At 61.3% G+C, this 48,022-nt stretch carries 46 protein-coding genes and 1 pseudogene; 34 read left to right on the top strand and 13 right to left on the bottom strand.

Annotated features, from left to right (window positions below):
- On the top strand, positions 1-783 hold a 783-nt coding region (locus tag V7082_RS09900), incomplete at its 5' end, for a DUF2493 domain-containing protein (protein ID WP_334148079.1).
- 369 nt (positions 784-1,152) lie between these two features.
- Here V7082_RS09900 and V7082_RS09905 read toward each other — a convergent pair.
- The 3 genes from V7082_RS09905 to V7082_RS09915 are packed head-to-tail and all read right to left on the bottom strand — an operon-like array spanning position 1,153 to position 4,102.
- Entirely contained in the window at positions 1,153-2,556 is a 1,404-nt protein-coding gene (locus V7082_RS09905; protein WP_334148081.1) for an NAD(P)(+) transhydrogenase (Re/Si-specific) subunit beta, read from the bottom strand.
- 11 nt (positions 2,557-2,567) lie between these two features.
- Positions 2,568-2,927 carry a proton-translocating transhydrogenase family protein gene (locus tag V7082_RS09910; protein WP_334148149.1) on the bottom strand — a complete coding sequence of 120 codons (360 nt, stop codon included), beginning with the start codon at positions 2,925-2,927 and terminating at the stop codon, positions 2,568-2,570.
- 44 nt (positions 2,928-2,971) lie between these two features.
- A complete protein-coding gene (locus V7082_RS09915) occupies positions 2,972-4,102 on the bottom strand; it encodes a Re/Si-specific NAD(P)(+) transhydrogenase subunit alpha (protein WP_334148083.1) in 1,131 nt (376 codons plus the stop codon).
- Positions 4,103-4,406: 304 nt separating this feature from the next.
- Between V7082_RS09915 and V7082_RS21550 the strand changes: the two genes are divergently transcribed.
- Complete coding sequence (locus tag V7082_RS21550) at positions 4,407-4,577, top strand: SLOG family protein (RefSeq protein WP_442909776.1); 171 nt, start codon at positions 4,407-4,409, stop codon at positions 4,575-4,577.
- On the opposite strand, the gene V7082_RS09925 is transcribed toward V7082_RS21550, so the two are convergent.
- On the bottom strand, positions 4,533-5,072 hold the full coding sequence (locus V7082_RS09925; RefSeq protein ID WP_334148085.1) for an isochorismatase family protein: 540 nt from the start codon (positions 5,070-5,072) through the stop codon (positions 4,533-4,535). The two genes, V7082_RS21550 and V7082_RS09925, sit on opposite strands and share 45 nt — an antisense overlap.
- Before the next feature lie 49 nt (positions 5,073-5,121).
- On the bottom strand, positions 5,122-6,249 hold the full coding sequence (locus V7082_RS09930; protein ID WP_334148150.1) for an SRPBCC domain-containing protein: 1,128 nt from the start codon (positions 6,247-6,249) through the stop codon (positions 5,122-5,124).
- Positions 6,250-6,417: 168 nt separating this feature from the next.
- On the opposite strand from V7082_RS09930, the gene V7082_RS09935 reads away from it, so the two are divergent.
- Positions 6,418-6,804 carry an ArsR/SmtB family transcription factor gene (locus tag V7082_RS09935; protein WP_334148087.1) on the top strand — a complete coding sequence of 129 codons (387 nt, stop codon included), beginning with the start codon at positions 6,418-6,420 and terminating at the stop codon, positions 6,802-6,804.
- A 174-nt stretch (positions 6,805-6,978) separates the two neighbouring features.
- Here V7082_RS09935 and V7082_RS09940 read toward each other — a convergent pair whose 3' ends face one another.
- The gene (locus V7082_RS09940) at positions 6,979-8,796 is read right to left on the bottom strand and encodes a methanol/ethanol family PQQ-dependent dehydrogenase (protein ID WP_334148089.1); all 1,818 of its coding nucleotides are present in this window, start codon (positions 8,794-8,796) and stop codon (positions 6,979-6,981) included.
- Positions 8,797-9,069: 273 nt separating this feature from the next.
- On the opposite strand from V7082_RS09940, the gene V7082_RS09945 reads away from it, so the two are divergent.
- The gene (locus V7082_RS09945; protein WP_334148090.1) at positions 9,070-9,426 is read left to right on the top strand and encodes an ArsR/SmtB family transcription factor; all 357 of its coding nucleotides are present in this window, start codon (positions 9,070-9,072) and stop codon (positions 9,424-9,426) included.
- A 623-nt stretch (positions 9,427-10,049) separates the two neighbouring features.
- On the opposite strand, the gene V7082_RS09950 is transcribed toward V7082_RS09945, so the two are convergent.
- Together V7082_RS09950 and V7082_RS09955 are read right to left on the bottom strand one after the other, a co-directional pair.
- The gene (locus tag V7082_RS09950) at positions 10,050-10,796 is read right to left on the bottom strand and encodes an SDR family NAD(P)-dependent oxidoreductase (protein ID WP_334148091.1); all 747 of its coding nucleotides are present in this window, start codon (positions 10,794-10,796) and stop codon (positions 10,050-10,052) included.
- 142 nt (positions 10,797-10,938) lie between these two features.
- The gene (locus tag V7082_RS09955; protein WP_334148093.1) at positions 10,939-11,991 is read right to left on the bottom strand and encodes a phenylacetaldoxime dehydratase family protein; all 1,053 of its coding nucleotides are present in this window, start codon (positions 11,989-11,991) and stop codon (positions 10,939-10,941) included.
- 68 nt (positions 11,992-12,059) lie between these two features.
- Here V7082_RS09955 and V7082_RS09960 point away from each other — a divergent pair.
- The 26 genes and pseudogenes from V7082_RS09960 to V7082_RS10085 all read left to right on the top strand — a co-directional run.
- A pseudogene (locus V7082_RS09960) lies at positions 12,060-13,130 on the top strand (efflux RND transporter permease subunit); the annotation flags it as partial.
- A 138-nt stretch (positions 13,131-13,268) separates the two neighbouring features.
- Positions 13,269-13,637: a nuclear transport factor 2 family protein gene (locus V7082_RS09965; protein WP_334148095.1), complete on the top strand. Its 369-nt coding sequence runs from the start codon at positions 13,269-13,271 to the stop codon at positions 13,635-13,637.
- Positions 13,638-14,066: 429 nt separating this feature from the next.
- On the top strand, positions 14,067-15,998 hold the full coding sequence (locus tag V7082_RS09970) for a TonB-dependent receptor plug domain-containing protein (RefSeq protein ID WP_334148097.1): 1,932 nt from the start codon (positions 14,067-14,069) through the stop codon (positions 15,996-15,998).
- Positions 15,995-16,192 carry a hypothetical protein gene (locus tag V7082_RS09975; protein WP_334148099.1) on the top strand — a complete coding sequence of 66 codons (198 nt, stop codon included), beginning with the start codon at positions 15,995-15,997 and terminating at the stop codon, positions 16,190-16,192. The genes V7082_RS09970 and V7082_RS09975 overlap by 4 nt, the downstream gene beginning before the upstream one ends.
- A 67-nt stretch (positions 16,193-16,259) precedes the next feature.
- Positions 16,260-16,544, top strand: a complete 285-nt coding sequence (locus tag V7082_RS09980) for a hypothetical protein (RefSeq protein WP_334148101.1) — start codon at positions 16,260-16,262, stop codon at positions 16,542-16,544.
- A gap of 380 nt (positions 16,545-16,924) precedes the next feature.
- Entirely contained in the window at positions 16,925-17,437 is a 513-nt protein-coding gene (gene fae, locus V7082_RS09985) for a formaldehyde-activating enzyme (RefSeq protein ID WP_334148102.1), read from the top strand.
- A 199-nt stretch (positions 17,438-17,636) separates the two neighbouring features.
- On the top strand, positions 17,637-19,805 hold the full coding sequence (locus V7082_RS09990) for a molybdopterin-containing oxidoreductase family protein (protein ID WP_334148103.1): 2,169 nt from the start codon (positions 17,637-17,639) through the stop codon (positions 19,803-19,805).
- Between the two features lie 107 nt (positions 19,806-19,912).
- Entirely contained in the window at positions 19,913-20,218 is a 306-nt protein-coding gene (locus V7082_RS09995; protein ID WP_334148105.1) for a ferredoxin family protein, read from the top strand.
- Positions 20,219-20,242: 24 nt separating this feature from the next.
- Positions 20,243-21,604, top strand: coding sequence for an FAD-dependent oxidoreductase (locus tag V7082_RS10000; RefSeq protein WP_334148107.1), 1,362 nt, complete (start codon positions 20,243-20,245; stop codon positions 21,602-21,604).
- Between the two features lie 56 nt (positions 21,605-21,660).
- The gene (gene moaA / locus V7082_RS10005; protein ID WP_334148152.1) at positions 21,661-22,695 is read left to right on the top strand and encodes a GTP 3',8-cyclase MoaA; all 1,035 of its coding nucleotides are present in this window, start codon (positions 21,661-21,663) and stop codon (positions 22,693-22,695) included.
- Between the two features lie 141 nt (positions 22,696-22,836).
- A complete protein-coding gene (gene pdxR, locus V7082_RS10010) occupies positions 22,837-24,354 on the top strand; it encodes a MocR-like pyridoxine biosynthesis transcription factor PdxR (protein WP_334148108.1) in 1,518 nt (505 codons plus the stop codon).
- Positions 24,355-24,707: 353 nt separating this feature from the next.
- Positions 24,708-25,217 (top strand): DUF1097 domain-containing protein, encoded by a 510-nt coding sequence (locus V7082_RS10015; protein WP_334148110.1) that lies wholly within the window; start codon positions 24,708-24,710, stop codon positions 25,215-25,217.
- Between the two features lie 383 nt (positions 25,218-25,600).
- Positions 25,601-26,866 (top strand): porin, encoded by a 1,266-nt coding sequence (locus tag V7082_RS10020; protein ID WP_334148112.1) that lies wholly within the window; start codon positions 25,601-25,603, stop codon positions 26,864-26,866.
- 297 nt (positions 26,867-27,163) lie between these two features.
- Positions 27,164-28,207 carry an iron ABC transporter substrate-binding protein gene (locus V7082_RS10025; protein WP_334148114.1) on the top strand — a complete coding sequence of 348 codons (1,044 nt, stop codon included), beginning with the start codon at positions 27,164-27,166 and terminating at the stop codon, positions 28,205-28,207.
- Positions 28,204-29,235, top strand: a complete 1,032-nt coding sequence (locus V7082_RS10030) for a FecCD family ABC transporter permease (RefSeq protein ID WP_334148116.1) — start codon at positions 28,204-28,206, stop codon at positions 29,233-29,235. Before V7082_RS10025 ends, V7082_RS10030 begins: the two co-directional genes overlap by 4 nt.
- Complete coding sequence (locus tag V7082_RS10035) at positions 29,232-30,041, top strand: ABC transporter ATP-binding protein (RefSeq protein WP_334148118.1); 810 nt, start codon at positions 29,232-29,234, stop codon at positions 30,039-30,041. Before V7082_RS10030 ends, V7082_RS10035 begins: the two co-directional genes overlap by 4 nt.
- On the top strand, positions 30,038-30,247 hold the full coding sequence (locus V7082_RS10040; protein ID WP_334148120.1) for a TOBE domain-containing protein: 210 nt from the start codon (positions 30,038-30,040) through the stop codon (positions 30,245-30,247). Before V7082_RS10035 ends, V7082_RS10040 begins: the two co-directional genes overlap by 4 nt.
- A 1-nt stretch (position 30,248) precedes the next feature.
- Complete coding sequence (gene tsaA, locus V7082_RS10045; protein WP_334148122.1) at positions 30,249-30,740, top strand: tRNA (N6-threonylcarbamoyladenosine(37)-N6)-methyltransferase TrmO; 492 nt, start codon at positions 30,249-30,251, stop codon at positions 30,738-30,740.
- Between the two features lie 234 nt (positions 30,741-30,974).
- Positions 30,975-31,169 carry a hypothetical protein gene (locus V7082_RS10050; RefSeq protein WP_334148124.1) on the top strand — a complete coding sequence of 65 codons (195 nt, stop codon included), beginning with the start codon at positions 30,975-30,977 and terminating at the stop codon, positions 31,167-31,169.
- Between the two features lie 6 nt (positions 31,170-31,175).
- Positions 31,176-32,354 (top strand): porin, encoded by a 1,179-nt coding sequence (locus tag V7082_RS10055; RefSeq protein WP_334148154.1) that lies wholly within the window; start codon positions 31,176-31,178, stop codon positions 32,352-32,354.
- 182 nt (positions 32,355-32,536) lie between these two features.
- On the top strand, positions 32,537-33,322 hold the full coding sequence (gene modA / locus V7082_RS10060; protein WP_334148156.1) for a molybdate ABC transporter substrate-binding protein: 786 nt from the start codon (positions 32,537-32,539) through the stop codon (positions 33,320-33,322).
- A 569-nt stretch (positions 33,323-33,891) separates the two neighbouring features.
- Positions 33,892-34,365, top strand: coding sequence for an SRPBCC family protein (locus V7082_RS10065; protein ID WP_334148126.1), 474 nt, complete (start codon positions 33,892-33,894; stop codon positions 34,363-34,365).
- 49 nt (positions 34,366-34,414) lie between these two features.
- Positions 34,415-34,978 carry a glutamine amidotransferase-related protein gene (locus tag V7082_RS10070; RefSeq protein ID WP_334148128.1) on the top strand — a complete coding sequence of 188 codons (564 nt, stop codon included), beginning with the start codon at positions 34,415-34,417 and terminating at the stop codon, positions 34,976-34,978.
- A gap of 392 nt (positions 34,979-35,370) precedes the next feature.
- Positions 35,371-36,159: a YggS family pyridoxal phosphate-dependent enzyme gene (locus tag V7082_RS10075; protein WP_334148131.1), complete on the top strand. Its 789-nt coding sequence runs from the start codon at positions 35,371-35,373 to the stop codon at positions 36,157-36,159.
- A gap of 47 nt (positions 36,160-36,206) precedes the next feature.
- Entirely contained in the window at positions 36,207-36,647 is a 441-nt protein-coding gene (locus V7082_RS10080) for a glutamine amidotransferase-related protein (protein WP_334148133.1), read from the top strand.
- 30 nt (positions 36,648-36,677) lie between these two features.
- Positions 36,678-36,908: a hypothetical protein gene (locus V7082_RS10085; RefSeq protein ID WP_334148134.1), complete on the top strand. Its 231-nt coding sequence runs from the start codon at positions 36,678-36,680 to the stop codon at positions 36,906-36,908.
- Positions 36,909-37,050: 142 nt separating this feature from the next.
- Here V7082_RS10085 and pdxR (V7082_RS10090) read toward each other — a convergent pair whose 3' ends face one another.
- The 5 genes from pdxR (V7082_RS10090) to V7082_RS10115 all read right to left on the bottom strand — a co-directional run bounded on the left by pdxR (V7082_RS10090) (position 37,051) and on the right by V7082_RS10115 (position 45,035).
- On the bottom strand, positions 37,051-38,517 hold the full coding sequence (gene pdxR / locus V7082_RS10090; protein WP_334148135.1) for a MocR-like pyridoxine biosynthesis transcription factor PdxR: 1,467 nt from the start codon (positions 38,515-38,517) through the stop codon (positions 37,051-37,053).
- Between the two features lie 577 nt (positions 38,518-39,094).
- Positions 39,095-39,700: a response regulator transcription factor gene (locus tag V7082_RS10100; RefSeq protein ID WP_334148136.1), complete on the bottom strand. Its 606-nt coding sequence runs from the start codon at positions 39,698-39,700 to the stop codon at positions 39,095-39,097.
- A 460-nt stretch (positions 39,701-40,160) separates the two neighbouring features.
- A complete protein-coding gene (locus V7082_RS10105) occupies positions 40,161-42,749 on the bottom strand; it encodes an excinuclease ABC subunit UvrA (protein WP_334148138.1) in 2,589 nt (862 codons plus the stop codon).
- Positions 42,750-43,315: 566 nt separating this feature from the next.
- Positions 43,316-44,719 (bottom strand): L-lactate permease, encoded by a 1,404-nt coding sequence (locus tag V7082_RS10110; protein ID WP_334148140.1) that lies wholly within the window; start codon positions 44,717-44,719, stop codon positions 43,316-43,318.
- Between the two features lie 187 nt (positions 44,720-44,906).
- Positions 44,907-45,035: a hypothetical protein gene (locus V7082_RS10115; RefSeq protein ID WP_334148142.1), complete on the bottom strand. Its 129-nt coding sequence runs from the start codon at positions 45,033-45,035 to the stop codon at positions 44,907-44,909.
- An 883-nt stretch (positions 45,036-45,918) separates the two neighbouring features.
- Between V7082_RS10115 and V7082_RS21555 the strand changes: the two genes are divergently transcribed.
- The 4 genes from V7082_RS21555 to V7082_RS10130 all read left to right on the top strand — a co-directional run bounded on the left by V7082_RS21555 (position 45,919) and on the right by V7082_RS10130 (position 47,522).
- On the top strand, positions 45,919-46,170 hold the full coding sequence (locus tag V7082_RS21555; protein WP_442909777.1) for a transcriptional regulator domain-containing protein: 252 nt from the start codon (positions 45,919-45,921) through the stop codon (positions 46,168-46,170).
- Positions 46,171-46,231: 61 nt separating this feature from the next.
- The gene (locus tag V7082_RS10120; RefSeq protein ID WP_334148143.1) at positions 46,232-46,741 is read left to right on the top strand and encodes a DNA -binding domain-containing protein; all 510 of its coding nucleotides are present in this window, start codon (positions 46,232-46,234) and stop codon (positions 46,739-46,741) included.
- Between the two features lie 86 nt (positions 46,742-46,827).
- A complete protein-coding gene (locus V7082_RS10125; protein WP_334148146.1) occupies positions 46,828-47,037 on the top strand; it encodes a helix-turn-helix domain-containing protein in 210 nt (69 codons plus the stop codon).
- A complete protein-coding gene (locus V7082_RS10130) occupies positions 47,034-47,522 on the top strand; it encodes a S26 family signal peptidase (RefSeq protein ID WP_334148148.1) in 489 nt (162 codons plus the stop codon). Before V7082_RS10125 ends, V7082_RS10130 begins: the two co-directional genes overlap by 4 nt.
- Positions 47,523-48,022 lie beyond the last annotated feature (500 nt).

Below are 48,022 nucleotides of genomic sequence, written 5' to 3' on the forward strand. Positions count from 1 at the left end.
GCCGACATCTTCGATGCGCTGGTCGCCACCTTGAGCGACACGCGCCTCGAGCCCGATCTCGAGTCGCTCCTCTGGTCGACGGTCAGCCTCTTTCACCGGGCCGTCGCGCGCATCGAGCGCGACCTCGATGCCAACGAGCGGGCGCAGAGGACAAGCCAGCGTGCTCAGGACGGCTCTGAGATCCGCTCTATCGAGCTCGAGCAGCTTATCGCCGAAGGCCTGACCCTGATCGAGCGCCGCAACGCCATGGAGCTCTTCCGCGATCAGGCGGCCGAGCTGTTTGCCACCCATACAGGGAGCGTGTGGCGGCCCCACGCCGGATCCCTGGTCAGCCGCCACACGCTGACGGCCGCAATGATCGACAGCCGCGATTTCCTCGCCGCCCGGCGCCGCGCGGAAACCGAGCTCTTTCTGCCGCAGGGTCCGAAGATCGCCCTCTCGGGCGGCCTCGACTTCAACGATCATCGCCTGATCTGGGACTGCCTCGACAAGGTGCATGCGAAGCACCCCGACATGGTGCTCCTGCACGGCGGTAGCCGCACGGGTGTCGATCGCATTGCCGCCTGCTGGGCCAGTCAACGCAAGGTGCCGCACATCCCGTTCGAGCCCAACTGGACCCAGTACGCCAAGGCGGCGCCGTTCAAGCGCAACGACGAGATGCTTGCCGTGCTGCCGATCGGCGCCCTCATCTTTCCCGGCAACGGCATCCAGGACAACTTCGCCGATAAGGTGAAGAAGCTCGGCATCCCGCGCCTCGATTTCCGTAAGGCTGGTGGCGCTTAAGGCGCCGCTTCACGTTCTCGCAAATCTCGCGAAAATCTCGACGACGAGCTGACCGTCGCCACTACTCCGGCAGGCAATCACCAATGATACGAGCCCCAGGTGTCTGCTCGACACCCCGCAGCGTACGCATGGCACAAGAGACATCAGAGAAGATCGCTATGCACCGCTTGAGGCCCGATCATCCATTCACGCAGAATCCGGGCTCTCCGCGAGCCTGGCGACGTCTGCACCGCCGAGGGCGCCGGATTTCGTTTGAGCCCGTATCATGACGGCCTGATGCAAGGGATCGACGATACGCACCTAAGAGCCGACGACGTTCCACCAACTTGATCAGCTCCCGGCAACCCCTCGCGTACCTCCGCTTCGCCCTCAGTGGCCCAACGCCTTGCCGATCTCTTCCGTCATCTTCTTGGCGTCGCCGAGCACCATGACCGTGTTGTCGCGGTAGAAGACGGGGTTGTCGATGCCGGCGTAGCCCGAGGCGAGCGACCGCTTGTTGAAGAACACGGTGGCGGCCTTCCACACCTGCAGCACCGGCATGCCGTAGATGGGCGAGGTCTTGTCGTCCTCGGCGGCGGGGTTGACGACGTCGTTGGCGCCGATGACGTAGACGGCGTCGGCCTGAGAGAACTCGGAGTTGATGTCCTCGAGCTCGAACACCTCGTCGTAGGGCACGTTGGCTTCCGCGAGCAGCACGTTCATGTGCCCCGGCATGCGCCCCGCCACGGGATGGATCGCATACTTGACCTCGACGCCGGCTTTCTTCAGCGCGTCCGCCATCTCGCGCAGCGCATGCTGGGCCTGGGCGACCGCCATGCCGTAGCCGGGCACGATGATGACCCTGGAGGCGTTCTTCAGCACGTAGGCCGCATCCTCGGCGAAGCCGAGCTTCACCGGCTTCTGCTCGCCGCCGCCCGACGGTCCCGCCGTCTCGCCGCCGAAGCCGCCGGCGATGACGGAGACGAAGCTGCGGTTCATGCCCTTGCACATGATGTAGGACAGGATGGCGCCCGAGGAGCCGACCAGCGCCCCGGTGATGATGAGGGCGATATTGCCGAGCGTGAAGCCGATGCCGGCCGCCGCCCAGCCCGAGTAGGAGTTGAGCATGGAGACCACGACCGGCATGTCGGCGCCGCCGATCGGGATGATGATCAGCACGCCGAACAGGAGCGCGATCGCCGTGATGATCCAGAGCAGCCTCGCATCGCCGCCGGAGAGGCAGAACTGGTAGATCAGCACCGCCATGGCCAGGAACAGCCCGAGGTTCACGATGTGGCGCAAGGGCAGGATGATCGGCGCCCCCGACATGCGTCCCGAGAGCTTGGCGAAGGCGATCACCGAGCCCGTGAACGTGATGGCGCCGATGGCCAGCCCGAGCCCCATCTCGACCAGGCTCGCCGGCGCGATGGCGCCCGGCTGCCCGATGCCGAAGGCTTCCGGCGCATAGAGCGCCGCCGCGGCGACGAACACCGCCGCCAGGCCGACCAGCGAGTGGAACGCCGCCACCAGCTCCGGCATCTGCGTCATCGGGATGCGGCGCGCGACGACGGTGCCGATCGCCCCGCCGAGGCCGAGGCCGCCGGCGATCAGGCCCCAGGTCAGCGCCTGCTGCGGGCTCGACACGGCGAGCGTCGTGGCGATGGCGATGCTCATGCCGATCATGCCGTAGACGTTGCCGGTGCGGCTGGTCTCGGGATGCGACAGCCCGCGCAGCGCGAGGATGAACAGCACGCCGGCGACGAGATAGAGGGAGGCGGCGATATTGGCAGTCATCTGCGGTCCCTCTACTTCGTGGCTTTGTCTTTTTTCTTGTACATGGCGAGCATGCGGCTGGTGACGAGGAAGCCGCCGAAGATGTTGATCGACGCCATGACCAGCGCCAGGAAGCCCAGGATGCGCGCCGTCGTCGTGCCCTCCGCCACCAGCTCGACCCCGACCGCCAGCAGCGCGCCGACGACGATCACCGAGCTGATGGCGTTGGTGACGCTCATCAGCGGCGTGTGCAGCGCCGGCGTTACGCTCCACACCACGTAGTAGCCGACGAAGATCGCCATCACGAACACCATCAGGCGATAGATCGACGGATCGACCGCGCCCCCAATGCCTTCGGCCGCCGCCCACGACACGGAGGGCAGCAGCGCCATAGGAACGGCCAGGGCAATCGCTTTCGCTTTCATGGGCGCGCTCCTCAGGTGGAAGCAAGGTTGGGGTGCACGATCTTGCCGTCCTTGGCCACCAGCGTGCCCTTGATGATCTCGTCGTTCCAGTCGACCTTGAAGGACTTATCCTTCTTGTCGAAGAACAGCTCCAGGAACGCGTAGAGGTTCTTGGCATAGAGGCTCGAGGCGTTGCCCGGCAGCGTGCCCGCGAGGTTCAAGGGTCCGCTGATCTTGACGCCCGCCGCCTCGACCGTCTGCCCGGGCACCGTGCCCTCGACGTTGCCGCCGCGCTCGGCGGCGAGGTCGACGATCACCGAGCCGGGCTTCATGCTCTGCAGCATGGCGGCGGAGACCAGCTTCGGCGCCGGCCGGCCGGGGATGAGCGCCGTGGTGATGACGATGTCCTGCCCCTTGATGTGGCTGGCTATCAGCTCCGCCTGCTTGGCCTGGTAGGCGGCCGACATCGGCTTGGCGTAGCCGGCCGCCGTCTGCGCCGCGCGGAACTCGTCGTCCTCGACGGCGATGAACTTGGCCCCCAGCGAGGCCACCTGCTCCTTGGTGGCGGGCCTGACGTCGGTCGCCGACACCACCGCTCCGAGCCGGCGCGCGGTGGCGATCGCCTGCAGTCCGGCGACGCCGACGCCCATGATGAAGGCCTTCGCCGCCGGCACCGTGCCGGCCGCCGTCATCATCATCGGCAACGCCTGCCCGAACAGCGAGGCGGCATCGACCACGGCCTTGTAGCCGGCGAGGTTGGCCTGGCTGGACAGCACGTCCATCGACTGCGCGCGGCTGATGCGCGGCATGAACTCCATGGAGAAGAGGCTCGCCCCAGCCCTGATCAGCGGCGCGATCGCGTCCTTGTCATAAGGGTCTAGGATCGCGGCGACGAAAGCGTCGGACTTGAGCTGGCGCACCTCCTCCACCGAGGGGCGGCGCACCTTGAGCAGAATGCCGGCGCCCGCGAGCGTCTCTGCGGCTGTGGGGGCAATCTCGGCGCCGGCGGCCTTGAGCGTGTCGTCGGAAAAGCGAGAGCGCACTCCGGCCCCCGATTGGACGCGCACGCGCGCCCCCAAGACCGAAAGCTTCTTGACCGTCTCCGGCGATACGGCGACTCGCGGCTCGTCCGGCCCTTCGGCGGTAATCGCGATCGTGACCATAGACCCATCCGTTTCGCAGCCGCTGATTTAATATCGAGTTAAGTTGTTGAATTAAATGACACTTCATTGGCTGTGCGTAGCGCAAGGAGTTCTGACCATCAAGTGCCAAAGTGAGTCTTTGATGCCATGCCAGTCGCTGGCTCCATCGCGAGGCAACCGAGATAAATCAGTTTACAGTTTATATCCTCACCCCACTCCGCAACGCGCACTGCCGGATTTCCCACGCTTGACGGAGCCGCGTTGGGTCAAACTCGACGCTTTGAGCAAGCATGGATGGTGCTGGCGTCATTGACCATAGCAGTTGATGCGTCGAGCCCGAGCTCCTTCTGCCCAGGGTCCGAAGATCGCCTTCTCAGGCGGCCTCGAATTCAATGACCACCACATGATCCGAAACTGCCTCGACGAGGCGCATGCGAAGCACGCACGGCACTCATGTCATAAGAGACATCAGAGAAGCTCGTTGTGCTCCACTTGAGGCCTCGATCATCCATTCCCGAAGAATCTGTGCTGTTAGCAATGGTGTCGCCCCAGCTTGAACGAGTCGGGCTTCCGCTAGCCGTGCCGCAGCCTCTGAGCGCTCCGGCGAAGCATCGAGCGGGACATAAACGTCATAGCAGTCGGCCAAGGCACAGAGCGCCGCGATCATCACCTCGCAGTCAAGCCAGTGCCCTGCAAGGATTAACGCCGATCGATCCTCGGAGTCTAGCGCCTCTCGCAACGCTTCGTTCTTCCAGATGCAGCCATGCGTCTCACAGACGAACGCCCGATGCGGGCGCGCAATGGCATCTGCCTTTGCATCTCGGCAACACACGAACACAGGAACGTCGACGATTTGTGCCGCGGCCAGCAGAGTTTCACTGTTGCGTCGATGGCTCTCATAGGTGCCCCCCGGCCCGGCACAACCATCGCCGCCTGGCGCGATCAGAACGAGGCTGCAGGCCGCCGGATCAATCAAAGGCGAGTTCATCATTCTGCTCGTCGAAATGCATTGTCAGGAAATATCTTGAACAGGAGAGCAGTTAGTCCTTGTTCAGGCTCTTGTTGATATCGACGCCCTTGCCTGCATCCTGCTTGTCCTCGTCGGGAAGAACGTCGGCAACCGCATTGAGCTGTTTCCAGGCCGGGACCGGCGCATCGACGCCTTCTTCGGGCAGAAAGACGGATTCCTCGACAAGCTTCATTTTGTGCACGTAACGGGGACAGTTTGAAAACACCGAATCGACCCCGACCCGTACGATGAGCTGAGCTCCGGGATAGCGCGCAAGAAGAGGATCTCGCTCTAGCGCACTGGCCGTGCCAAGCACGCGCAACCGCGCTTGTCGTTCAAAATCAATGAACAAAAGTCCGACTTTTCCCGTCTCGTTGATATTGCCGAGAGAGAGATGCATGCCGTTGCCGTTGTAGGCCGGAAAGGCCAGGGAGCGCTCGTCGACCACTGTTACAAAGCCCCGCGCGCCTCCCTTATAGGAGCAGGTGGGCTGGCCGTAGGCGTCCGCCGTCGCGATGAAGAACATGTTTTGCCGAGCAATATACGCGGCATCGGCAGCGCTTAGGTGATCATGGACAAGTACGGCCTCAAGGCGGTCGGCAAGCGCACGTGTATTGAAGCGATCCTGTATCTCGCGCTGGCTATCCGAGTAGAAATCTGTCTGCTCGTCCGCGCCGAACTCGGAATGTCTGGCCTCGGCGTCAGTTGCGACGCCTTCAAGCTTGCTTACGCATTCCGACCAACTCACGCGATAGATTTCGGCAGCATCGCGCTCGCCCAGTTTCTCGTGCGTCAGGGTCAGCTCGGTAACATTGAGCCCCAGCGGCCGGATATCCGCAACAACAATCGATGATCCGCCTTTCAACGCCTGGACCGGTCCATCGTAGGTCCACGACAGAGCGACACGCCTGTCGACCGCAAGCTCGAGATAGGTCCCCGAATAGGAATAGGACCTGCCGTCACCATGCAGACCTTCGATGCGGAAGCGGCCTCCCTTCCGCACGTCCATGGTGACAGACGTCACGGCGTCGGCGCCGGGCGCGAGCCACCGCACCACGAGCCCAGGATCGGTCCAGGCCGCGTAGACTGCTTTCGGCGCAGCGCTAAGCTTGCGCACCATGGTGACCGAAACGGCCTTGTCATTTCTTCGCGCCACCATGAACACTCGTCCTCCGTATGTGCCCGAAGATCGCGACGACATTCGCTGCCTTTGCCAGAACTTAATGAGAAAGAACGACAACCGTCAACCAATTGGTTGAGTTGACGCCAGATCGATTGTAGCAGCATCGTGTTGTCTCGTATGGGCAGGTGAGGCGCTCGCCCGCGCTTGATTGACACCAACGCGAGTCGCTGTATCTTCAATAAAATGGTTGAACATCGTAAATCTGATCTCAACGAAATCTTTCATGCCCTGTCCGACCCTACTCGGAGAGCCATCCTTGGCATGCTCGTGCGGCGTCCCCACCATATCGGGGAGCTGGTGGTGCCTTTCGATATGTCGTTCAACGCTATTTCCAAGCACGTCAAGACCCTTGAACGCGCTGGCCTTGTGGAGCGTGAGATCATCGGCACCTATTGCAAGCTGCATCTCAAGAGCAAAGGCCTCAGCGACGCCTATCACTGGCTAGCGGCCTACGAGCTGTTCTGGAGTGAGCGCCTCGACAAGCTCGAAGCCATGTTGACTTCCAAAAGATCAAAACGCGATCGAGCGTAGTTGCAATCGCTTTCAGCCGGCTATCGCGCCTCGCGCGCATTCGCAACGTCGTTGCCATGCCGGATGAGCCCATAACGTTCACACTCAGCGATGCCGCAGACCTCAAAAAATTGACCGGCACATCGCTGTGCCGGCCAAGCTACTCTCTTGCCGTGGCTGTAAAGGAGGAAGCGCTTAAGGCAGAGAGTAAACCGTGAGCGAGCCACCGAGATCGGTGTATTGCTTGAGGCCTGCATAGTTGCCGACTGCACCAAGGCCATCGGTCGGCTTGTCGAGACCGGCCGCGAGACCGATGCCGGCCCATCCACCGACGCCCGAGTAGACGCCAAGGAACTGTTTGCCTTTGTGCTCATAGGTGAACACATTGCCGATGATGCCAGACGGCAGGCGGTGCTTGAACAGCTCCTTGCCATCCTTCTGATCGCGGCACTTCAGATAGCCGTCGAGGGTGCCGTGGCAGAAGAAACCGCCCGCCGTGGTGAGCACGCCCGACCACACTGAGAAGAGCTCGTCGTGGCTGAAGACGATCTCACCCTTGGCTGCATCCCACGCGATGACATGACCCGTGTTCGACTTACCCTCCGGCGGGAACATCGACAAAGTCGCGCCGACATATGGCTGGCCAGGCGTATACGAAACCTTGAACGGCTCGTAGTCCATGCAGACATTGTTGATCGGCACGTAGTAGAGGTCGGTCAGCGGCGAGTAGGCTGCCGGCTGCTGATCCTTGAAGCCCAGCGCCGCCGGGCAGATGTTCTTCGAGTTGACATCCGGTCCGTTGAGGAACGTCGACTTCGATGCCACCACGGTCGGGCGACCGTAGTTGGGCTTCGACTTGTCCATCTCGACGCCCGTCGACCAGTTCAAATCCGGATCGTAAGGCTTGGCGACAAGCAACTCACCGTTGGTCCGATCGAGCGTGTAGCCGAAGCCGTTACGATCAAAATGAACCAGCGTCTTGTGCTTCTTGCCGTTGATCTCGTGCTCGGCGAGAATGTTCTCGTTGACGCCGTCGTAGTCCCACTCGTCGAACGGTGTCATCTGGTAGGCCCAGGCCGCGACGCCATTATCAACGTTGCGTGCAACGAGCGACATCGTCCACTTCTGGTCGATCTGCTTGCCGTCCGGTCCTGCGCGCTGTGCAGGGTTCCAGGTCGAAGGGTTGGCGGTGCCGTAGTAGACCAAGTTCAGGTCGGGATCGTACGAGAACCATCCCCAGACCGAGCCGCCGCCGATCTTCCACTGATCGCCGGTCCAGGTCTTGATCGAGGAGTTCTTGCCGACGGGCTTGCCGAGCGACAACGTCTTCTCCGGATCAAAGAGGATCTGGTCATCAGGGCCGACGTTGTAGCCCCTCCAGGCGCGCTTTCCGGTGGCCGCATCATAGGCAGTAACGTGGCCCTGGATGCCGAACTCGGCACCGGAGATGCCGACGATCACCTTGTCCTTGACAACGATAGGAGCCATCGTGCCCGTCTCGCCGATCTTAGGATCACCGTTCTTCGCCTTCCAGACCTCCTTGCCGGTCTTGGCGTCGAGCGCCACAACTGTGGTGTCCGACTGATAGAGGAAAATCCGGCCATCCGCGTAGGCTACACCTCGGTTTACGGTATCGCAGCACATGACGGCGATGACAGAGGGATCCTGCTTCGGTGAATACTTCCAGATGATCTTGTTCTCGTCATCGAGGTTGAGCGCGAACACGTTATTCGGGAACGGCGTGTGAATGTACATCGTGCTGCCGATCACGAGCGGAGATCCCTCATGACCGCGCAGGACACCAGTCGAGAACTGCCAGGCAACTTTCAGATCGCCTACGTTTGTCGTGTTGATCTGATCGAGCTTGGAGTAGCGTGTGTTCGCGTAGTCGCCCTCCTGCTTGGCCCACTGTTTCGGGTCCGCCGTCTGCTTCAGCACATCGTCGTTGGCATGCGCCTGGGTCGACAGCACGCCCAGCACCGCCAGTACTGCGCCTTGCGTTCGCAATCTCATACGTTTCCTCCTACTTTTCTGAGCGGCGTCCCCTCCGCGGGCCTCCGCTGTGGTGAGACATCTGCTCAACCACACGGTTGACCCTATACGATCACGAAAAGTTGTCAACCAGTCGGTTGAAAAGTGACTGCCCGATCCAGGAAGGAGTGGCAGGTTTTCTGCTTTCGCTTGCTATTGCGCACAAAGCGATGCATTCCCTCGAAGAATTCGTGCTCGCTGCATTCAGCCCTCGCACCGGACGGAGGGCTTTTATCTCTCCACATAATGAACAAAATGGTTGAATCTAAAGACGATAAACTAGATGCACTCTTCCACGCACTGGCGCACAGAACGCGGCGTGGAATTTTGATGCTGCTCGTGACGCGACCTCATCATCTGAGCGAGTTCACATCCATTTTTGATATCTCCCTCACGGCCATCTCCCGCCATGTGCAAGTCCTCAATGAGGCTGGGCTTGTGCAAAGGAAGTTCGTTGGGCGGAACCACATCTGCAGCCTCGATGTTGTGGCGCTCGATGTGCTGTTCACCTGGTCGAAGGGGTTGACACGGCAGGGCCCAAGCTCGTCGGCCGAGAGCGACAAACTGGACCATGCGCGACCTAAGCAGGTTGCCCGTCTCAGGACGCGCTAGCATCGGTCGAGATTACGATGCCACTTCTGCCAATGCACAAGATCGGCAGATCAGGCGCTGCGCCATCGGTCCCACGCCGCCCTGGCTCACGCGGGTGCATATCGGCTCTTAGCAATCGCGCACCAGCTCAATTCACCTAAGGCAGTCTCTTATGATTTTACCGGCGTGAACACCGTGCTCAAGTGCACGATTTTGAGCTACCCGCAGCCGCCTCGAAACGTCCGCGCCGCCCGGCCCGGAGCGAGCGGGCGTAGAACGGCTTTATCGATCGAGGGGCGACAGCACATCGTCCGATTTGGGCCATGATGCTCCAACAAGAAAGCAATCCGGCGCCTGTCCATAAATTCGAGTTATGCGCCGGATAGGGAAACCTGATTGCCGTCACATTGCATGTCTTCGAGCTGAAAACGCCCTCCCTCTCGCACATCCATTATGAAGGCGATGACCGCGTCGCACTGGTCAGTAGTCCGATCAACAAACAGATCCAACACTATTCAGGCCGCATAAGCATCAGCCGCCGAAGAATGCAGCTGCGCAGCATCCGTTGCTCCGCATGTCGCGAGCAAAGGCAGCTCGCTGTTCCGTTCGACGCCGATGGACCCGTATCGTCCGGTCCGAGGTCGTCAACCGATCGTATAGCCACCGTCCACCACGATCTCCTGGCCGTAAATATTCTTGGCGCCAGCAGACGCGAGGAACAGCGCGGTTTCGGCAATATCGTCAGGCTCACCGAAGCGGCCCTCCATGAGTCGGGCATTCACACTTTTTGCCACGTCCGCCAGCACGTCCTCGGGCAGCCCAACCTTGTTCCAGAGAGGCGTGGTTATCGGGCCCGGTGCCAGGCAGTTGACACGGATGCCGCGCGGCTCCAGCTCCACCGCGAGCGTCTGTGCGAACGATTTCAAGGCCGCCTTGCTCGAATTGTAGATGGCAAGCCCCGGAAAGCCGACGGTCGTCAGGAACGTGGTGATGAAAAGCACGCTGCCTCCCGCCTTGATGTGCAGGAGAAGCTTCCTCACCGTTTCCGTCGCGGCGACGAAATTGAGATTGAACTGCTCCGCAATCGCTACCGGATCGCTTTCGGTAAACGGCACCACCTTCGCGGAACCGGCATTGGGAATGATGACGTCCACGGACCCAAACGCCTTCACCGCCTCGTCGACCAAGCGATCGAGATCCGCCGCGCTCGTGACGTCACCGCGCACGACCACGACGCTCTCGGGCGCGCGCTGCTTGATCTCCAGCAATTCCGGCTCGGACCGCGCCATGACGACGAGCCGATAGCCGCTGGAAAGAAACTTTTCGGCAATCGCCCGGCCGATCCCGCTGCTCGCGCCCGTGACGACGGCGACCTTGAAATCCCTGTCCATGTCCGCTCCTCTCTGAAGTCATCTGCTGGCGCCTGCCGCCCGCAAAGCCGAGGCGCGACGCGCACCCCTCCCCCGCGACAGACGAACGGCGCCAACCTTAGCGGAAGGCGCCATCGCATGTAGCTAACCGGGATCAACCGTTCTACACGGCCCGCAGGAGGCCGGTCTTTGGATGGCAGTTGATGTACTCGAAGTACTGGTTCGATGCGTCGAACACCGAGACCTCGTGATAGAGCGTAAGCTCCTTGAACTTGTGAACGTTGCGCATGAACGTCACGAAGATCTGCAGGTGCGTGGGGTGGGATTCACCCCATTGCTCGAGACGGGCGACGGAGTTCCAGAGGCTGACGCCGAAGCCCTTCTCCACCGCGTTGCCGTTGTCATCGATGTGGTGGCAGTAGCGGTTGCAATAGCAGCCGATCTCCAGGCCGTCGTCGCGTAGAAAATTCATGCCCTGATGCAACACGGGCTCGATGTCCTCGTACCACGTGCGGCCTTCCTCGCCTTGCGTGCGGCTCCAGTCTTCGCCCGAACGGATCAGCGTGAGGTTCTGGTGTCCGCTGATGATGACGCGTCCGCCGGCCTGCGGTTCTCCCCGCACAACCTTCAATTCGCCGATCGGCTCCATGGTGTCGTTCTGCGAAACCGGCAGGCGATCGCGCATCGACCCCCAGTAGCCGTGCTCGAAGATCGGCTCGCTCATGTTGCCGAACAGGATGCTCATGCCTTCGAAGGGGCCGTAATCATGGGTGAAGATGGTCTCGAACTGCTCCATGCGCGGGCTCAGGATTTCGCGGAAGTATCCGACGCCTTCGTTCAGCCGATCGTCCGAGGCCCACCATCCGGCGACCTCAGAACTGGTGTTCCATCTGCGATGTGTTTCCGGATCCTTCCAGTAGGCGACGATGATCAGATTCAGGCAACCCTCGGCGTCGACGAACCGCACGAGGTCATGACGCGCCGGACCATCGGTGAGCTTGAGGCTTTCGCGGATCGTCTGGAAGGCGGAACAGGCCTCGCCGTGCTGCGCCTCGCCCTTCGACTGGACACCGAAGTAGGCCATCACCATTTGCTCGACTGTGGGATCGACTTTCGCGGAGAAGGCGGGATACGGCGGCTTCCAGGTGTCGCTGACGCGACGGTGACGTGTGCGCGGGCACCGCAGGTGAGCAGGAATAGAAGAGTCCAAAGGCATGGTGTTTTCTCCCGATTGTTTTTTTGATCGAATGCATCGACGTGGGCGCGATGCATCTCATGGGGGACGCAGGCGGCGCCGGTCAGGTGCCCGGCATCGTGCAGCCGTTCACGCTCTTCAACACGCGCACGCCGCAGATCTGGGCGGAAATCGACCGCACCAAGGCGGAGCAGCTCGGCGTGCCGATCGGGCGCGTGTTCGAAGCGCTCTCGATCTATATGGGCTCGGCCTTCGTCAACGACTTCAATATCCTTGGCCGCACGTACCGGGTGACGGCACAGGCCGACAATCCATACCGGGTGACCTTGCGCGATGTTGAAAACCTCAAGACGCGCAGCGATTCCGGCGACATGGTTCCGCTCAGCTCGGTGGCGACGTTCTCCGACACGACAGGTCCCTATCGCGTGCCGCGCTACAACCTGTTCCCGGCGGCGGAAGTTCAAGTGGGCCTCGCGCGCGGCTACTCGTCGGGCCAGGGCATCGCGGCCATCGAGCACATCGTCGACACGGCGCTGCCGTCGGGCTTCGGCTTCGAGTGGACAGAGATCGCGCTGCAGGAGAAGCTCGCCGGCAACACGGCGGTGATCGCGTTCGGGCTCGCGGTCGAGTTCGTATTCCTGGTGCTGGCGGCGCTTTATGAAAGCTGGCTCTTGCCGCTGGCGGTGATCCTCATCGTGCCCATGTGCATCCTCGCCGCCATGCTCGGTGTCAACCTGCAAGGGTTCGACCGCAACATCCTGGTCGAGATCGGGCTCGTGGTGCTTGTCGGCCTGGCGGCCAAGAACGCCATTCTGATCGTCGAGTTCGCCAAGCAGGCGGAGGAGGCGGGCATGAGCCGCTACGATGCCGCCGTCAGCGCGGCGCGCACGCGGCTTCGTCCCATCCTCATGACCTCGCTCGCCTTCATCCTCGGCGTGGTGCCGCTGGTGCTGGCGACGGGAGCGGGCGCGGAGATGCGCCAGTCGCTCGGCACGGCGGTGTTCTCGGGCATGCTCGGCGTGACGCTGTTCGGCCTCATCTTCACGCCGGTGTTTTACGTCATCACCAGTGTCCTCGCCGGAAGCCGTGGCGCACGGCCCGGATCGCGGTCCCGTGATGGCGCGCCGCCTCTTGTCAGCGAATCAAGATCTCAACGTTGATTGACCCGTCTCCCAAAGGAGCAGTTCGGCCCCATGCATGTTTGCTTTCTTGGACCTATGAAAATGCGTGCTCAAGGATTACGACCCGCCTCGATACGCGCAAAATGCGTACTCGAAAAATCAGTAATGGAGCAAGAGATGGGCACTACTCCCGCGCAAGACTACGAAGACATCACGAAGGCAATTCAGCCTTATCTTGACGGTGCAAAGGCGGGTAGCGGCAACACAATGAAGCCGTCCTTCCATAAGGATGCGACGGTCTACGGCTACCTCGGCGACACGCTCGTAGCCGGCCCGATGAAACTCATCTACGATTGGGCTGATTCCATCGGCCCTGCGCCGCAGGTGACGCCGCGTATTGTAAAAGTCGACGTCGCCGGATCGGCTGCCAATGTGCGGATCGAGGTCGACAATTGGCAAAAGCACCGTTTCACCGACATCTTCAATCTACTCAAGATTGACGGCAAGTGGGTGATCGTAAACAAGATCTTCCACACGCACGAATAACGTCCCTATCACTACCGGCATAAAGCGGGCGCGTCCCATCGGGCGCGCCCATCCTGTTTTGCGCGCAGCACGAAAGCCGCCGCTCCCGCACTCATCTGCTTGGCCCCTGCCGATCAATTGTGTCTGGTTTGGCTCCATGAAATAGATTGATCGTGGATCTTCTCGGACATCGAACCGCCCCATAGCCTGCGCCGTTCGTTGTATCTAAAGAGATATAGCGAACGCGCTGGTTGCAATGATAAGCGGCCGCCAAGCCACACCACTGCTTCTTGGGGGGGATTCAAAAATGTCCAGAAGCGTATTCACCGCCATCACCACTGCCGCAGGTCTTTGTGTTGCGATCTCGTCCGCACTAGCGCAAGACGCAACTGTAGCCACCGCCGGTGGCGATGTGACAGCCGACGAGGCAACGCCGCTCCCCCCATCGTCGTGCAAGCCCCCACCGAACCGATCGTCCGCCGTCGCACGGTCAAGAAAAGGCCGTCCGCCGGAAGCGGCAGCGCCATCGTCGCTGGTGACACGGCAGGCTCCGGAGACACCGGCTACATCGGCGAAGGCCCCGCCATCGGCGCCTTCACGCTCGGCCAGGTCGACATGATCGGCGGCACCACGATCACCAACGAGGCCATGTGGACCTATAACAAGCAGTCGCTGCGCGACGCGGTCGACATCGCGCCCGGCGTGACGTCGCACTCCGCCGGCGGCCGGCGCAACGAGGGAGACATCTTCGTGCGCGGCTTCGACCGCTTCCGCGTGCCACTCTCAATCGACGGCGTGCGCGTCTACCTGCCGGCCGACAACCGCCTCGACATGAACCGCTTCCTGACGCCGGACCTCGCCGAGGTGCAGATCCAGAAGGGTTACGTCTCGGTGCTGAACGGCCCCGGCGGGATGGGCGGCGCCATCAACCTCGTCAGCCGCAAACCCACCAAGGAGTTTGAGGCCGAGGCCCGCTCGGGCGTCGTCATGAACGGCACCCTCGACGATATGAACCAGTGGAGCAGCTACGCCTACGCGGGAACGCGTCAGAAGGGCTATTACGCCCAGCTCTCCGACACCATCGTCGACCAGGATCAGTTCAACCTGTCCGAAGATTTCAAGCCGGCGACACCTTCCGCGCCGTTCAATCCCTTCTTTCCCTACGAGCAAGGTGGCGACCGCGACTATTCCGATTTCCGCGACTGGCGCATCAACGCCAAGATCGGCCTGACGCCGAACGCGACCGACGAATACTCGATCAACTTCACGACCCAGAGCGGCGAGAAGAACGCGCCCCTGCACGTCGCCAAAGAGCAGCTCCAGACCCAGCGCTACTGGAACTGGCCCTACTGGGACATCTCGAGCATCTCCTGGCTGTCCAAGACAGCCATCGGAGAGGCGTCGTATATGAAGACGAACGTTTATTACAATATTTTCGAGAACCGCCTGAGTTCGTTCGATGTCCCGTCGGCGACGCGCGAGCCCTATTCGAGCCAGACGTTCCCCTACACCTTCGACAGCGACTATGAGGACTTCGCCTACGGTGGCTTCGTCGAGATGGGCACCGAGCTCATTCCCATGAACTCGCTCAAGGCTGCGATCCACTATCGCCGCGACGACCACAGCGAGCGCAATTTTGGCCGCCCCGACGATCCAGTGAACGCCTTCGTCGAGCCCTGGCAGTCAAACGTAGAGGACACCTGGTCGTTCGCCGTCGAGAACACGTTCCACGCCTCGAAGCGCCTCGATTTCATCGCCGGCGCCAGCTACGACTACCAGGACGTCAAAAAGGCCGAGGACTTTAGCGGCGGCGTCGTAGTCCAGAATGAGGTGACAACGGCGGATGCCTGGAACTACCAGGGCGGCGCCGTCTACCGCTTCTCCGACACGGGCGACGTACACGCGACCGTCTCAAGTCGCACACGCTTCGCTACCGTCTTCGAGCGCTACAGCACACGCTTCGGCTACCAAGTGCCCAATCCGGACCTCGCTCCGGAGCGCGCGACGAACTACGAGCTCGGCGCCACCGAGACCCTGTTCCGCCAGGCTCGCGTCTCGGGTGCGATCTTCTATGCGGACCTGAAAGACGCAATCCAGCAAGCTTATATCATCAACAACAATGGCTCGGTCAGCGGTCAGTTGCAGAACGTCAGCGGCGAGCACTTCGGCTTCGAGGTGTCGGTCGATTGGGACATCGCGCCGGGCCTTCGCATCGGCGGCAACTACACCTATCTCCAGCGCGAGTACGATTATGTCACGCCGGCACCAAGCCGGAAGGTACGCCAGACCACGAGGCGTTCCTCTATCTCGCCTGGCAGGCGCTGCCGAACCTCACCATCACGCCGAGCCTGGCGCTCGCCTCCGATCGCAACAGCATCGTGACCAGCGGCACCACGCGGACCTACATCGAGACCGGCAGCTATGCGCTGGTCAACGTCCAGGCCGAGTACAATTTCAACGACAACTTCTCTGCCGCGGTCGGAGGCGCAAACTTGACCGACGAGAACTACGCGCTCGCGGAAGGCTTTCCCGAGCCCGGCCGACAATTCTTCGCCACCGCGCGCTTGAAGTTCTGATCCCTTGTTTCACAACCCAGAGTCTAATGCTCTCTACGACGATCTTAACTCCCGGCGAAAAGACGCCATGAAAATCAGCGCGAGAGACGTACACGGGCAAAATCCTCAAGACATCTGGACGGGCGCCACCACGGCGCACGTGAGGATCAATCTCACCAGCACTCTCATCACGGCCTCGACCACCATCGAGGCCGTCGACGGGTTGCAGCCCGCTGCAAAGCTTGCTTCCGGATTGCTCGCCGCCAGGTGGCGCTTCTATCGGCAATCGCCGCACTCGATGCACGACTTCAGCAACCGGCGCCACCGCGAGCGCAATCTGATGAAGCGCTTCCGCAGCGTTATCACCCGCTAAGATGAGCTCGCCACCCGCCATGATCCGACTCGCTACCATGCAGCTGTCGCTACGCGCTTATGAGCCTGCAGCCTGGACCGTGGCCACCTTGGCTCAAACCGCACCTTCGAAGCGGCCGCTCCGCGAGACGTTCTCGATAACCCCATCAATCAGCGCATAGCAGAGCTGACGAGCACTTGCCGCCATCGCTAGAGCCTTGCCATCGGCGGGCATCCCCGCCCCTGCACCGGCGCGCCGCAAACGTCTCACTGCATCGGTCGCCGTTATCGTATCTGGTTTGGCTCTATGGAATTGTTGGATGGTGGACCTTCTAAGGAGCCAAAGAGCGCCATACTGTCTTGCCTGTGTCGATCCCGGCATCAAGCATTCAGAGGACAGTCATGGCTAAGATCACGGAACTCAGAGTTGGCGAATCCCTGGTTGGCGACGGCAATGAGGTCGCGCATATCGACCTGCTCATAGGGCCGCGCGGCTCGCCGGCTGAAACCGCATTCGCCAACAGCTTGACCAACAACAAGGATGGCTTCACGTCGCTCTTGGCAGTTCTGGAGCCGAACTTGGCGTGCAAGCCGAGCACCCTGCTCTACAACAAGGTCACGATCAAAGACGCCAAGCAGGCAGTCCAAATGTTCGGCCCAGCGCAATATGGTGTCGCCAAGGCCGTTCAGGACTCGGTGGCAGAAGGCGTCATCCCTCCGGAGGAGGCTCCCAACCTCTTCATCTGCGTCGGTGTCTTCATCCATTGGGAAGCCAGCGACGACGCCAAGATTCAGGAGTTCAACTACCGGGCCGTCAAAGAGGCGATTGCGAGGGCGGTCGCCGGAGAGCCGACCGTGGCCGAGGCCACCTCTCGCAGATCGTCGGCAAGACATCCGTACGCCGCTGCCAATTGATCATCAAATAGGCAAGTTGCACGACGGGTTTGACTATCCGGCGTGCAACTAACCTATGCGCAACACTTCAGCCTATTAATTTATACTTTGGAACCAATAAAAACGACCTAACTGGCTCTTTCTGCGTCTCTCCACCGTTTCTAGCCTAGCGACATGGCGTCGCGCTTTGGCGCGCGACTTAACCAGTAAGGAGACGCCTATGACAGCCCATGCGAGCGAAGAGAAGATCGTGAGGGGCGCCTGCCCTCAAGATTGTCCAGATACCTGCGCGTTCCTCTATCACGTCAAGGATGGCAAGCTCGTCGAGGTGACGGGCGACCCCAACCATCCGCTGACTCGCGGCGGCCTCTGTCCCAAGCTCAAGAATTTTGCCGACCATCACTATCACCCGGACCGCCTGCTCTATCCGATGAAGCGGGTGGGGCCGAAGGGTTCGGGGCAATTTACACGCATCAGCTGGGACGAGGCGCTCGAGACCATACGGCGCGAATGGACAAGGATCATCGACCAGTACGGTTCCCAGGCGATCATGCCGCATGCGTATCTCGGACACCAAGGCACGATCAACGGCCTGACCTCCGGAGATGCCTTCTTTAATCGTCTTGGATCCACCGTCTCCGAGAAAACATACTGTGAATCCGGCTCCTCGACCGCCTGGCTGATGACGGTCGGACCGACCGGTGGTCTCGACGTCGAAAGTCTTGCCTACGCGAAATACATCATCGTGTGGGGCATGAACATGGTGAACACCAATCTCCATGCATGGCCCTTCATTCTCGAAGCGCGCAGCAAAGGCGCCAAGATCGTCGTCATCGACCCTGTCAAGAGCAAGACCGCTAAGCAGGCCGACTGGCACATCCAGATTCGTCCGGGTACTGACGGTGCTTTGGCTCTTGGCATGATGCACGTCATGATGTGGGAGGAAAATCTCGTCGATCACGACTATGTCGAAAAGTACACAGTCGGCTATTACGATCTTCAGGCGCGCGCCGCTGAGTATCCTCCTGAGCGCGTCGAAGAGATCACCGGCATCCCCGCCGATGACATCCGCAAGCTGGCCCGCGAATACGCAACCACGCAGCCCGCAGCCATCCGCGAAGGCGTGGCTCTCGAGCGCAGTCCGGGCGGTGGCGACGCCGTCAGACTGATCACGATGCTGCCCGCATTGACTGGCGCATGGCGGCACGTCGGCGGAGGCGCCGTAGAGATGCCGATCTGGGAGTTCCCCTTCAACTTCGACTTCATGTGCCGTCCTGACTGGATCAAACCCGGCACGCGCGTTGTGAACGAGTTGGAGCTCGGAGAGGCATTGACCGGAGAGCTCGCGCTGGATCCTCCGATCATGTCGTTGTTTGTCTACAATTCCAACCCGGTGTCGCAAGCGCCGAGCGCAGGGAAGATCGTTGAGGGCTTGAAACGAGAAGACCTCTTCATGGTCACGAGCGAGCTCTTCATCACCGATACGGCCAAGTACTCGGACATTATTCTGCCGTCTGCGATGCAAGGCGAATCGTTCGACCTCATGGTGACGTGGGGGCACCTTTACGCCCATCTCAACCAACCGGCGATTCCGCCTCCTGGGGAGTGCATTACGAACGCGGAGCTGTTCCGTCGCCTGGCAAGAACGATGGGCTTCAATGATCCTCACTTCTCACTCACCGACGAGGAGATGGTGTTGGGGAGCTATCATTGGGATGCGCCGGCGTTTGAAGGCATTACGCTCGATAAGCTCAAGGAGGTCGGGTGGATGCGGCTCAATGTGGGCTCGCCATCGGAGCGGACGCCGCATGCGGAAGGCAACTTCAAGACGCCGTCGGGCAAGTGCGAGTTTAAGGCCAGTCTCGCTGAGAAGGGTAATTTCGTCGAAGGGGTTTGGCGTTCCGGGTACACCGAAATGCAACCGGGTGGCTTCGTTGACCCGGTGCCCAACTTCATTCCGCCGGGCGAATCCCCGCAGTACAGTCCCGATCATGCGGCCCGCTATCCGCTGAACCTGATCTCTCTCAAGCCGCAGTCATTCTTGAACTCGCAATACGGCAACGAGCCGGTGCACCGGAAGCGGCAGGGTGAGCAGTTCCTCGTGATCAATCCCAAAGACGCGGCTTCACGCGGCATCACGCCCGGCAGCTACGTCAAGGTGTTCAACGAGCGCGGAGACTTCGAGGCCAAGGCCAAGATCTCAGAGGATGTCATGGTCGGCATGGTCATGACGAACCTGGGTCACTGGCCTGGCCACAATCGTACCGGCAGTGCCGTCAACTCAACTACGTCGACGCGCCACGCCAATCTCGGCAACGCCGGCGTTTATTCCGACAACCTCGTCGAGGTGATCGCCGCCGAGAATCTGATCGAGGCCGACGCCGCGTAGGCAGAAGATCGAGTAGGAGGGGTCGCAAAGGCGTGCGGCCCCTCCTTTGCTCACGGGAGGACCCACCCGTGCACAGTCTCGGGTGAAACAAGAGAAAGAGACTATCTATGCCCCACGTCGTGACTGACAACTGCAGAGCTTGCCGTTTCACGGAATGCGTTTCGCACTGCCCCGTCGAGTGCTTTCACGCCGGCGACGACCAGCTCTACATCGATCCCAACGTCTGCGTAGATTGCAGCGCTTGCGTGGATGCCTGTCCGGTTCGCGCAATCTACGAGGATATCAACCTGCCGGACGAAATGTCCGAGTGGATCGCCATCAACGCGGAGCGAGCGGTTCAATTGCCTGTCATCCGGGCGCGCCAAGAGCCTCTGCCGACAGCCGCCGCGCGGCGTGCAGAGCTCGGCTTTTAGACGCAGCCTTAAGGGGATCCACACATGGACACGAGTGAAAGCATCCACGTTGCCATCGTCGGAAGCGGTCCAAGCGGATTTTACGCCGCTGAGGCGCTTCTGAGATCCGAGTTGCCGGTCCGAGTCGATATGTTTGAACGCCTGCCAACGCCTTACGGACTGGTTCGAAGCGGTGTCGCGCCCGATCATCAGAAGCTCAAGCAACCGATCCAGGTCTTCGAACGCATCGCACGAACACCCGAATTCGGCTTCCTCGGCAACGTCACGATCGGGATTGATGTCACGATTGAGGAGCTGAAGGCAGCCTACCATGCGATCATCTTCGCGTGCGGCGCCCAAAAGGATCGGCGCATGGATATCCCGGGCGAGGATCTGGACGGAAGCCACACCGCAACGGAGTTTGTCGGATGGTACAACGGCCATCCGGACTATCGCGATCGTGTATTCGATTTGCAGCAAGAGGTCGTTGCGATCATCGGGCAAGGCAATGTGGCCGTGGACGTCTGTCGAATCCTGACCCGTCCCGTCGACGAGCTCAAGACCAGTGATATCGCCGAGCACGCGCTCGACGCGCTTTCCCAGAGCAGGGTTCGCGAGGTCCACATCATCGGCCGGCGCGGACCAGCGCAAGCAAAATTTACATCCAAGGAATTGCGAGAGCTCACCGGCCTCACCGGCACCGTTGCTACGGTGGATCCCGAGCAACTGCGACTGACGTCGGCTTGCGAAACGGAATTGGCCAGCAATACCAACGTGATTGCGCAAAAGAACATGGAGCTCTTCCGGGCAATCGCCGCAAACGCCCCGCAGAGCGGCTTGCGCAGGATCCATTTTCGATTCCTTGCGAGCCCGTTCGCGGTGCAGGGCCGAGACAGGGTCGAGAAGCTGTCGCTTGTTCGGAATAGGCTGACTGGCGAACCGTTTCGGCAAAGTGCCATGGCCACCAACTGCTTCGAGGAGCTGACCTGCGGATTGGTTTTTCGCAGCATCGGCTACAAGGGGGTGCCTATACCGGGATTGCCCTTCGACCCGATGCGAGGAGTCTTGCCGAATGCCGCCGGCCGCATCGTTGACGGCGAGAGCGTGCTCCCTGGTCTCTATGTGACAGGCTGGCTGAAGCGCGGACCGAGCGGCATTATTGGAACCAACAGGGCGGACAGCCTTGAAACTGTCGAGTCGCTACTGACTGATCTTGCGAAGCACCCGCCAAGATACGCGCCGGGCCTGAAAGGCGTTGCCCCCATCATCGAACGCCGCTGCGCAAGGGTTGTTGGCCTCGCTGACTGGTTTGATATCGACGCGGCCGAGGTCGAACGGGGAACCAGCAGAGGCAAGCCGCGCGAGAAGTTCACGCGAATCGAAGAAATGCTGTCATTGGTGTCATGATGCGCGTCACGTCCTCGGAGGTCCCGACGCGGCCATTGATCCATCCGCCGAACGCGGTGGACCCCACCTCGTCAGGAAGTAAGGCCGAACCGTCCGCAGCCCTCGTGGACACGTTCGGCAGGACAATCACCTATCTGCGCGTCTCGGTGACAGACCGGTGCGACCTGAGATGCGTCTATTGCATGTCGGAGCAGATGAGCTTCCTGCCCAAACGGGATCTGCTCTCCCTGGACGAGCTCGACAGGCTTTGCTCAGCCTTCGTGAGGCGCGGTATCCGCAAGATTCGCTTGACGGGCGGAGAGCCGCTCGTTCGGCGCAATGTCATGGATCTATTCCGAAAGCTTTCGCGACACCTCGAGAGCGGCGCGCTTACCGAGTTGACGCTTACCACCAATGGAACTCAACTTGCCAAGCATGCGTGTGAGCTGGCCGCTTTGGGCGTGCGCCGGGTCAACGTCTCTTTGGACAGCCTCGACGAGGATCGCTACCGGCAGATAACCCGGTGGGGAGATCTGAAAGCGACATTGAAAGGGCTAGACGAGGCACAGGCCGCGGGCCTCTCGGTCAAACTCAATGTGGTCGCTCTCAGGGGAGTCAATGAAGACGAGCTGGAAGATCTTCTGCTGTTTGCTCATCGACGCAACGCCGACATGACGCTGATCGAATCCATGCCGATGGGCGACATCGGCGTACATCGCGCTGACCAATATCTGCCGCTTTCGATCGTGCGGGCGCGACTGATGTCCAGGTTCACGTTCGACGAAGACGATTTCTCGACCGGTGGTCCCGCCCGGTATGTTCTGGTCCGCGAAACAGGACGACGGCTGGGCTTCATCACGCCCCTGACGCATAACTTCTGCGAAAGTTGCAATCGCGTCCGGGTGAGCTGTACAGGCACGATCTATTCCTGCCTCGGCCAAGACAATGCGTTCGACCTGCGGGGGCCGCTCAGAGCGGATCCAACTGATCGTCTCCTGCAGCACACCATTGATGCTGCTATCCTCGACAAGCCGCGCGGCCATGATTTCGTCATCGATCGCCGCCTCTCCGACCCCTCGATCTCGCGCCATATGAACGTAACCGGTGGTTAGCGAGCATCTAAAATATGCCTGCCGATATAGTATGCTCCGCGCACATAAAACTGTTATAGTGGAAGTGCCGGCGAGGATCTCTCCTGGCTTATCTCCAGGGGTGTCAGAGCTAGTCCAAGTGCGTCCCGAGGAGGACATACGTTGGAACTCGATTTGAGGTTTAACAAGAATGCCAGCGAGACGCTGCAGGAGCAGGCGTTCGAGCAAATTCGCAGCCATATTCTGAGTGGCCGCCTCCGGCCCGGCATGAGCTTGCCGCCAACGCGCCAACTCGCAGAACAGCTCAACATCTCACGCAACACCATCTCGTTGGCGTACGATCGCTTGGCAGCCGAGGGCTATATCGAGTCGCGAGGGCGAGCTGGGACGTTCGTCAGTCGCGCGTTGCCGGACGAGTCGCTTAGCGCCGATGTGAGATCCGGTTCGACGAACGGCCCCAAGCTCGATCTACCGTCGCCGCTGCTCTGTTTCTCCGGCCATCCGCCGAGCGTGACAAGACCCGATGTCGCAAATCCCATCATCGATTTCTGGATCGGGCGCTCGGATCCGGACTCCTTTCCGGTCGATACCTGGCGGCGACTCCTGCTGCGTAAGATTTCTGCGGCAGGACCCAACCTCACCGAATACGGAGATCCGGCAGGCCTCTCCGACCTGAGGATTGCGCTTGCCAGCCATCTCGGCCGAACACGCGGCATGCTGGTCTCGCCGGAGCAGATCATCGTCACCAGCGGATCGCAGGATGGCCTCAATTTGATTTGTAGGCTGCTCAATACACAACATCATCCGTTCTTCATCGAGAACCCTTGCTATCAGGGAGCCGCATTCCTTTTCCGAAGCATGGGGGCAAGCCTGCATCCGATCCCCGTGGATCAAAACGGATTCGTGGTCGAGATGCTGCCGCGCGACACAGGTGGCGTTGTGTTCGTCACGCCGTCTCATCAATACCCGACGGGGACGACCCTCTCGCTGGAGCGGCGGTTGCAGCTCTTAAAATGGGCCAACGACACCAACAGCATCATCATTGAAGACGACTACGATTGTCACTTTCGCTATGATGGTCGTCCCGTGACGGCTTTAGCCGGACTCGACAATGGTCAGCGTGTTTTCTATCTGGGAACCTTCTCCAAATCATTGGGTGCGGGTTTGCGAGTCGGTTTTGCGGTGGTCCCCCAGGGTCTCGCGGATCCGGCAAGAATCGTTAAGTCGCAAATGAACCACGGCCAGGCCTGGCTGGAGCAGGCCGTGTTGGCGGAGTTTATCGAGAGCGGGCTCTACGATCGCCATCTTCGTCGCGCGCGCAAACTGTACAAGAGCCGCAGAGATTGCTTGCTGGCAAGCCTCGGTCGATATTTCGGAAGCACCGAGATTACTGGGGCCGAGGCCGGCCTGCATGTCGTGTGGCGCCTACCGCCCGGATCTCCTGACGCCCGTGTCGTGCAACAGCGCGCCCGTCTCAGAGGCGTCGGCGTCTATGGGCTGGATAGTGGTGCGGCTTACGATTTCGACGGCACCTCCAATCGCGATTCGCTGGTGCTGGGTTACAGCTCGATCCAGGAGAAAAGCATAGAGACCGCCATCTGTCGGCTTCACGAATTGCTCCACGATATGCGGCGTGAATTCACCCCTTATGCTGTGTTTCCGCGCCAGCAGAGTGCTTAAGCGATGGAGTCATAAGAACCGTCGCCTTTGGATCTTTCTCGGTAGGCTCACACCGACTATTGTTTCAACCGTAAGCTTCGTGGTTTCCGTTTCTTCCTTCTCCCGTCGACATGACCCGTCGATGAACTTAGGCCGTTGCTTCAGCAACGGCCTTGTTTATATGGAGAAAGGATCTCTATGTAGCCAGAATGGCTTTAAATCCTCAGTCCAGAAATGATCGCTCGTTTGGCCCTTGGCTTGACTGCGACATTCCGTCGAACATCGACAGCGATGGCATGGCAAGGCGAACTCCGCTTGTGAAAAAAGCCGGCGGCGCGACTTGAGCAGCTTTCTAAAGTCAAAAGGAGCGAACAATGAATCTCGTTAATCGGCTCGCACTAGTAATCAGCATCATGGGAGCAGCTGTGACCTGGTTGTTTCTCGAGCCGCTTGGCTCGCTCGGCTTGCAGATATGGGCCGCCTTCATCACCTGGGGATGTTACTATCACTGTGGTGGCGACGGAGCAGGTCTAAGACATGCGGTCTTTGGCGGGCTTTGGGGTGGTGGGCTGGCGGCAATCTGCTTTATGCTTATTCCGGCTGTCGGAGGCGGGCCCGCTGGCGCAGCAATCTGTGTCGGGCTGACCGTCGCAATTTTCATTTTGGGCGCGAACATTCCTTCGTTGTCAGTCATCCCGGCAGCGGTTTACGGTTATTCTGGCGTTGCCGCATTCGCGCTTCTAAAACCGGGAGCGAACATCTACGCTGCCGATATCGCCAACAACCCATTTCTCAATATCGGCGTATCGATGATCATTGGCGGAGTTCTCGGATACGTGTCAGATAAATTGGTTCAGGCCATGGGCCGAACTTACGCCGCTTAACCTCACCGAAGCAGGTGCATTTACGCGGGGCTCACGCATCGTGCTCGTCCGCGGATAGCATTGGCTAAGCAAAGTTGGGCGCGTTTGTACGAACGCGCCCACAAGCAAGGCTGGAGCTTCCACCGCTCATTGAGGGAGGCATCGCTGCTGATTATCAAAGGTATGCAATAGATCTGGGCCTGTGAAAGCATTCGCACCATGCCAAGTGTCAACTTCTATAGGGCCAGAATGGATCTTCTCCTTCAGGCCAAGACCGAAACTCTGCGCTTCGACACTTAGCTGTTTTCAAATATTGTAAAAGATCATTCTTTCGTTGCCGGAGATTCACGTTTGTCTCGCGCAGTGACGGCTCCAAACCTGCCACAGCACGATTGGAGAAGGATATGCATTCAATTGGATGGGTTCCCCTTGTCGGAGGCCTACTGGTTGCGGCGTCGACGATCAGCGCGTCAGCAGCGGATCTGGGCGGTGATTGCTGCGCCGATCTCGAAGAGCGCATCGCGGAGCTTGAAGCAACGACTGCGCGCAAGGGCAACCGCAAGGTGTCGCTGACGATCTCGGGCTGGGTCACGCAGCAACTGCAGTGGTGGGATGACGGCGTCGAATCGAACGCCTACCTGACCGATCTGAGCAGTGACATCAATAGCCACGTCAAATTCAGCGGCCAGACTCAAATCTCACCCGGGTTCAACGCAGGCTACGTTTTACAGATCATAAGCTCGACGGCAGAGCCTGTGCTCGTGAACCAAGACAACGACAATGCATTGTTCAACGGTAGCGTCTCGGCATTGCAGACCTACTGGTTCCTGAGCAGCGATTCATTGGGCAAGATCTCCCTCGGCAAACTCTCGCCGGCATCGGATAACGCCACCATCCTTATCGATGGCTCCGGCTCGCTTCTTCCCAGCAACTTCGTCCTGTTCGAAGGGTCCAGCTTTTTCCTGAACAATGATGGCGTCCGAACCTCATTTACATGGGGCAGCTTGGCGAACTGTCACCATTCGAACCTCGGCATCGGCGGCGACTGCAATGGTTTGCCGTCAAATGCGGTTCGCTATGACTCGCCGACATTCTCCGGTTTCTCTGTGTCGGCGACCTGGGGCGAAGACGACTTCTGGGATGTAGCCGCCCGCTACAGTGGCGAATTTCAAAGCTTCAAACTTGCGGCCGCGGTGGCTTATTCAGAGAACACCGACGAAAATCTGTTTGTCCCGGTTCCACATCGCGATGCGAGCTATTTCCAAGTCGGTGCCTACCTGCAGCACGTACCGACAGGCCTGTTTGCGTATGGTGCTTATGGAACAGAAGCTACCGATCATCTCACTCCAGGTGGGAATCCCATCGCAGACGACCATCACTGGTACGTCAAGGCCGGCATCCGGCAAAAATGGGTTCCCCTCGGGCATACCGTCCTCTGGGGTGAATATGCCCGGTATTCCGATATGACGGGTGATAGCCTCATCGACGCCGGAGCAACAAGTTCGGAACTCGATCGCTGGGGCCTCGGCGTTGTTCAGGAGATCGACGCCGCCGCGATGTCTCTCTGGCTCAAATATCGCAATCTCTCGGGCGAGGTTGATGGTGTTGCAGGTCTGAATGACATCGACGACTTCAATACGGTTGTCGGCGGAGCTCTGATCAATTTCTGATCGAGCTTTCCTCGGCGATGCGACGAAGCCCCGCATCGCCGTGCTCCGCCCTGAATAACAGACCCCCCGCGATGCAGGTCGCATCGTTCACCCTGACCTCTGATCGTTGCCGCGCTATTGGATAGATTTATTATGCGCTGATCATCGAGCCGCGGGCCGTTGGGGTCGATGGGCATATTCGGATATAACCGGCTATCGCGGAATTCGTTTGGCCGGCGGCACGGCACCGGAGAATTTCCCGATCCGAACCATGCGCGCAGCCAGCCTCCGTATCCCGTGACGATCAGGATTGCCCGAATGATGCGACGCTTGTCGGCCTTTGCGCTCTCTCTGCTGATCCTGACGGCCTCGGCCTTGTCCGCCCCCTCGGGCAACAGGTTCGTCGACGATGCCGGCAGAACGATCGAGATTCCGGCCCGCATCGAGCGGGTCATGGCGGCAGGCCCTCCCGCCTCGGTGCTGCTTTATGTGCTGGCGCCGGACAAGATGGTGGGCTGGGTGACGGCGCCGACCGAGGCCCAAAAGCCGTTCATCGCCGAGCCCTTCCGCAGCCTCCCCGCGCACGGTCGGATCACAGGGCGGGGCGGCACGGCAAACGTCGAGGCCGTGCTCTCTCTCAAGCCCGACCTGATCATCGACGTGGGATCGGTCAATGCGACCTACGCGTCGCTCGCCGACCGCGTCCAGACGCAGACCGGCATTCCCTACATTCTGATCGACGGGCGCTTCAAAGGCAGCGCTCAGACCTTGCGCAAGGTCGGAGATCTCATCGGCGATCGCGAGCGCACGGAACACCTCGTCCGATACGCGGAGGACGCCATGGCGCGGCTCGAGCGCGAGATAGCCGCCGTCCCGCGCGAGAAGAGGCCTCGCGTCTACTACGGTCGCGACCCCAACGGGCTCGAGACGGGGCTCGCGGGCTCGATCAACATGGAGGTCCTCGATGCGGTCGGCGCGATCAACGTCGCCGAATCGGCCGGCAGCGGCGGACTTGCCAATGTCTCGCTCGAGCAGGTCCTGTCCTGGAACCCCGACGTCATCATCACGCTCGATCCGACGTTCCAACGCTCGGTGCAGCACGATACGCTCTGGGCTAGCATCGCCGCCGTGCACAACGGCCGCGTTCATCGTGCACCGACGCTGCCCTTCGGCTGGTTCGACTCGCCCCCCGGCATCAATCGGCTGATGTCGGTGTTCTGGCTTGCGGCCGTTCTCTACCCCGATACGCTGCACGGCGACCTGAGGCAAGAGGCGCGCGCGTTCTACCGGCTCTTCTACCACGTCGAGCTTTCCGACGCCGATCTCGATGTCCTGCTCGCCGACGTGCAGGGCTATCGATGACGGACATCCGACACCCGGCGCTTGCGCCGTTGCGGGGCTTCGCAGCCGCGGCCGCCCTGCTCGTCGCCGTCTTGGTGATCGCACTCGGCACCGGGAAGTATGCCGTCGGCCCGGGCGACATCCTGCGCATCCTCCTCGCCGGACTGTTCGGCATCGACAACGCGGCAAGCGAGACGGCCGCGGCCGTCATCTGGAACGTTCGCCTGCCGCGCGTGGCCGCCGGGTTGCTGATCGGCGCCGCTCTCGCCGCATCGGGCGCCGTCTACCAAGGCCTGTTCCGCAATTCTCTGGTGTCTCCCGACATCCTCGGCGTTTCGGCAGGGGCGAGCCTGGGGGCGGTAATCGGGATCTTTCTCTCCGGCTCCGTCGTTCTGATCCAGGGCCTGGCCTTTGCCGGCGGCCTTCTCGCCGTCGGCCTCGTCTACCTCCTGGGATCCGCGGTCCGCAGCCGCGATCCGGTGCTCGTGCTGGTGCTCGCGGGCGTCGCCATCGGCGCTTTGCTCGGAGCGGGCATCTCGCTGCTCAAGGTGTTGGCCGATCCCTACAATCAGCTTCCCGCCATCACGTTCTGGCTGCTCGGATCGCTGGCCAACGTGACGCGCGGCGACCTCCTCTCCATCCTTCCGGCGATGGCGTTGGGCCTGCTGCCGCTGGTGCTGCTACGCTGGCGCATGAACCTCATGACGCTCGACGACGAGGAAGCGCGTGCGCTCGGCATCGATACGGGCAAGCTTCGTCTCCTTTTCATCGCCGCGGCGACCCTTCTGACAGCTGCCGCAGTGTCGGTGTCCGGCATCGTCGGCTGGGTCGGCTTGCTCGTGCCGCATATCGCCCGCATGCTCGCCGGCCCGAGCTTCTCGCGCCTCCTGCCCGCATCGCTGATGCTCGGCGGCGGCTACCTCGTTGCTGTGGACACTCTCGCCCGCTCGATGGCCGCGATCGAGGTGCCGCTCGGCATTCTGACGGCCACCATCGGGGCGCCGTTCTTCCTCTGGCTCCTGATGACAGCCCGTTTCGGATGGCGATGATGCTGAACGCGGTCGATCTCGCTATCGGGTATCGCAGCGTGCCGGTGGGGCGCGGGATCACCCTCGCCGTCTCGTCCGGCGAAGTGCTGTGTCTTCTCGGGCCGAACGGCTGCGGCAAGACCACCCTGTTCAGGGCCTTGCTCGGCCTTCTGCCGCCGCTCGGCGGACAGCTCGAGCTGGATGGACAGACCGTCGCGTCGTTCACCCGCACCGAATTCGCCAAGCGCGTCGCCTATGTGCCGCAGGCACAACCCGCGACGTTTCCTTTCACGGTGATCGAGATGGTGCTCATGGGCCGCGCCAGCCGCGCCAGCCGCGCCAGCCGCGTCGGCACGTTCGCGTCGCCCTCCGCATACGATGTCGCCGCGGCGCATGGCGCCCTGGAAGCGCTCGGCATCTCCCGCCTCGGAGAGCGCTTGTTCACGGAGATCTCCGGCGGCGAGCGGCAGATGAGCCTGCTCGCGCGAGCGCTCGCCCAGGAGCCTGCCTTGATCGTGATGGACGAGCCGACGGCAAGCCTGGATTTCGGCAACCAGGCGCGTGTGCTGGAACGTATCCGGGCGCTTTCCGACGGCGGTCTCGCCATCGTGTTCTCCACCCACGATCCCGGTCAAGCGTTCGCCTGCGCCCACCGGGTGGCGCTCATGAAGGCCGGCCATGTCATCGCGCACGGCGCGCCCGACGACGTGGTGACGCCGGACGCACTGCGGCGGCTCTACGGTGTCGACGTAGCCGTCGCCTATCTCGAGCAGGCCGGTAGAAACGTCTGCGCTCCAACCCTCAGCAACAGGGAGACCCAACAATGAAGATCAGCGCGCGCAACACGCTCAAGGGCAAGGTCGTCGAGGTCACCAAGGGCGCGACGACGGCCCATCTCAAGATCGACATCGGCAACGGCGCCATCGTCACGGCGTCGATCACCAACCTTGCCGTGGACGAGCTTAGGATCGCCGTCGGCAAGGACGCTTACGCCGTCATCAAGGCGTCCGACGTGATGGTGGCGGTCGACTGACATGGTGCGCGGAAGCGAAGTCCGGGCGGGCGAGCTGACCGTCGTGCCGCCGCCTGCCACCGATGCCGGTCTGGTGTTCATCGGCACCATCCGGACGCCGTGGTCGTCCCGGCTCGAAACACCGAGGCAGGGGCGGCCCGACGGCCCCATCTGCCGGATCGAGATCTTCGAGCCGTGGCAAAGGGCGCTCGACGGCGTTGCGCAGTACGAGCGCCTGGAGATTCTCTACTGGCTGCATCACTCGCGGCGCGACCTCGTGCTGCAAAGCCCGGCGAACGACGGAACCGTGCGCGGCACCTTCTCGCTGCGCTCGCCGGTCAGGCCGAACCCGATCGGCACGGCCATGGTCGTGCTCGCCGGCATCGAGGGTGCGACCCTCCTCGTCCGCGGACTGGACTGCCTCGACGAGACGCCGCTGCTCGACGTCAAGCCCGACCGATGCAGGTTCACCCCTCTCGCGCCGCCTCAGCCCGGCGACTTCCAGACCGGGTGATCGGCAACGCTGGTCTCGCACGGCCCTTCGTTGGCTCTTCTATGCCCCGATGCCGTTCGCTTAGCTCACCAACGACACCAGCATACGTGGCGGTCTGACAACATACTTGCCGAAAGAATTGGCTCCATCGCCACCAACGGCTATGGCGCTTTTTAGACTCGACCCCAGAGCGTACTGTCGCTGTATCGTTACGAATATATCGACGTTTGAGTTGGCTTGTTGGGGGCTGTGGTGATGAAAGTTCATACGATCATGTCGCTCATGGCAGGCGTTGCCGCTGTGGAGGCTTTGCCGGACCAGAGTGGCGCGGCCGATCTCGGAGGAGATTGCTGCGCCGACCTCGAGGAACGCATTGCCGAGCTCGAAGCCACGACCGCCCGCAAGGGCAACCGTAAGGTCTCGCTCGAAGTCTATGGTCACGTGAACTAGTCGATCATTTTCTGGGACGATGGCGACGAGGACAACGCCTATGTCGTCACCAACGACAATGCTCGTACCCGCTTCGGCTTCCGCGGCAAGGCCAAGATCAACTCCGATTGGGAAGCAGGCTATCGCATCGAGATCGGCATCCGCACTGCGAACTCGAAGCGCTTCACGCAGGACAACGACAAAGGCGACGACAATCCCACGGACGTCGGCTTGGACCTGCGCGACAGCTACTGGTACCTGAAGAGCAAGACGTTCGGTGCCAGCTCGGTCGGTCAACAGGCGTCGGCAACGGACGCCATCACCGAGATCAACCTCACGCAGACCAAGGATTTCTCCAAGTACTCGGACGTTGAGGATACGGGCCTTGGTCTTTTCCTGCGCTCGGCTGTCGACGGTGGGCTCTCGGCTCGCAGCTATCGCAACCTGCTCGGCGATTCGGGCGATCAGCCCGGCGACGGCGACCGCCGCCAGAATGCGGTGAAATACGAAAGCCCCGAGATCGCCGGCTTCACCGCCTCTGCCTCCTGGGGCGAAGATGATTACTGGGATATCGCGCTTCGCTATGCGGGCGAGATGGGCGGCTTCAAGCTGGCGGCCGGCATCGGCTTCCTGCAGATGAACGACGGCCCCGAGACAAAGATGGAATGCCCGGCGCGTGGCGGCGGTGCACCCCGCGACGAGGACTGCCATCAGGTCGGCGCCTCGCTCAGCGTCATCCATGTGGCGAGCGGCCTATTCGTCAATGCCGGCACTGACCAGAAGAAGGACGACGTGCTGTCGGGCGCCGATATCTTTGTCGGCACCAACCCGGACAACAAGGACCGCTTCTGGGCCGTTCAGGCCGGCATCGAGAAGAAGTTCAACACCCTCGGCAAGACGACAATCTACGGCGAGTATTATGATTACGAGGGCGGCGCGATGAACCGCACGCTCGCAGCAGGCGACGCCGTCAACCCGTTTGCCGGCTCGTCGGCGGCCATCTGGGATACGGGCCTCAATGTCTATGGAGCAGGCATCGCGCAAGGGTTCGATGCCGCGGCCATGGTGATCTACCTCTCCTACCGGCATGTCGAGGCTGACCTCGCCGTGCGCGAGATCGTCGGCGGTGTCGCCTCTGGCCCTGTAGCCGATGCGCCGATCGAGGATCTCGACCTCGTGCAGGCCGGCGCAATCATCAAGTTCTGAAAAAATCCCTTTCCCGGCATTCGAAGAAACATGGATCCAATGTCCGGGCCCTGGAGGTGGCTATGAAGCTCATCCCGCGCAACGTCCTTAAAAGAGCGATCTTCGCTAGAAGATCTGGGTCTCAAGAAGGAACGAGCGGCGTCTGCTGCCGTGAAGACATCCGACATTATGGCGGCCGCACAATGTTCAACCTATCGAGACGACGCTCCCTGATTTCACTGGCAACGCTTGCCCTTATGGGTCTTAATGGCGCCACCGCGCAGGAAGTGACAAGTCCGAAAGCTGCGGCCACTCAGGGTTCCAAACCGGTCGTCGTTTTCGCTGCGGCCAGCCTCAAGAATGTGCTCGACACCATTGCCAAGAACTGGGCGGCCAAGGGCAGCGCGAAGCCGACGCTTTCGTTTGCCGCAACCTCAGCATTGGCCAAACAGATTGAATCCGGTGCACCCGCCGACATGTTCATCTCTGCGGACCTGAAGTGGATGGACTACCTCGCCAAATCTTTGCTGGGTAACACGCTGGTCCTGGTGGCACCCAAGGACAAGGTAATCGACCTGAAGATTGCCAAGGGCTTCGAGCTCGCCAAGGCGCTCGGCGATGGCAGGTTGGCGATGGGCGATCCGAAAGCGGTCCCGGCGGGGATTTACGGCAAGGCTGCGCTCACCTCCCTAGGCGTCTGGGGCCAAGTCTCCAGCAAGGTTGCGGCTGCGGAGAACGTGCGCGTCGCTCTGACCTACGTCTCCCGCGGAGAAGCTCCGCTCGGTATCGTCTATGGAACGGACGCGAAAAGCGATCCTTCGGTAAAAGTCGTTGATACGTTTCCGGCCGACAGCCATCCTCCAATCGTTTACCCGGTGGCTTTGACGGCCGTCTCGAGCAATCCGGCCGCCAAGGAGTTTCTCGCGTATCTGCAGTCAGCCCAAGCCAAGAAAGTGTTCGAGGATCAAGGGTTCACCGTCCTCAAATAACGGCGCCTGGCGGCGTGTGATCAATATCGAAATCTGCCTCGAGGAGATCAGTCATTCGAGGATCGCGCGCGGCAGTTGCAGGCCGGTCGCCAACAAGATCGACGCGCTGCTCTTCGCCGCCGGCTGTCCCGGCGACGATCAAAGATCGCGCACGGCGCACCTAGCGAAATCCCCAAGCTGCGCTGCTCCACGCCTGCGCCGGTTCCAAGGACATCTATGGCCAGGCAGTCGTGCTCGTCGCCGGCATGCGATCGGTCGATGCGCGGGCCCAAGGCACACCCAAACCGGAACGCACCCGAGCGCTCCGCGAAGGCCAGGCAACAAGACAGACTCGCGGTCCATTGTCCACGAGAAGACTGGGACTTCGTGTGACGTGACTCTCCAAATCGATACGGCTAACTGGACCACCAGAACAACGAAGAAACTGGACGTTTCTCATGGTCCAGCAGCACGTTATCGTTGTGGCCGTGGCGCTCCGCGAAGAATGCTCAATACCGAACGGCGGACGCAGCACCAATTCGTAGCGGTCTGACGAGATGCTTCGAGCAGACGGAGGACGATGAAGCCAGATGGCCACGCGACGTAATTCTCCTGACCTTTCGATCAGAGTGGTGCGCAAGCTGCGGGCGCCCCTGGCTGACGCGTACGCAAGTTGGATACAGCCGGAGTTGCTCGCCTGGTGGCTTACCGACGACGGCGACACCATCAAAGCGCTGACACTCGACGTGCAAAACGGCGGGGACTTCAGGGTGGAAGGCTCGCATAGCGATGGTGAGCCCTTCTCGTACACTGGCACGTATCTCGAGATCATCAAGGAACGACGCATAGCGTTCTCTTGGGAATACGCCGGACCCAATCGGGCCATGAGATGCGGCCCCTCCGTCGTCGTGGTCGAACTTCGATCTCTTTCCAAAGGAATGACCGAGCTATCCGTAAAGCATCGGCTGCTCGCCAAAAGCGAAAGTCTCCGCAGGAAAATGGGGAAACTACACATCGAGCCAACCCGTAGAAGGCCCGAGTGCCACGCGGGCTTTGCACGCTGATCGACGGCACTGATCAACACGAGCGGCGGCACGCCGATGCTAAGAAAAGATGAGAAAGCTCGCGCTGGCAGTTCGACACGTGCACTTCGAATCCCTAGGTACCCTCGAGCGCGAGCTCGCCGACAAAGGCTATACGCTTCGCTATTTCGACGTAGCGGTTCAGGATGTGGCATTTATCGACCCCTCCGATGCCGATCTCCTTGTCATCCTTGGTGGCCCAATCAGGGCCAGTCATTCCGACCGCTACCCCTTCCTTGCAAGGGAGCTCAGCCTCATCAAGGCCCGCCTGAAGGCGCATAAGCCGCTGCTGGGCATCGGTCTTGGCGCACAACTGATCGCGATGGCACTTGGAAGCAGAGTTGCGCCGGCTGGGAAAGCTGAGATCGCGTTCAAAACGCTTGCCTTGACTGACGCTGGCAGAACAAGCGTTTTACACCATCTTCAAGACGTACCCGTTCTGCATTGGCAGTGGGACGCGTTCGAAGTGCCGTCGCAGGCGCAGCTCCTTGCCTCCACGGCCGCGGGCCACCAAGCGTTCTCATTCGCCTCCAACGTGCTTGCTCTGCAATTTCACCTCGAGGCCATACCAGCTACGACCTTGAGCCATGGTTGATTGGCAGGGCTGCGGAACTCGCGGCGGCAAGCATTAGACCGGCGGACCTTCGCCACCAGGCACGCCAATACGGCCTTGCCTTACGCAACGCCGGTCGCGCCGTATTCGCCGACTGGCTGCTGCAGATATCTCAGTTCAATGCCCGGCCTTTGAATTGACCACCACATTTCTGTGCGACCTGGCTGTCACTTCCTTCGCGGGGGCATGACGAAGGCGCAGAGCAGGCTGCTTCCGGCAGAAGCCAAGCCTAGCTGCCTGCAAGCTCGCGGTTCCCGACGCACGTCAAACTGGATTACGATGTCCATTCTAAACTGGATATTCTTATATGCCAGAATGTGCCGCTAAGCTCGACGCCAGTGCCGCTTGAGAGGTAACCGAAGGTTTCAAGGATCATGAGCACGACCGCCGGCAACCTCCACCTTTCGCTCCACGACATCCAACGCTTCGGGCCGGATCCTCTGAACACGTTCAAAGCCAATCTTGTCAAAGTCGAAGAGCGGATTGTCTCCGCCTGCCGGCGCGCCGGCCGCGATCCCCGTTCGGTCAGACTCCTTCCGATCACCAAGACGGTCCCAGCGCACATCCTGCGCTTGGCTTTTGATGCGGGTATCCGCAATTTCGGCGAGAACAGGATTCAGGAGGCAGCGGGCAAACGCCGCGTGCTCGGCGCTCTCCCGGTCGAATGGACCATCGTCGGACACTTGCAAACCAACAAGGTCAAGTATCTCACGCGCTTCGCGTCGGCGTTTCACGCGCTCGACAGCCTTCGGCTTGCCGATCTCCTCAACACCCGCCTCGAACGGGAGAGCCGCCTCCTGGATGTCTATGTTCAGGTCAACACGTCAGGTGAAGAAAGCAAGTTCGGGCTGGAGCCGGATGCATTGCTACCCTTCATCGAGACGTTGCATCAGTTCCCACATCTGCGGCCGAGGGGATTGATGACGATAGCGCCCCTCAGCCAAGACACGGAAAGGATCCGACCGTGCTTTCGTCTCTTGCGCCGCCTGCGGGATGAAGCGGTCAAGCGAAACCCAGCGATCAAGGAATTGTCCATGGGCATGTCGAGCGACTTCGAGCAGGCGATCAAGGATGGCGCAGACGTGGTGCGCGTAGGGCAAGCGATATTCGGTAGGCGGCCAACGCCTGACACCGACTACTGGCCTAATGTCGTCAAGCGATAGGCGGAGGGACTTGTCACCATTCTTTCCCCAGCTCGGTTGAAGCGGAGATGAACACAGCGGTTGCCATACGGCACGTTCATTTTGAAGACCTCGGAACTTTCGAAGCCGTACTGGTGGATGCCGGCTACAAGATCCACTACTGCGACCTCCGTATAAGCGATCTCCGGACGGCGGGCCCGGAATCCGTGGATCTGTTGATCGTTCTCGGTGGACCGATTGGCGTCTACGAAACTGACACCTACCCCTTTCTTGTTGAAGAGCAGCACCTCTTGCAGGCGCGGGTCGCTCAGCATCGCCCAACGCTCGGCATCTGCCTTGGAGCGCAACTCATCGCGTCAGTCCTCGGCGCGAAGGTTGGACCGACTGGCAGCAAGGAAATCGGCTTCTCCGAGTTAGCCTTGACCGATGCCGGACGAACTGGCCCGCTTCGACATCTTCACGGTGCTCCTGTCTTGCATTGGCACTGGCGACGCTTTTGCAATTCCTGACGCAGCGGTGAACCTGGCATCGACGGCGCTGTGCGCAACTCAGGCTTTGCACTCGGCAGCAATATCCTAGGCCTCCAATTCCATCCTGAGATCAACGCCGGCGCTGATATCGAGCGCTGGTTGGTTGGTCACGCCTCGGAGCTGTCATTTGCCGGCATCGATCCGCGCGGCCTGCGCGTCGCAGCAGAGAGATTTGGACCGCCTCTACGGGAAGCCGCGCGAAAAATGCTCGCGGAATGGCTGCAAGGGTTGACGCAGTAGGATATCGGCGACCGCCCTGAAAAGGGCCGCGGGACGCCCCTTCTACGGCGACCGCAATACCAGAGACAAGAATTTGGATCGGCCTCGCCTCCTCCGTGTAACGAGCCACACCGTCTGAGAGATATGGCTCAGCGGCGCCGGGTCAACCGCGAAGGCCGTTGACGGCCTCAGCAAGGAGATGAACGCCGCGCTCAATGCGGCGCGTATCCAGACTGGCATAGCCCATGACGAGACCGACGTGGTCTGGCTTGTTCTTGATCGCTGCGGCGGCGTCATACAGCGGCGCCACGGAGTGAATGCGCACGCCCCTATCAAGAGCACGCTTGGTGAGTTTGGATTCCATCGACAACGGAACGTCCCTGAGCCACGCAACAATATGCAAGCCCGCATCCGCACCCTCGATGGAAATCTTGTCCCCAAATGTATGACGCAGGGCGTTGAGCAGCGTCGCCCGGCGCTCACCATTGCGCCGGCGAATCTTGCGAACATGCGCGTCGTAGGTTCCGCGCTCGAGCATCGTCGTCAGCGCGGCCTGCTCCAGCAGGGGCGTATGCCGGTCGACGACATGCTTGCCAGTCGCGAACACCGCCTCGAGCGCATGCGGAACCACAAGATACCCGATCCTAAGCGTGGGAGAGAGCGTCTTGGATACCGTCCCGACATAGATGACGTTGCCGCCGTCTCCAAGCGCGTACAGGGGTGGAACAGGCTTGATATCGTACCGGTATTCGCTGTCGTAGTCGTCCTCGACAACGTATGCGTTGCTCTTGCGCGCCCACTCCAGAAGCTGGTAGCGCCTGCCTACGGACATCACCCGGCCCAGCGGAAATTGATGCGACGGCGTCACATAGGCCAGCCGTGCTTTGGTCTTGCCGAGGAGCGCCGGATCCAAGCCGTCCTGATCGACGGCGACCGGGACCGCCCTGGCACCCGTTGCCGAAAAGGTATGTCTGGCGATTGCATAGCACGGATCCTCGATGACAAACCGATCGCCGCGGTCGAGAAGAAGCCTCGCGCACAGGTCCAGAGCCTGCTGCGAGCCGTTGACCACGACAATCTGCTCGAGATCGCATCGCAGCATCCGTGCTCGCCAAAGATAGCGCTGCAAGGCCGCGCGCAACGCGTACGTGCCTCGCGGATCGTCATACATCAATCGTGCCGGGCGCTGTGCAAGCGCAGCCACGATTGCGCGCTTCCAGTGCAAAGTCGGGAAGTCAGAAGCCGCAAGATCTCCATATTGGAAATCCGCGATCAGGTTGCGCGGCGATGCGACGGCAGGGACGGGCAGCTTCCTCAGTCGCTCACCATAGGCCGAAAGACGTATCGGACTCGTCCAGCCGGGCGACGCAACGCTCGGCTTCGGGCTCGCCGTTGTGAGCACCACCCGCGGCCGTACGCCCTGCCGAATATCGATGAATCCCTCGGCCGCCAGCTGCTCGTAGGCTACGGTCACCGTTGTGCGGGACACGCCGAGCTCACTGGCAAGCGCCCGCGAGGAAGGAAGAAGCCCGTCCGCCTCGTACACGCCGTCCGAGATCTGATCTCGGAGAGAGTCGTAGATTTGCCGCGCTCCGATCCGCTGGCGGCCGCCTTTTTTATGCTGGACCATTCTAAACCATATAAACTGGATATTCTTCATAATCCAGATTGCAGGTATTGGCGACCGAGGCAAACGACCGCCGATCGACGTCGTGCCCGCAGTCCGCACTTTGGCCCCGTTGTGGGACCTCTTCCAGGAGTTCTCAAGTCTACGCGCTATCTACGCACTTGCGGAGCTGCTCGAAATCTGCCGCGCAGAGCCGCCACGGCCCATTCTTTCACTTCCCGGTCCGGCAAAAGCAGCAGGTGGCAGCCGCGCTCGAACGCCTTCCCTTCGAGATTGAGCGTGGGTAAGCAGCAGCTCCCTTTGATGGAGCCGTCCGTAGCGCCGGTCGCCGAGTGGGACCAACCATGATGCTGCGTGGCACCTTGCGAGGTTGACCACCTCGCCGGGGGATGAGCGTTGGGAGAAGTTATGAACGCTCATGCCGGCGAGGTCGTCTGCACTGCCCTCGTTTTTAGGGCCGGGGCAGATTCCAGGGCCGCACCATCGAACTCTTGTCGATGCCTGGCGTCGGCAAAATCCTGCGAGGCTTACTCTCCATTGCTCCTGCAGACGTGGCGCTCCATCCGGGTCCACATTGCGGTCAAGCTTCTAACCCACATTGCAAACCAGCATCGCTGCACAGCGCCCAGGCGCCACGCCGCTCGCTTTCGTAAGGCAGGTTGACAATGCAGATACGCATGAGATCGGCCAAGCTTCTCGCGTTGAGCTTGGCCTTGATCGCCGACACTGTATGAGCCACCGCTTTGTAGGACACATGAAGCTCGTCTGCGATGACGCTATAGGAATTTCCTTCGGCAATCCGTGACAGCACGTGCAATTCGCGATTTGTCGATGTGCGCGTGGGATCTGCCATGGCGTCCACTTCCGCAAGCGCAATCTCGGACGCCACAGCGCGGCTGATGTAGGATCCGCCTTGTCGCACCGTCTGGAACGCCTCCAAGAACTCCTCCGGTTGCGCGTCCTTCAACAGATACCCGCTCGCGCCTGCTTCAATTGCACGAAAAGCGACCGTCACATCCTGATGCATCGAAAAGACGAGGACCGGTGTCTGCTCATCATGAGTGCGCAACCGCCGGATGAAGGAAACACCATCAAGCGCGTCGGACCTCACTGAAAGGTCGGTTATGAGAACATCGGGCTTGAGCGCCTGATAGAGGCGGAAGCCTTCGCCAAGGGTGGTAGCCAAACTGACGCTCTGGACCCCGCGCCTAGCAAAACATGCTTGCAGCATTCCAGGACAATCGGGTGATCGTCGACAACAAGCGCTTTGGTCGTGGAAACATCGTTATTGACTAACGCCCATACCCGGCCGAACAGGCATCTTTTCAACCAACTGGTTGATAATATCCGATCGGGAGAGTTGGTCAACCGGAAGGGGCGACCTTGGCCCTTGCTGCGCGAACGTTTATGCATAGGCGTCGGCCGTAATCCCAGAATGAGCAAGGGCAGTTGCGAGCCGATGGCAACGGTGACCGTTCTACGCGGGCCAGGCTTGGCTCCCTCTTGCCGGTGTTCGGTCTCGCCGATCGAGCATAAATCGACCTAGCCCGCGACCACGGCTTGAGGATGCAACGGCGTGCACGCGCAAGCCCTTGATTTTGAATCCCGATGCCCCAGCCGTATCGGCTTTCCCGTCGCGGCGCGGCCTAGATTTTTGGTATCTGCCCGGAATTTGATCGCCGCCGGCGACGTTTTTCGCCCCGCGCATGACCTGCGGAGTCCGCACAGGACAGCACTTGCGACAGATAGCGCGCGGTCGGGCCACCATCGGCGCGCGCGACATCCTGCGGCCTGCCGCTCGCGACGACGTTGCCTCCCTGATGCCCGGCTCCGGGACCGAGATCGATGACCCAATCGCTGCTAGCAACGATCGACATGTCATGCTCGACCAGGACGACGCTGTTTCCTGAATCGACGAGACGAGCGAGTTGCGCAATGAGCCGGGCAGTGTCGTACGGGTGCAGGCCGGAGCTCGGTTCGTCCAAGACGTAAAGGCCGCCGGCCCGCAGCGGCGATTGCAGCTCCGTCGCGAGCTTGACGCGTTGGGCCTCCCCGCCGGAAAGCTCCGTCGCCGGCTGACCCAGCATAAGATAGTCGAGACCGATTTCGCCCAGAAGGTCGAGGCATCGCGACACAGGGGGATCGTCGTCAAAGAAGTCGCGGGCCTCTGCCACGGTCATCGCCAGGACATCCGCGATCGACCGCCCGCGATGGGTTACCTCCAACGTTTCGGGATTATAACGAGCGCCTTTGCAAGTCGGACACCGCGCATACACACTCGGCATGAAGAGAAGCTCGACCACGATCGCGCCCTCCCCCTCGCAGGCCGGGCATCGCCCCTCGGCCAGATTGAACGAGAACCGCCCGGCGCTGTATCCCCTCGCGCGCGCCAGGTCGGTCGCGGCAAACCGCTTGCGCACATGATCGAGGAGGCCCGTATAGGTCGCAAGATTGGAACGGGGCGTGCGGCCGATCGGCTTCTGATCGATGACCACGAGACGACGCAACGCTGCGGGGACGCCCTCGATACGCCCCTTCACACGGGCGCGCGGCGCCGCATCATCGTCAACAACGGCACCTGCAGGCTGTGTCCGCCCGATAAGGTCCATCACCAGCTCGACGAGGGCACCGGCCACGAGGCTGGACTTGCCGGACCCTGACACGCCCGTGACGGCCGTCATGACGCCGAGAGGTATGTCGACATCGACGCCGTTTAGGTTGTTGCATGAGACGTTCCGCAGCCGAAGCCATGCCGTGGCCGCGCGGGGCGTCCGGCTCGGAACGCCAGCGCCACCGAATAGGCTGGCGGCGGTGTGCGAAGTCGCGACCTTTGCGAGACCATCAAGCGGGCCGCTATGGAGGATGAGGCCGCCGTCCGCCCCGGCGCCGGGACCGACGTCGACGATCCAGTCCGCGCTTCGGATGACGATAGGATTATGCTCCACAACCGCCACCGTGTTGCCGGCCTCCTTGAGGCGGCGCAGGACACCAATAAGCGCACCGGTATCGGCGGGATGCAGGCCTGCGGACGGCTCATCCAGGACGTAGACGACCCCGAACAGTTCGGAAGACAGCTGTGCGGCGAGCCGCACCCGCTGATATTCCCCGGGCGAGAGCGTCGGCGTCTCCCGATCGAGCGACAGGTAGCCAAGACCAAGCTCGGCCAGTACCTCCGTGCGCTGCAGCATATCCGCAATGATGCGCTCGGCCGCGATAGCCTTCTCCGGATGTTCCGTCCAGTCGATGACGGAGGCGCTTTCGCGGCGCGCGCCCTCGATCAGATCGCGCAGCAGATCGGCGAGACTGTCGACCGGAAGAGACGACATTTGCGCAATGTCGCGTCCCGCGAGCGTCACCGAGAGCGCCTCCGGACGCAATCGGCGGCCGCCGCAGCCTGGACAGAGTGACTGCGTGACATAGCGGGAAACGCGTCTCCTCACCGTGGCGCTCTGTGAGGTTGCGAGGGTTTGCAGCACATAGCGCCGAGCCCCGATGAAGGTGCCCTGGTAGCTCGGCGTCGCGCCGGCAGCCCGAGCCTTACGGGTTTTCGCCGGCGAGAGGCCGGCATAAACTGGGACAACCGGTTGTTCCTCGGTGAAGAGTATCCAGTTTCGATCCTTTTTCGGCAGGTCCCGCCAAGGTCGGTCGATGTCGAAGCCGAGTGAGACAAGGATGTCGCGAAGGTTCTGGCCGTGCCAGGCGGGCGGCCAGGCGGCAATCGCTCGCTCGCGGATCGTCAGCCGGTCGTCGGGCACCATGGAAGCCTCGGTCGCCTCGATAACGCGGCCGAGGCCGTGGCATGCCGGGCACGCACCTTCCGGAGTATTGGGCGAGAAGCATTCCGCATCGAGATGCGGCTGCGACGGCGGGTAGGCGCCAGTTCGTGAAAACAGCATGCGCAGCCGGTTCGAGAGCCCGGTAGAACTTCCCACCGACGAGCGTGTCGACGGCGCGCCCTGCTGCCTCAGGGCGACCGCGGGTGGAAGCCCTTCGATCCGGTCGACCTCGGGGGCGGGTAGCTGCTGGAACAGCCGCCGCGCATAGGGCGCGACAGATTCGAGATAGCGACGCTGCGCCTCCGCATATAGGGTGCCGAAGGCGAGCGACGACTTGCCCGAGCCCGAGATGCCGGTGAAGGCGACAAGCGCGTTACGGGGAAAGTCGAGGTCGATGGCTTTCAGATTGTGGAGCCGCGCCCCGCGCACGCGCACGAAGGCGTCTGATGATCGCTTCATTGGTTCCAATGACCTTCCAGAGGCGGGTTGCGAAGTCGAACTTTCCCCTCGTCAGGACAACACGCCAAATACCGCAAAGGTATTGGTGAAACACCGCACCGACGACAAACTGCACCAGCCGTTGCCGGGGGCAAATTGGGCACGCACGCTTGTGCGTGCCCTTTCTGTCAATTATTCATAGGTATAAAAATCTCCATTTCCGAGCGATAGATGTCTGTCAGTCTATGCTTCCGCCAAGCGCCGACTTCGACCTCGCAATCACCATCGGGCCAGCTCAGGCAAGACGAGCCCCGAGGCCACCGGGCGGAATCGCTTTGGAGATGTCCCCCCGATCCTGAGCTGGGATAACACCCATCAGCTCGCCCCCATTCAAGCACGCACCAGAGATGTGCTCAACCTCGCTTGGGTAGCTTCTCAACTCGCGACGGCATAGGTCCAAAAGCCCACATCGCTTTGGTGCCGACCAAGAATTCATCTCTCGAGTCCGACCAAGCGCACGCAGGCAAGAAGGCCGACCACACCTTCGGCCGGGAAGCGCAAGGCCACAACTCCTTGCGATCAGGGGATTACACAAACGTCAGGATGACGTTGAGAACGGCCAACACGATGACGACGGCAAGCGCCACCAGCAAGGCCGACATCTGAACCCATCGGCGATGTTCCGCAGCCTCGGCCGGCGACAATTGGATTGCCAACTCGACCTTGCCCGGCGACGCCATCAACAGGAAGGCGGCGGCAACATTGTGAATCGCCATGAACCAAAGCACGTCCTCGCCAAGCGAGCGGGCGATCTCCGCCTGTGTCGCGGCGAACATCGCATTGGCTCCGGTGTTGGAGCCGGTGACGAACCCGCCGATCGCGCCGACGAAGGGCGCGGCCACCAGATAGGCCATGCCGGCTTCTGCCAATGTCCGCGCCAGAAAGGCCGCCATGCCGGACACGGCCATCAAGACTCCAAGCATAATGAACAAGCCCGTCACCGGCGCAACCTGCGCCCAAGACGCCCAGGCGCGACGGCTTGCTTCCTTCGCCGGCAGCCCACCTGCAAAGACGATGGCAGCGACGAACAACCAAAGAGCGGGCGAGGCGACATAGCGCCAGTGCCCGGACAGTCCGGCGGCTTCTACGATCCAGCCCGCAGCCAGCACGCCACCTAAGAGGACCGCATAGCTCGACAACGCCTTGCGCCCGACGCGCCGCAAGGGCGGAGCGTTGCCGTGCCGCTTCACACGCGCGAGATGAAGGACGATCAGCACCAATGCGCCGAGCGCGCCTGCAGGCGGAGTACCGAAAAGGGCATTGGTTGCCGTGACGGAGATCGTCAGAATAATTCCCGAGAGCGCTCCCTGCAGAACAGCGGCCACGCGCCCGTCGCCAGGTGCGACAAGCCACGCCGCGACCACCCCTGTCACAAGGAACGGAATGGCGCTGATGATCGCCGATGCGACGCCCAGCTCGTGGAACGACACGCCAGACATGATCGCGGCGATCAGTGTCCCGGGGCCCATCGAGCCCCATGGTACCGCACACAGGCCGAGCAAACCGATCATTGCCACTTTCCGAGCTGGCAGGTCGTAATGCCACAACAGCGGAATACCGATTGTGACGCCGATGCCGAAGCCCGTCAGCGATTCCGCAAATGGTGTGATGCCGTGTACGACGAGCAGCACCGCGCCGACGCCCTGGCCGGCCCGGCCGCGTATCCAGCCTGCCAGCTCGGCTTCTCCGCCCGCGTGACGCAAGACTTCGGACAGCAGCAGACCACCGCCGACGATCATCAGAACTTCGACCACGATGGGACTCCAGCGCATCACCGCTGGGAAGATGCTTTCCCACGGAAAAGGGAAGGCCACCAGGATCGCCAATGCGGCCGCTCCGACACCGAGAAGCGCGGCATGGATCGAACGGACGCCAAGCGAGAGCGCTACGATGGTAGACAGAACGGGTAGGGTACTGAGCAGAAGGGCCATCAGAGATCACTGAGTTCTATCAATCGGCAATTTCCCTGGAGCCGATGTTGAGTTTTCTGTCCTATACTGTTCCGTCGAAAACGACCTCGAGGCGCCTCGCCGCCAACACACGGGCCACGCGAGTTTCCCGGACCGTGCACGTGGGCGCAGAGCATTGATTTTGCGATGCGCGAGCGTCCAGCGCCCGTCACCCTTGCAGGTCGGAGAGGCCGGCTTCGCCGAGCACGGCGCGCCTTGCCGTAATCTCCTTCTCCTCTCGCTCCGGATGACCGGCCAGGTCCGCACCGTTGCCACGCAACCTCGTCTCGAGTTGCATCGTCGAGACGCCGAACTCGACGACTTACCAGCATGCGCAAGAGCATATAGAGAAAGTTCCGGTCTCCGGCACGACGCACGGATAGCCTCTCGCGCGATCGCGACGTATTCGGCGGGTAGCATCATCGCACCCCTCTTGCGAAACGCTTCGCGCGCCGAAGTCGTACCTATTGCGCTCGGCTTCCTTCAACAGCCGCGCCAACAGACGCGCGACGGCCGGCATTTGGCAGTGCCCGCTAGGCGGGCGAATGAAGCAGTGATCATCTCGGGAGGCGCATTCAGTGTTGCAGAATCCGAGGCTCCAAGTCGTGTGCTTGAACGTCGCGCAGCACTGCGACAAGCGAACCTTCGCAAGTCTCAAAAGCGATGCAGGGCCGTTTTAAAGACTGATCCGCGAGTTGCCTCCTTGATGGGCAAGCCCCGAATGAATGCAGTGCCGCCCGACGCAGAGGTCCGTTATGATGACGCCCAGCTTAGCGGCCCAATATCGCCGAAGACCTGCGACAAGGCTCGAAGCCAAACCGACGCCTACCCATGCCTATTCCCTCCAGGACGCAGATCTGTTCAACCACACGATAGGCCTATAGGCGATAGTGAAAACGAGCCGACCCAGAGGGGATTTCTGTCAGGAACGAGTGGGAATTGTTGACAACATTCCAGATCCGAAATTTGCAGCCCCGCCGATTTGCTCCGCCGCGCAGCCAAACAACCGACACTCAAGCTCGCGCAACACCTTTTCGAGCATCGTTTCAAGAATGCTTTCCCATATCACTGCAAAGCGCCAGGACAGTCGAGAAGACATGGAGCAACGTTGCTGCGACACATGGACCAATGCACCGTACACGGATACCTCTTGTTAGGATTCTCGATCCTAGCCTCGGGCTATGGAACGCAGTCGGTACTATGTCGGTCCGCCCTGGCCGCCTTCCCGCGGCACCTATGACTACATCCTGAGCCTTTGCCCCAGTGATCTGGCCTGGGAGTTTCTGCGCCGGCATTGTCCCTACCAGCGCGACTACCAGCTTAGCCGTCGCGGCTGTGCGCGCCAATACCGCACCCGCTGCCAGATGAACCTCGTGCGCATGCGAAGGCGCAGCTTGCGGCCTGGTGTCTGGGACCTGCATTCCTTTCGTTGACCCCTCGCTGCCAGCTTGCGAAGCGCCGCTCTGCTGGTGTCCCTGCGCGGCGGCTCCGCTCTTGGACGCCGTCGCGAGACGCGCCATCGATGCATCGGAAGCTGATCTGTCGTTGGCTTGTCTGACCTCGGTCAGGCACGTCATACGGGGACCGGGCGGCGAGGAACTCGTTATCCTCCGCGACTCCACCGCGGCCGTGACGCTCAGGTGCCGGGGCTGCCCACTGGCCAGGGCACCGGTCGACCTTACCCTTGTGAACAGGCTGTCGGCTCCAGATGCATACGCCAAGGCGGTCGCCAATCTTGCCCACCTGCTGCTACGGCCCACCAGCGATCTGTACCGTACGCGAAAGCGGTTGCTACTCCGCGACGCGCTGATCGCTCTCGACGGCAAGTGTGTCGGGGCAAGCTATCGTGACATCGCGGTCGTTATCTATGGTGCGGAGCGAGTTCTGGCCGAATGGGTTGGCGCAAGTCGATGGATGAAGGATCGAATCTGCCGCGCCTACGCCAAGGGTAAGGAGCTTCGCGATGGCGGCTATCTCGACCTCTTGCGGCTCGGTGTCGTTTGAGCCGATCGCGGAACGACACTCCCCAGGCAGTTCCCTTGCCGCAAGTCTTCCCGGAAGTTCCAACACATCATCCGGGAGCCCACGGCATGGCCACGTTGAAAAGATTGCCGCTGCTCACCACCGAGGAAGCCGCCGCGCTGCTTCGGCTCAAGGCGCATACGCTCGAGAATATGCGCTGGCAGGGCACCGGACCACCGTTCCGCAAGCACGGCGGCCGCGTCTTCTATCACCGCAAGGAGTTGCTCGAGTGGTCTGAGCGCGCCCGCCGGCAGTCGTCGTCGGGACGCAAGCCATGAGGAAATCGCCCATTGCCGGCATGGCAATCGCCCTCATCCTGCTGATAGCCCCGGCACCTCGGCGTGCCACCGTGTATGTGGTCTGGAACGCGTCCCCTAGTGTGGCGATCGGCCTCTACGGCATTGTCCATTGGCGACCGGAAGTTGGTGAGTTGGCCCTGGTTCGCCTGCCGGAAGACCTCTCCGAGGTCGCGCACCGGCGCGGGTACCTGCCGCGATCGGCGCTGCTGCTAAAGCCGGTCGCCGCCAGCGCACTCGATCGCGTTTGCCGCTTCGGCGCCGACGTGTTCGTGCGGAGCCGCCTGGCCGCGCGTGCCAGGACCGAAAGCGAACCACTGCCCCCTTGGCGAGGCTGCCGCACCCTCAGGAGCAGCGAGCTGTTCCTGCTCGCCGAGCATCCGGCGAGCTTCGACAGCCGCTATTTCGGCCCCGTTCACGTCAAGCACCTCATCGGAACGGCGATCCCGCTCTGGCGCATCCAATGAGACTCCGCGCCGTTCGGCCGGACCGACACTCGCTAGGTGATTGGTCAAGATAAACATTCGCCTCTGGCGACGTCAGTTCGCGAGGCGATGGACAAGGTTGGCTGACGTCATCACGGGTTCAATGACGAGCGGGTTGCAGAGACCCAATGAGTCTGGGCGGACCCGCCCTCGATCCCATGATCTCGGGCGGTCGGGCTCTATCGCGCGGCCTCGATCAGCCGCGCGACCGAGCCGCCGGCAAAGGGGAACCGGCGTCTCGGCACATGCGTGTAACGATCCCTTCCGCGGAGCCAGCGGCATGCTCCTGTCCCAAAAGCCGAGCAGCGCGTCTGTTGCGAGCCGTCGGCCCGTGCTTCTCGGGCGGCGCCTCAGCCACTAAGACCATGACGCGGAAAAGCGTCCCGATCGGCGCGCAGCTCAGCTCCGCGTCGCTGTTGGGAGAGCAGATGTGCTGCGGCCACCTCCGCTTGGTCTCGCCGATCGCAAACCGAACGCCAAGC

The organism is Hyphomicrobium sp. (assembly GCF_036833075.1).
In the GTDB taxonomy this organism is placed as follows: Bacteria; Pseudomonadota; Alphaproteobacteria; order Rhizobiales; family Hyphomicrobiaceae; genus Hyphomicrobium_C.

What these genes read in the sequence shown, in the direction of transcription:
- V7082_RS09945 (WP_334148090.1), top strand. Translation starts at nt 9,070, where the DNA reads ATGGTTGAATCTAAAGACGATAAACTAGATGCACTCTTCCACGCACTG.
- V7082_RS10035 (WP_334148118.1), top strand. Translation starts at nt 29,232, where the DNA reads ATGATGCTGAACGCGGTCGATCTCGCTATCGGGTATCGCAGCGTGCCG.
- V7082_RS09980 (WP_334148101.1), top strand. Translation starts at nt 16,260, where the DNA reads ATGAAAATCAGCGCGAGAGACGTACACGGGCAAAATCCTCAAGACATC.
- V7082_RS10030 (WP_334148116.1), top strand. Translation starts at nt 28,204, where the DNA reads ATGACGGACATCCGACACCCGGCGCTTGCGCCGTTGCGGGGCTTCGCA.
- V7082_RS10015 (WP_334148110.1), top strand. Translation starts at nt 24,708, where the DNA reads ATGAATCTCGTTAATCGGCTCGCACTAGTAATCAGCATCATGGGAGCA.
- V7082_RS09955 (WP_334148093.1), bottom strand. Translation starts at nt 11,991, where the DNA reads ATGCCTTTGGACTCTTCTATTCCTGCTCACCTGCGGTGCCCGCGCACA.
- V7082_RS10050 (WP_334148124.1), top strand. Translation starts at nt 30,975, where the DNA reads ATGAAAGTTCATACGATCATGTCGCTCATGGCAGGCGTTGCCGCTGTG.
- V7082_RS10040 (WP_334148120.1), top strand. Translation starts at nt 30,038, where the DNA reads ATGAAGATCAGCGCGCGCAACACGCTCAAGGGCAAGGTCGTCGAGGTC.
- V7082_RS10115 (WP_334148142.1), bottom strand. Translation starts at nt 45,035, where the DNA reads ATGCAACTCGAGACGAGGTTGCGTGGCAACGGTGCGGACCTGGCCGGT.
- V7082_RS10000 (WP_334148107.1), top strand. Translation starts at nt 20,243, where the DNA reads ATGGACACGAGTGAAAGCATCCACGTTGCCATCGTCGGAAGCGGTCCA.
- V7082_RS09930 (WP_334148150.1), bottom strand. Translation starts at nt 6,249, where the DNA reads ATGGTGGCGCGAAGAAATGACAAGGCCGTTTCGGTCACCATGGTGCGC.
- V7082_RS10065 (WP_334148126.1), top strand. Translation starts at nt 33,892, where the DNA reads ATGGCCACGCGACGTAATTCTCCTGACCTTTCGATCAGAGTGGTGCGC.
- V7082_RS09925 (WP_334148085.1), bottom strand. Translation starts at nt 5,072, where the DNA reads ATGATGAACTCGCCTTTGATTGATCCGGCGGCCTGCAGCCTCGTTCTG.
- V7082_RS09950 (WP_334148091.1), bottom strand. Translation starts at nt 10,796, where the DNA reads ATGGACAGGGATTTCAAGGTCGCCGTCGTCACGGGCGCGAGCAGCGGG.
- fae (WP_334148102.1), top strand. Translation starts at nt 16,925, where the DNA reads ATGGCTAAGATCACGGAACTCAGAGTTGGCGAATCCCTGGTTGGCGAC.
- V7082_RS21555 (WP_442909777.1), top strand. Translation starts at nt 45,919, where the DNA reads ATGGAACGCAGTCGGTACTATGTCGGTCCGCCCTGGCCGCCTTCCCGC.
- V7082_RS09965 (WP_334148095.1), top strand. Translation starts at nt 13,269, where the DNA reads ATGGGCACTACTCCCGCGCAAGACTACGAAGACATCACGAAGGCAATT.
- V7082_RS10130 (WP_334148148.1), top strand. Translation starts at nt 47,034, where the DNA reads ATGAGGAAATCGCCCATTGCCGGCATGGCAATCGCCCTCATCCTGCTG.
- V7082_RS09990 (WP_334148103.1), top strand. Translation starts at nt 17,637, where the DNA reads ATGACAGCCCATGCGAGCGAAGAGAAGATCGTGAGGGGCGCCTGCCCT.
- V7082_RS21550 (WP_442909776.1), top strand. Translation starts at nt 4,407, where the DNA reads ATGCGTCGAGCCCGAGCTCCTTCTGCCCAGGGTCCGAAGATCGCCTTC.
- V7082_RS09995 (WP_334148105.1), top strand. Translation starts at nt 19,913, where the DNA reads ATGCCCCACGTCGTGACTGACAACTGCAGAGCTTGCCGTTTCACGGAA.
- V7082_RS09905 (WP_334148081.1), bottom strand. Translation starts at nt 2,556, where the DNA reads ATGACTGCCAATATCGCCGCCTCCCTCTATCTCGTCGCCGGCGTGCTG.
- V7082_RS10075 (WP_334148131.1), top strand. Translation starts at nt 35,371, where the DNA reads ATGAGCACGACCGCCGGCAACCTCCACCTTTCGCTCCACGACATCCAA.
- V7082_RS09940 (WP_334148089.1), bottom strand. Translation starts at nt 8,796, where the DNA reads ATGAGATTGCGAACGCAAGGCGCAGTACTGGCGGTGCTGGGCGTGCTG.
- V7082_RS10125 (WP_334148146.1), top strand. Translation starts at nt 46,828, where the DNA reads ATGGCCACGTTGAAAAGATTGCCGCTGCTCACCACCGAGGAAGCCGCC.
- V7082_RS10020 (WP_334148112.1), top strand. Translation starts at nt 25,601, where the DNA reads ATGCATTCAATTGGATGGGTTCCCCTTGTCGGAGGCCTACTGGTTGCG.
- V7082_RS10080 (WP_334148133.1), top strand. Translation starts at nt 36,207, where the DNA reads ATGAACACAGCGGTTGCCATACGGCACGTTCATTTTGAAGACCTCGGA.
- V7082_RS09910 (WP_334148149.1), bottom strand. Translation starts at nt 2,927, where the DNA reads ATGGCGCTGCTGCCCTCCGTGTCGTGGGCGGCGGCCGAAGGCATTGGG.
- V7082_RS10105 (WP_334148138.1), bottom strand. Translation starts at nt 42,749, where the DNA reads ATGAAGCGATCATCAGACGCCTTCGTGCGCGTGCGCGGGGCGCGGCTC.
- V7082_RS10070 (WP_334148128.1), top strand. Translation starts at nt 34,415, where the DNA reads ATGAGAAAGCTCGCGCTGGCAGTTCGACACGTGCACTTCGAATCCCTA.
- modA (WP_334148156.1), top strand. Translation starts at nt 32,537, where the DNA reads ATGTTCAACCTATCGAGACGACGCTCCCTGATTTCACTGGCAACGCTT.
- pdxR (WP_334148135.1), bottom strand. Translation starts at nt 38,517, where the DNA reads ATGGTCCAGCATAAAAAAGGCGGCCGCCAGCGGATCGGAGCGCGGCAA.
- tsaA (WP_334148122.1), top strand. Translation starts at nt 30,249, where the DNA reads ATGGTGCGCGGAAGCGAAGTCCGGGCGGGCGAGCTGACCGTCGTGCCG.
- V7082_RS10110 (WP_334148140.1), bottom strand. Translation starts at nt 44,719, where the DNA reads ATGGCCCTTCTGCTCAGTACCCTACCCGTTCTGTCTACCATCGTAGCG.
- V7082_RS10025 (WP_334148114.1), top strand. Translation starts at nt 27,164, where the DNA reads ATGATGCGACGCTTGTCGGCCTTTGCGCTCTCTCTGCTGATCCTGACG.
- V7082_RS09915 (WP_334148083.1), bottom strand. Translation starts at nt 4,102, where the DNA reads ATGGTCACGATCGCGATTACCGCCGAAGGGCCGGACGAGCCGCGAGTC.